This window comes from Pseudoalteromonas sp. Z9A5, assembly GCF_011378875.1.
Lineage (GTDB): Bacteria > Pseudomonadota > Gammaproteobacteria > Enterobacterales > Alteromonadaceae > Pseudoalteromonas.
Genome location: NZ_WTLC01000001.1, coordinates 173,014 through 230,684, shown reverse-complemented (window position 1 = coordinate 230,684; position 57,671 = coordinate 173,014). Strand labels below are relative to the sequence as shown.

Below are 57,671 nucleotides of genomic sequence, written 5' to 3'. Positions count from 1 at the left end.
GCTGTTCCTTTACTTGAAGCATTTTTTTCGATGAAATCAATCACCATGCCCGCAATATCTTTACCTGTTGCTATTTCAATGCCCTCTAAACCTGGTGATGAATTTACTTCCATCACAAGAGGACCACGAGATGAGCGAAGTAAATCTACGCCAGCTACGTTTAGACCCATTGATTTAGCGGCTGCTACTGCTGTTTTACGCTCCTCTGGTGTAATACGAACTAATGTAGCGCTACCACCACGGTGAAGATTAGAGCGGAACTCACCTTCTTGTGCTTGGCGCTTCATTGCTGCAATTACTTTATCGCCCAATACGAAACAACGTATATCAGCACCGCCAGCTTCTTTAATGTATTCCTGAACCATAATGTTAGCTTTTAAGCCCATAAATGCTTCAATAACGCTTTCTGCCGCTTTACGCGTTTCAGCAAGTACTACACCAATACCTTGCGTACCTTCTAGTAATTTAATTACTACTGGTGCGCCGCCAACCATTTCTAATAAGTCTTTTACGTCATCTGGTTTGCTAGCAAAACCGGTTACTGGCATGCCCACGCCTTTGCGTGATAAAAGCTGTAATGAACGTAATTTATCGCGCGAACGAGAAATAGCCACCGATTCGTTTACAGGGTAAACACCCATCATTTCAAACTGGCGTAATACAGAACAGCCATAAAATGTAACCGATGCACCAATGCGTGGAATAATTGCATCGAACCCTTTTAAGTTCTCACCGCGGTAATGAATTTCTGGTTGTTCTGAGTTTATATTCATATAACAGCGTAATGCATCAACCACTTTAACTTCGTGTCCACGTGCTTCTGCAGCTTCAATTAAACGACGTGTTGAATACAAATTTTTGTTGCGAGATAAAATACCAATTTTCATAGTTAAAACCTTAACTAAATTGTGTAGCATCGACTCTTCGGGCATGTATTACACACCCAAAAACTCAATACTTTTATAATAAATGAGATAAAGCCGGATCAACGGTTATGCGATTTTCCATGGCTGTACGCCCTAATAACATTCTAAACTTCATTGTTGCACGGCTCGCCAATGTAATTTCTATTGGCCAACTATCATTGCCTGCATGCAATGTTGTTTCTATAAAGTAACGTAATTCTTTTTGCCCGCTAGAGCTAGTTACATACTTCTTTTTTTTAACCTTTGCATTGCAAGTAATTTGAGTTTGCTCATCTTCTTGCAATGGCTGGGCTGTAAATTTAACCCATTTTTCTCCGTCAACTTCGTACTCTTCAATATTAATTGCATGAATACATGAAGTGCGGGCGCCGGTATCAATTTTAGCTTTTATTCGACTGATGCCAAGCTCTGGTAAACTTAGCCACTCACGCCAACCAACTGTTATTTTTGCTGTCATAAATGTGCCCTTATTAAAAAAGTGACTTATACGCTACCGGTCAAAAAAGACCAACGAAATAAATTTATCTAGTCGATAAGTCGATTTGATTGATCTTTATAGCCAACTAGTTTAACAATGCGCACCTTACTGTAAGGTTAAATACAATTAATAATTTGTATGCGTTTATCAACTTACTGAGGACTTTAAGTAAAAACATCATCCATTTAAAATATAGCTAACCTATATTACTTAAGTAGGTACACTATAGTTAACAGTATTAAAAATACACTATTATGAGAAATTAATATGATTAATGGCTTACTTCATGCTCTTGTGCTTGACGAAAATGGCGGCGCTCGCGCCATAGAAAACAGCGATGAATTACATAACTGGAAGCCTCAACAAGGTAAGTTATGGGTACATATGGATTATAGCCAGGCAGAAGTTGTAGCTTGGTTGAAAGATTGTGATTTTTTAACGGATTACGAACTTGAGTCGTTAACGGCAGACGAAACTCGCCCTCGTATTACCCCTGCTACCAACGGTCATATGCTCTTTTTACGTGGTATTAATTTAAACCCAGCGCAAAGCCCCGAAGACATGGTTTCAATTCGATTTTTTATTAATCAAGATATTGTGATCACAACGCGTAAACGTCGCTTATTATCAATACAAGATATTCTTACTTCATTTAACAGTAATACAGGTCCTTGTAGCATATCAGAGCTAGTGTGCTCTATTGCGCAAAAGCTTACATCACGCATGCAAGGCGTTATTAATTCGCTTGATGAAACTCTTGACGAATTTGAAGAGGAAATAGACGAGCCAAGTAAACCTTTTGATAACCAAGGTTTATCACAATTACGTCGTCAAACAATTGCGCTTAAACGCTATTTAAAACCACAAAAAGAAGCGCTAAGCAGTATGGTTAACCATCATTACCCATGGATTGATGAAGACGATAAAGCAAAGTTAAATGAAACCACAAACTTACTTATTCGTTATCTTGAAGAATTAGATAGCTCAATTGAGCGTGCGCAAATTATTCAGCAAACAATCACTAACCAAGTGTCTGAGCAACTAAACCAGCGCATGTATGTTATGTCGGTAGTTGCTGCTTTATTTTTACCATTAGGCTTTTTAACAGGTTTATTAGGTGTGAACGTAGGCGGTATACCAGGAACAGAAAGCCCCTATGCATTTAGTGCCTTCGTGATATTTTTAATTGTACTTACCGGCGGTATTGGAGTGTACTTTAAAAATAAAAACTGGCTTTAGATGCTACCAAATCCTTTTTTATCGAAGAGGGTTTTATAAGGCAATTAACTCTTAGCATCTGCGTTTTCACTTATTTATTACAGTAATGTGATTTTATAAAGTAGCGCAGGTGTATTTACCAAGGCAACTAATTACAAACCTCGCGTTACAATTAAATTATTTGATTTTAATGACTTTTTCAACGAATTTTTTAATCATTTTTAATAATTTTTAATAAAGTTCATTCAAAAAAACGACTCTGCCTCTCTATTTTTTTGTACTCTTCATTTTGATAATCTTAAACATTATCAACCAAAATATGATAGATATTAAAAAATAAACCAACGCTCTGAAGTCTTTCAAATATTGTTTGTAAATCTAAATTAAATAAGTAAAAAAAGAATAAAACATACACATTAAAATATTGGAAAATAAGCATTACAAACACGCTTATTTATAGTTATTCTTTTTAATCACTACTCCCAAATACAATTAATAGTATGTAAGCAAACTATATCTGTGAGTAACTTTGTACTGTATTCACAATCATCTTTAATTAAAACACTATAATAAAAAAGGTCACTCAGTTTTACACCAAAGTGACCTTATAAATAATTAAGTAATCAAATGACTAGTTAGTTTTTCTTGTGTAGCTAACATTTGTCATAGTAACTTTTGACTTAGTAATACCTAAATCTTTAAAACACTCTTTGAATGAGTCTGAGTTACCTGATTCACCACAATCATCTAGTGTATATGGGTCTTGCGATTGTAGGTAGTTACCAAATTTGAAGTAAGACTCTGAGTCATCTTCTACTGGAATACCAAAAGTAGTCCCTAGTGCAGTTACATCTACGTCTCCGTAATTGTTCACTACTTTTAGATTAAATGAACCACCGCTAGTAATAGTACCTAGTGCATGCTTTTCTTCGTTACCATTGGTGTTACGTAAACGAACATAAACGTCAAAAACTCCGTTACCCGCTACGCTATCATCAAAACCTGATTCATCAGTATCTGAAACATATACTTTCGAAATTGTACCTGTATCGCTAGCATGGTGCTGAGAAATAATCGTTTTACCACCATCCGACATTTCAACTTTTACAGTTGCTTCAAAAACTTCATAGGTTTCGGTCATTGCAACACGTGCACTTTCTTTAACCTTATATTCATGACGCCAGCCATTTCCATTTGGAGTGATATGACGTGCTTCTAAAGGAACAAATTCTAAAGTGTCACTATTTACTAATGGGTTAGGATTGTCGCCTTCAAGGTCGAAAATACTGCCATCAGTGATATTGCTTGCTATGCCAGAACCGTTATCAGTACCGCCACCAGTATCACCGCCGCCAGTGTCACCACCACCTGAACCACCATTGCTTAGAGCAAAGTCATCAAAACGAACATCACTTGAGCTGTTATTGTGCTTAGCAAAAACTTGTAATGAGTTAGTATTCGCTGAAGTAAATGTTTTAGTCACTTTAGTCCATGAAGAAACATCAAATTTTTCGCTTTGAAATAAGCCATTTAGATCATTAACGCCAATTTCACCTTTACCAAGTACATATGCACTTAACGTGTATTCAGTGTTTTTATCTATATTTACAACTTGGTGCACACGACCAGGACTACCTTGAATTTTTAACGAACTAGAACCTTTGTAAGCACTATCTGAAATAGCGGCTGGTTCTACTTCATTCCAGTTGCTCCAACCATCTTCAAAACCAGAGTTTTCAATAGTTGCTGCCTGTACGAAACTTGAACTAGCAGTCATAGCTGCAAGTATAAATAGGGATTTTTGGTTAATCATTATGTTATTTCTCCGAACCTGTACATGAAAACAATCTACTACTTGGCTAAGTAAAAAATCACTTGAACCTAGATCACTGCCTGTAAACAAGCTTTAAATTGTGTATTGTATATTGTGTAATTGGTAATAATAAAATCAAAACAAAGCTCCAGACTTGAGTTGAAAGAATGTATTACCAATTGAAGTTACCAGCTGGTCGAAACACAAGGTATATTTCTTGTTAATACTTTGCAACATTTAATTTGATAAGAAATAAGTACTAGTTACATTTACTTTCTTGTATGGATAATAGGTATAAATGCAGTATAAACAACGAATAAGGTAGAAATTATGAGCAAAAAAGACATAAAACCTAAATAAGGAACAGCGTGAAAATAATAAATAAGTACTAACAATAAATTGTAATTGGTAGACCAAAAAACGAACATTCATTAAAAATCAAAAAATCGGTAAAAATGTAAATAAAAAAATTGTTTATTTTGTTTTTGGTAATAAAGCTTACGTTCAGCTTTGGTTACTAAATCACACCATTGGTTAACCAATAAGCATTAAGTAAATTCATCTTTTATGAAGAATTATTTACATATCGGCTTTTAGTTACGCAATAATATAATTATGCAAAGTTGAATCGGCACTTAAAAAGCATCAAATAAATGTATCTTCAGTAAAAAACAGGTATAAAACGGCGGGAGTAAATATACCTAAAAGCGTGTCGCCTTTCAGGGTTAAAGTTTGTTCAATCTAGGAGATATTTGTAGTGGTACAATTTAAACGCAGTGTGGGATTTATAATCTAATAAGCTCGGTAACGGCTTCTTTGTTGCCTCACCGCTCTTAACCTATTTAAGAATCAGTAAAAAAAAACTAAAGCATCAACATCCTACTCACCTCTTTAACTACATCTATGCAGGCAATAAAGAGCTAATTTCTGCTAGAAATAGCCTTTTGGCATCGTATATTTCACCCCTATGTGTCGTTATCACCTATTTACAGAGGGGGTTACCATCTCATAACATTAAATAGCCCCCTACATCGCTTAGAAAACAGAGCTGTAAATTTAACCTCGATAGATAACCGTACTTCAGCAAACTTACGATGTTTATATAAGTAGCTTAATTGATGGGATAAATTTTTCTCAAACAAAAAAGGCGAACATTTTTCAATGTTCGCCTTTTAATAAACGCTAGTTACTAATTACTCTTGAAAGTAAGTGCCCCAACCGTCGTATTCTACTTCGCACTCTACAGCTAGTTGAGCTAGCTTATCAACGTCTTCCATAATAACGTCTACATCAAGCTCAGCTTCAACAACTATGTCAAAGCTCCAAATTTTACTGCCGTCTTCAAGCTCAAGTTCTGCTGGCTCTTCAACATCGTAACCCAATTTAAAAGCAGCAAGAGCAGCTTGCTCTAATTTAGGAAAGTCTTCACATACAAAGTGATGTTCTACTTCGTATAATATTTCAGGATCAGACCCATCTTCAAGTAATGAAGATACGATGTCTTCACTTATTTCACGCCAATTTTCCATTATTTTTCTCTCACTTGAGCATCTAATTCAGTTATTTTAGCAGCCATAATACTGTGTACACTTTTGGCGTGCTCTCGCGCACTAATACTTTCATCAAGTGATATAGGCGCTAACATTTCGATGTAAATTGTACCATTATCCCAGCGGTTTAGCTTAATGGTTTTATGCGAAGTGCTCATACACACTGGCACTATTGGTACATCTGCACTCATAGCGGTATGAAAAGCCCCTGTTTTAAAAGGCAATAAACCGCGCCCGTAGCTACGGGTACCTTCGGCAAATACCCAAACAGATAAGCCATTTTGCTTTATTTTATCAGCTGCTTTTGAAATTGTACCAGCCGCTTTTGAACGATTTGCTCGATCAATTAAAATATTACCTGAAAGCCAATAAAGCTGACCAAAAAATGGGATCCACTTTAAACTCTTTTTACCTAAACTCACGCAGTTTTTTGGCACCATTGCTGGCACTGTAAATAAATCGTAGCTATTTTGATGGTTAGCAACATAAACAGCAGGACCAATATCAGCAGCATCTTTATGACGGGTTAAAACTAATTTAACACCAATCATTTTAGCCATTGAGCCAAACCAACCCGCTATAATATGTACATTATTACGGTGAAATGGTCTTACTAACGAAAGCAATAAGCCAAAAAAACAGCTTAACAATATAAATAGCAGCATAATAAAAATACGAATAACAGCTAGCAAATGAACACCTCCTAAAATCTATTATAAGTATTATAGCGTTATTTTGTGACACAAACGAGATAATAGCGCACAAGTGTACGCTGAAATTTTTAATTTTTTATTTGAAAAAAAAACGGCCTGCAAATGCAGACCGTTTCTAATTATACAAAAAAGTAATTGGCTACTCTTCAATAATGGTTTCTATTGGCTCATCATCTTGAGGTGTTAACTCAACAACGGCTTCGTCAACACGCTGTAACCCGCGCGGTAGCTTATTACCTCTACGACCTCGCTCACCATGATAGTGTTCTAGGTCACTTGGTTTAAGGGTTAGTTTTCGCTTACCAGCATGCAATGTTACGCTACTGCCTTGTGGTACAACAGCAAGCACTTTTACAAACTCTTCGCGAGCTTGCACTTTAGCACCTGGAATAGAGATTATCTTATTACCTTTACCTTTGCCTAACTTTGGTAAGTCACGCAGCGGGAATAAAAGCATTCTGCCTTCGTTAGAAATAGCCATACAATAATCGCTAGCTACGTCGTTAACTCTAATAGGAGAAAGTAATATTCCACCCTTAGGTACACTTACTAACGCTTTACCGTTTTTATTTTTACTAACTAAATCTTTAAAGTCGGTAATAAAGCCGTAACCCGCATCTGACGCCATAAGCAATACTTGCTCATCTTCACTCATTACCACGTGCTCAAAATTAGCCCCTGCTGTTAAGTTAAATCGGCCAGTCATTGGCTCGCCTTGACTGCGCGCCGAAGGTAGGCTATGCGCATCGGTTGCAAACGCGCGTCCTGCTGAATCTAAAAATACCGCAGGTTGATTACTCTTACCACGAGCAGAGGCTCTAAAGCCGTCACCCGAGCGATAATTTAAACCTTGTACATCTAAGTCATGACCTTTACCAACGCGTGCCCAGCCTTTGTCTGATAGCACAACAGTGACTGACTCTGATGGAATTAAGTCTTTTTCGTTGAGTGCTTTAGCTTCTGAGCGCTCAATCACTGGCGAGCGACGATCGTCACCGTACATTTCAGCGGCTTCTTGGATTTCTTTTTTAAGCAGTGTCGACATACGACGTTCTGAACCAAGAATTTGCGCTAATTTATCACGCTCTTTGGCTAGTTCATCTTGCTCACCGCGAATTTTAAATTCTTCAAGCTTGGCTAAATGACGAAGTTTTAATTCTAAAATTGCTTCTGCTTGCGTATCAGTTAAATCAAAGCGCTCCATTAATACAGGCTTTGGTTTATCTTCGCTGCGGATGATTTCAATTACTTCATCAATATTTAAAAAGGCGGCTAATAAGCCCTCTAAAATATGCAAACGCGCTAATACTTTATCTAAACGGTACTGCAAACGACGACGCACTGTTTCACGTCTAAATATTAGCCATTCACTTAAAATACAGCGTAAATCTTTAACCTGCGGACGACCATCTAGCCCCAGCATATTTAAGTTTACGCGGTAATTTTTTTCTAAATCGGTGGTTGCAAATAAGTGCGCCATTAATGGCTCAGCTTTAATACGATTTGAGCGCGGAATAATTACAATACGTGTTGGATTTTCGTGATCTGACTCGTCACGTAAATCGGCAATCATTGGTAATTTTTTAGCGTTCATTTGCGCTGCAATTTGCTCAAGTACTTTACCACCAGAACATTGATGCGGCAGTGCCGTAATAACAATATCGCCATGCTCTTCAGTGTATACCGCGCGCATTTTGATAGACCCACGGCCGGTTTTATATATTTTATGAATATCGGCTTTTGGGGTAATTATTTCAGCATCGGTTGGGTAATCTGGCGCATGTACAAGCTCAAGTAATTCTTCAAGCTCTGTTTTTGGTTTATCAAGTAATAAACAACATGCACTGGCTACTTCACGTACGTTATGCGGCGGAATATCGGTTGCCATACCTACGGCAATACCGGTTATACCGTTAAGTAAAATATGCGGTAAACGAGAAGGCAGTACAACAGGTTCATCCATTGTGCCATCAAAATTTGGTGTCCAATCTACAGTCCCTTGACCAAGCTCTTTAAGCAGTATTTCAGAAAACTTTGATAAACGCGCTTCGGTATAACGCATTGCTGCAAACGATTTAGGATCATCTGCCGCCCCCCAGTTTCCTTGCCCGTCTACCAAAGGGTAGCGATAAGAAAATGGCTGCGCCATTAATACCATTGCTTCGTAACAAGCGCTGTCGCCATGTGGATGATATTTACCGAGTACGTCACCCACTGTACGGGCTGATTTTTTGTACTTAGCATTTGCCGATAAACCCAGTTCACTCATCGCATAAATAATACGACGCTGTACTGGTTTTAAGCCATCACCTACATGCGGTAAAGCACGATCCATAATTACGTACATGGAGTAGTTTAAATAGGCGTCTTCTGTAAAACGCCCCATTGTTTGTTGTTCAATTCCTTGCATTAGCAAGGTATCTGTATCACTCATTAAAGCTTACCTAGTTTTTCTTATAGCTTACACGGTAGATTACATTGGCGTAATCATCGCTTACCAATAGACTGCCATCGCCTAACTCTGCAAATGCAACAGGGCGTCCAAATGTTGTTTCGTCTTTCATAAAACCAGTAATAAATGGTGTATATTTAGTTACGCGACCTACTTCAATTGTTGCCAGCCCTACTTTATAACCTGACTTTTTAGAACGATTCCATGAGCCATGTTCAGCAACAAATAACTGCTGCTTATAACTTGCTGGAAATTGCTTACCGTTATAAAAATGAATGCCCAGTGGTGCTACATGTGCAGGGAGTGCAAGTGCCGGCGACGTGTAATCGGCAATATTTTTGCCAGCACCAAATTCAGGATCGATAATCGCACCGGCGTGTACATACGGAAAGCCAAAATGCTCACCTTCTTTAGTTGCACGATTTAATTCATCCGGCGGAATATCATCGCCCATCATGTCGCGACCATTATCAGTAAACCATAGGGCTTGAGTGGCAGGATGAAAATCAAAACCAACTGAGTTTCTTACCCCTTGCGCTATGGTTTTTATTTGCTTTGTTTCTACATTTAACGCAAAAATTCTGCCAAAGCGTTCATCCTCAGCACAAATATTACATGGCACACCAACTGGAATAATTAACTCACCCGTTGGCGCAAAACGTAAAAATTTCCAACCATGATGACGCTCAGACGGTAATGCGTTATAAACAACATCAAACTTTGGATCTTTTAATTGGGTATCAATATTTTTAAAGCGAATTATACGGTGTACTTCGCCTACATATAAATCACCACCTTTAATGGCGATACCTGAGGGCATATTTAACCCCTCAGCAACCAACATTTTTTTATCTGCTACGCCGTCGCTATTATGATCAATAAGTGCATATACATTACCCGCCTTGCGAGAACCTACATATACAATACCTTTTTTTGAAACTGCTATTTGACGGGCATTTTCTACATTATCTGCAAATAGACTAATTTCAAATCCGGCTGGAACTGTAAGCTTATCGAGTATATTTTTCGCCATTACAGGGCTACTAACTAATCCAAGCAGTAGCAGTGTATTAAGTAAACTTTTCATATGCCTCTCCTAGGTTTCAGCGCTTACGCTGGCTAAACTTGTGCTTTGTTACCATGATCTTCTAACCATTGACGACGATCAGGCGATCGTTTTTTAGCAAGTAGCATATCCATCATTTCCATGGTTTCTACTTCATCTTCTAAAGTAAGCTGTACTAAACGTCGTGTATTAGGGTCCATAGTCGTTTCGCGCAACTGCAGCGGATTCATTTCGCCTAGACCTTTGAATCGCTGAACGTTTACTTTACCGCGTTTTTTCTCAGCTTCAATACGCGCTAAAATTGCCGTTTTCTCTTGCTCATCTAGAGCGTAGTAAACTTCTTTGCCAATATCGATTCTAAATAAAGGTGGCATTGCAACATACACATGACCTGTTTTTACTAACTCAGGAAAGTGACGTACAAACAGTGCACACAATAACGTCGCGATGTGTAATCCATCCGAGTCAGCATCGGCTAATATACAAATTTTATTGTAGCGTAATGCCGACATATCTGTTGATTCTGGGTCAATACCCAATGCCACTGAAATATCGTGTACTTCTTGTGATGCCAGTATTTGACCTGACTCAACTTCCCACGTATTTAAAATTTTACCACGTAGCGGCATGATAGCCTGAAATTCACGGTCTCTTGCTTGTTTAGCTGAGCCACCAGCAGAATCACCTTCCACTAAAAACAATTCGGTACGGTCGTTGTCTGCCGCACTACAATCGGTAAGTTTACCTGGTAAAGCAGGACCTGCAGTAACACGTTTACGCACTACTTTTTTAGCTGCACGCAAGCGAGTTTGCGCATTTGAAATACATAACTCAGCTAATAATTCTGCGGTATCGGTATGTTCATTTAACCATAAACTAAACGAGTCTTTTACAACCCCCGATACAAATGCAGAACACGAGCGTGATGATAGTTTTTCTTTTGTTTGACCGGCAAATTGAGGGTCTTGCATTTTAACCGACAACACATAACTACAACGATCCCAAATATCATCAGGAGTCAGTTTCACACCACGTGGAAGTAAGTTTCTAAACTCACAAAATTCACGCATTGCTTCAAGCAAGCCTTGGCGTAAACCATTTACATGCGTACCACCTTGCGCGGTAGGAATAAGGTTTACGTAGCTTTCAGCTATTGATTCACCACCTTCAGGTAGCCATACAACAGCCCAATCAGCGCCTTCAATTGAGCTTTTAAATTCGCCAACAAATGGGTCTTGCGGTAGGGTTTCAAAACCTTTAATTGCTTCAACTAAATAATCTTTTAAGCCTGTTTCGTAAAACCATTCTTGGGTTTCTTTTGTTTGTTTGTTAACAAACTTAATACGTAGCCCAGGACATAAAACCGCTTTGGCTTTTAATAAATGGTTAAGTTTAGTAATTGAATAATTTGGCGAATCAAAGTAGCTAACATCAGCCCAAAAACGAACCGTAGTACCGGTGTTACGCTTACCGACTGTACCAATTACGTTTAAGTCTTCTACTTTATCGCCGCTTTCAAATGCCATTCTAAATTGCTGAGCGTCGCGTCTTACTGTTACTTCTACACGCGTAGATAACGCATTTACAACCGAAATACCTACCCCGTGCAAACCACCAGAAAACTGATAGTTTTTATTAGAAAACTTACCACCGGCGTGTAATTTAGTGAAGATCAGCTCAACCCCAGGTATCCCCTCTTCCGGATGGATATCAATAGGCATACCACGGCCATCATCACTTACTTCGAGTGAGTTATCTTCGTGTAAAATCACGTCAATACGCGTGGCGTGACCGGCCATGGCTTCATCGACGCTGTTATCGATAACCTCTTGACCTAAATGATTGGGACGTGTTGTATCTGTGTACATCCCTGGGCGTCTTTTTACCGGATCTAATCCATTAAGTACTTCAATGGCTTCGGCATTATAATTTTGATCACTCATAATTTTTATCTTTATATGCGCTAAGGCTATGCTCAGCTAGTTTTACGTGATTTTAAGAAAATCTACAATACTTGCAAAGGTGCTCTCGAAACCGGTGTAACTGTGGTCGCCACCAAATTCTACTAGCTGCTTGCATTGCGAATAATAATTTACTGCGTGTTGAAAATTTAACACTTCATCGCCCGTTTGCTGTAACAAATAGAGCAGTTCAGGGTGTTTTAATTCATTTACAGCCAAAGCTTTGAGCGCTTCTATATGACTATTATTTAAATCATAATGATAATCTTGATACGGATTGTAATTAGGTCCAATCAATGACTGTAATAAGTTGTATGGTGCTACTGCGGGATTTATTACCACTGCAGGAATTTGATAACGCTGCGATAAATATGTGGCAAAAAAACCGCCAAGCGAACTTCCTAATAATACGGTATTAGGTGTTAATAACTGCTCAAGCTTAATGATTGCTTGTAAAGGCTCGTGGTTTAAGCACGGCACACAATAGTCAACTTCATAGTGTGCCATAAGCTCACCAAAGCGCACAGCTTTATATGATTTTTGTGAGCTATTAAAGCCATGAATATAAATTACTCGTTTAGCCATACCACTTCCGTTCTTATACTTATTTTATCTTGTTTTGAAACTATATAAAGCATTCTATAAGCTGCACCACAATTTTGTTGCAACCACTGCGAGCTATGTTTTTTAAACTGCACCGAACTTGCTGGAGTAGAAAGAATATTAAGCCCTCTAAAGCTTTGCTCATATTCGTTATGAACATGCCCATAAAACATTGCATTTACTCGGTCACTATTTACCAATACATTTAAAAGTTGCGGGCCATTTTCAAGCATATGCTTATCAAGATAGCCATTTATTGGTAGGGGATTGTGATGGCAAAATATCACTTTGCTGTTACTTGATTGAATCAAGCACTGTGTTATTTCATCTAAATGGGTATCTGTCACCCAACCTGCGGGTGTAATCCCTTTAGAATTAATTAGTAATAACTCTATGCCATTAGCAATAACATGCTTGGCACTTTTTATTTGCCCATCACTAATTTGATTAAACAATGCAATGTCGTCGTGATTACCTGGCAGCCAAAATACAGGACACGTTAAATCACTGCTTATAATTAATTCTTTAAATAATAAGTAAGATTCAAGACTGTGATCTTGTGTTAAATCGCCACCAAATATCACACAATCAAGTTGTTGTGTCGCCATATGCGCAAGCGCTTGTTCAAAATGATCAGCCGTATTTACACTAAAATACTCACCAGTTCTATCTGCAAACAAATGGCAATCAGTTATATGTGCAATAGTTAAAGATGGCTTATCAAATGTATACGTATCATCAAACCAAGCCATTATTTACATCCCAGTTTAAAGTCGCTTGTCCGTGCTCTACACAAGCAACTAACCAGTCATATAAAAAAGCATTAAGCTGATACTTTTCGTCTTTTTGATGCATTTTAGGATTAGGGTAACCATAAGAAGGTTTTATACGTTGATGGTAATCGTGATGAACAATTTCAGCCACTTTGGCATCGTGATACATTCTAACGGTTAAATACAGCGGCTTAATACCTTTAACCATCCCTGTTAATTGTTTAATAGAAATATCCATAGTGTACTTAGCGCTGCCATCAATTTTTGTAGCAAACTCACTGTTACCTAACTTCACTTCACGAATACTTCCTATATCGCGATCACTTGGTAACAACTTTAATAGTCGTAAGTAATTATGCTCACAAAGTGTTAAATACTTTGGAAGGCTTTGAATATATCGTTGGGTTGTTAAAAGTGCTGTCAAAATACCGCCATAATATTAGTAAAAGTTTATGCCCATTTGTTTGTCATTTTCTCACGATTTAGTGCAAGCCACTGCATACAAATAACCGTTGCTGCATTATCCATTTCACCATTATTGAGCCGTGTAAGTGCCTCATCAACGGTTAATATGTGAGTTCTAATATCTTCGCCTTCAGTTTCTAAACCATAAACGCCAGATTTAACTTCGCTTAAATCAGCGCGCGCTAAATATAAATGCAAACGTTCAGTTGTACCGCCTGGACTTGAAAGATACGACAACATAAATTCAAGTTCAGTTAAATTAAGCCCTGCTTCTTCAAAGGCTTCTTTTTTAACTACCGCTTCGTAATCTTCATTGCCATCGGTCATACCCGCTATACATTCTAACAGCCATGGAGTTTGTTTGCTTTTAATAGCGCCCATACGTACTTGCTCAATTAAAAGTATAGTGTCTGATACGGGATCGTAAGGTAATACAGCGATTGCATCGCCTCGCTCTAAAATCTCTCTGCTAATAATTTTTGAAGTTCCGCCTGCAAACAATGCATGTTCAAATTGATATAAATCTAATTGAAAAAATCCCTTATAAAGAGATTGTACCGACTTTATGGTCACATCTTTATGGGTAAATTGAACCAAATTTTTATTAGCCATATGGCTACCTCTTGCTTATCTAATAAATTAAAATCCGTTAATATATTCTGTTACACTTGAACGTATCGTTTTACTCTTTTTTTTTTTAGTTATTAAGTAAAACACGTTACCATGCTTTTAGTATAAAAATTGTCTAAGGACTGAATCCCACATGAAAAAGAACATTCTTGCGGCGCTGGTTAGTTTATCATGCGCATTAGGCACTACAGCAGCTAACGCTGAAGATTTACTACAAGTTTTTGAAATAGCCACAGCTAACGATCCTACTGTGTTAAAAGCAAAAGCCCAAGCTGATGCACAATCTTATCAAAGCGATTTAGCAATGAGTACGCTCTTGCCGCAAATTGGTTTGACTATGGGTTATGAAAAAAGTGACGCAACGTCTTACCAAAGTGTTGGTGATTTAGCTAGCCAAGTAAAAGTTGAAAGCGACACAGACCAATTCACTCGAGGTGTTAGCTTAAGCCAAACCTTATTTGATTTAGGTGCTTGGAATACTTTAGATATTGCCGACAAACAAGCTTTACAAGCTAGCGGTTTGTACGATGCAGCAAAACAAAATTTAATTGTACGCGTTGCTGAAGGTTATTTTAACGTATTAAGTGCAAGCGATAACCTTGAATTTGTTGAAGCTGAAAAACGCGCAATCGAACGTCAACTTGAACAAACAAAACAACGTTACGCTGTAGGCTTAACCGCTATTACTGACGTACACGAAGCGCAAGCTGAATTTGATAACTCAGTAGCACAACAAATTATTGCCGGTAATGCTGTAGAAACCGCACGTGAAGAACTTCGTGAAATTACAGGAAAATACCACGCTAAATTAGACTTTTTGAATACCGATACATTTTCAACAACTAAACCAGTTAAGCGTTCAGAAGACTTTGTAAAAGTAGCTGAAGATAACAACATTAACTTACAAGTGTCTAAGGTTACGGTTGATATTGCTAAGGATCAAATTGAATTAGCTAAAGCGGGTCATTATCCAAAATTAACATTAAGTGCAAGCTACGGCGATTCACTTACTAACCGCGAAATTAATGGCGCTAACTTTGATGATCAGCCTAGAGCAGACTCAAGCTCTGTAGCACTTAACTTTAGCGTACCGCTATATTCAGGTGGTGCAACAGTTGCGGCAACAAACCAAGCGCGTGCATTTTATGTATCGGCTAGCCAAGATTACGAAACTAATTACCGCGCTGTAACTCGCTCGGTTATTACATCTTATAATCAAGTCGTTTCTGATATCGCAACTTACAGAGCACTAGAGCAAGCTGTTGTTTCTGCCCAAAGCGCACTTAAAGCAACAGAAGCAGGCTTTGAAGTAGGTACTCGTACTATTGTTGATGTGCTAGTAAGTACACAAAATTTGTATGATGCAAAACGTAACCTTGCTGATGTACGTTACCGTTACGTGTTATCAACCCTTCGCTTAAAACAAGCGGCTGGTACATTAACAAGTGAAGATTTAGTTGCTATAAACCAAGGTTTAAAAGCAGCTTAAATTGCACAACTAAATATAATGTAAATTTATTGAAAGCCAGCGTTTAGCTGGCTTTTTGTATTTTATAGCGCTTAGCGTTAAACTAGCGTTTTTATTTTAGAGATTTTTTTGTGGTCACCTCATCTCCTTTTAAAGCATCATTTTTAGGTCCCCGCTATTGGCTTACGTGGATTGGCGTTTTATTTTTATATTTAATTTCTTGGTTGCCACAAAAACTACAGCTAACAATGGGCAAACTACTTGGTCGTTTAGTTCATAAGTTTATGAAACGCCGCCGCCATATTGCAGAAGTAAACATTGGTTTATGTTTTCCTAATATGAGCGAAATAGATCAACAAGCATTAGTTTTAAAAAATATGGAAAACACCGGTATTGCTATGGTCGAAACGGGCATGGCATGGTGGTGGCCGCAGTGGCGAGTTAAAAAAGCTTATGGTTCTATTAAAGGATTAGAGCATTTTGAGCGAGTGCAGGCATCAGGCAAAGGTATTTTACTACTTGTGCCACATATTTTGCATCTAGAAATGGCAAGTCGCGTTATGGGTTTAAAGTGCCAAGGTTTAGGCTTTTATCGTCCGCATAATAATGCGTTAATGGAATACTTTACAACTAACGGTCGCCTACGTTCAAATGAGTATTTAATTGGTCGAAAAGACGTTAAAGGCCTATTAAAAGCACTTAAAAATAAAAAGATATGTTACTACTTGCCTGATCAAGATTACGGTCGTAACCGTTGTGAATTTGTACCATTTTACGCAGTACCCGATGCTGCAACTACCACCGGAACACTTATGTTTGCCGCTAGTAAAAACTGCGAAACAATGAGCTTAATTAGCCGCCGTGATGAAAATGGAAAATATCATTTAGAAGTAATTCCAGAACTCGAAAACTTCCCTAGTGGTGATGATAAAGCTGATGTAACACGCGTTAACCAACGTGTAGAACAATCAGTTAATGCAGCTCCTGAGCAATACATGTGGCTACACCGCCGTTTTAAAACACGACCTGATAAAAATACCCCTTCTTTTTATAAAAAGTAATGGTATAACAATAAAAGGTACAAATATGATGAGTTGCTGTTATGTGGTTTTGGGTTAAACATTTATCGTTCGCCGTTGTATTAATCGTACTCGCCATTTACTTTTTGGTAGGAGAAGGTCCTACGTTTGATATAAGAGACTCTAAAAATGCGGCTGCCGAAGGGCTATCACGTTTTTATGCATCTATTAAAAATCAGGCTAAAAGCGATGAAGAGCGCGACAAATACGTTCTGCAGTTAAAAACCCCAGAACAAACTCTTGATACTGTACTTGCTGAGCGTACCCGTATTGTGAGTCCTATGCCCCCTAATTGGGTGGGTAGCGTAGAGCCTAGGCGTTTTAAAAACGGCTCCACACTTAAAAAAGTACTTAGCGCTTATGCCGATAAAGAAGGCATTGTAATGTATTGGTATTTAAGTAAAGACTACGTAGTTAAAGAACATTTTAGAGTCGATGGTAATTTCACTTCTGCTTTATACCAAGTTGGACGTGCTATAAACGATGATTTTGAATACGAAGTTTACACATACCTTTGCTTTAAACAGCGTGCTGCTGTTATTACCGAAAAGCCATCTGAGTTTGTCCGAGCTAACTGTTTAAAATTAAAAACTTAAAAGAAACGACTTAAAATAAAAATCCAAGCGTACGCTTGGATTTTTGCTAATTCAATTCAATTCAATTCAATTCAAAAATAGCATTCCAAACTTGCGTTATATTAGCTATATCTTGTAAAAATGCTTCTCGGGATACTAGCTTCCCTTGCTGATCTAAACTCAACACATGATAACAAGAGCGGTAATCTATATACGCTTTAATTAGCTGCTGCTTCTGCTCTTTTGTAATGCATCCTATATTAGCTGCATCCGTTAAAATTCTTACATTATCGGAATACACCGTCAGCTGTTCAAATTCTTGAGCATGCTTAAGCACTAAATATTGAGTAATAAATTCAATATCAGCCATTCCACCAATATCTTGTTTTAAATCAAATTGCTCAGTATTTCCTTTGGCAAGATGCCCGCGCATTTTTTCACGCATTTTTATTACATCACTTTTTAGCGTTACTTCATCACGTTGCTGACAAAGAATGTTTTTACGAATTTGTGCAAAACGCTCAACAAGCTCATCTTGACCTAAAATTAAGCGAGCACGAACAAGCGCTTGATGCTCCCACGTCCATGCTTGAGTTTGTTGATAATGATTAAAGCTCTCAAGGTTAATTGCTAACAACCCTGATGCACCTTCAGGTCGTAAGCGCGTATCAAGCTCATATAAAATACCCGATGCGGTACGTGTATTAAATAAATGCATTAAGCGCTGGGCAAGCTTTAAATAAAACTGTCGTGAGTCTATTGGTTTATCGCCATTCGTTTGGCTTGTACCATCGTGATTGTGCACAAAGACTAAATCTAAATCTGAATCGTAACCTACTTCAAACCCGCCTGTTTTACCGTAGGCAATTACAGCAAAGCCTTTATGTTCATTATCAGTACCTGGCGGCATACCAAAGCGTTTAACGGTGTTATGCCATGCAATATTAACGGCCTGCTCAACAATTGCCTCTGCTAATACAGTTAAGTGATCGCTTACTTTCATTACATCAAGAACACCCGTGGCATCAGCTGCGGCAATACGTAATTGATGCGTTTGCTTAAACTGCCTTAACGACTCCATTTGTAGCTCTAAGTCATCATGCTCAATACGTAAGAAATATTGTCTTATTTCATCCTTATAAGCACTTAATGGGGTTGGCTTATAAAGTATTGCTGGGTCAATTAGCTCATCAAGTAATATTGGATAACGAGATATATGCTCACCTATCCACTTACTGTGACAACATAATAGGACCAGCTGTTTTAGTGCGCCTGGATTTTCGTATAGCAACTCTAAGTAAGCAGTACGTGAAATAATTTTATTTAGTATTTGGCAAATCATCGTAAATGCAGCCGCACTGGCTTTAAAGTCACTTAACTGCTTTAACAATGCAGGCATTAATTTATCTAGGATGTCTCGACCCCGATTTCCAACATTTACTTTTGAAAGGCGCTGCTTAAAGTTTTGAAGAGGTAATTGCCACTCATCTTTTTGCTCTTTCAAAAAGCTTATATCACCATGATCCCATGCACTAATAAATGCACCTTCGCAGGTATCTAGAGGCTCGGTTTCCTCACCTATTACATGCGTAAATTCATTATTAACCTGACCCATAACATGCTCTATTTTATTAATAGATGCAGCAAAGTCAGGTTGCTCTAAAAGAAAGTTTAAGCGTTGTTGATTTAGCTCATCGTCTGGCAGTGTTTGTGTTTGTTGATCGTCGAATATTTGTAAATACTGCTCTACCTTACGCAAATAAAGATAATTACTTTTAAGATCTTTTGCTTCTAGTTCGTCAATTACTTGGCTAATTGTTAGTTCTTTTAATGCCTTAAGTAACGATTGAGTTTGTAAATTAGCTTCTCTTCCGCCACGTACCATTTGCAATGCTTGAACAATAAACTCAACCTCGCGAATACCACCCGCCCCTAACTTAATATTATTGGTTAGGCGTTTACGGCGTACCTCTTGGGCAATCATTAGCTTCATTTTACGCAATGATTCTATTACCGAAAAATCAATATAACGACGATAAACAAACGGTTTTAATAGTTTATTAAATTCATCCCAGTATTGATTAGGCGAACCAATTAAACGCCCTTTTAGCATGGCATAACGTTCCCAATCACGACCTTGTTCTTGGTAGTAATCTTCAATTGCATTAAAGCTCATAACCAATGGACCGCTTTCACCAAATGGACGAAGGCGCATATCAACTCTAAATACTTGCCCGTCACCGGTGGTTTGGTTAAGTGATGCAATAAGCTTCTGCGCTACTTTTGTATAAAATATTTGCGCTTCAATACTGCGACGACCGCCTTGGGTTTTAATACTGCGAGGGTATGCAAAAATAAGATCTATATCAGAAGAATAATTTAGCTCTTGTCCACCTAATTTCCCCATACCAAGCACCATAAGTGGCATAGATTGACCTTGTTCATCCAAAGGCTCGCCATTTACTTTAGCAACTTGCGCATGTGCCCATTCATTAGCGCTGCGTATGAGCATATCCGCAAGCTGGCTAATATACTTAATGCTATCTGAAATTGGGTTATTACAGCATAAATCTAAAAAAGCGACTTTAAGCCAATATTTTTCACGATACTGGCGAAGTTGCTTATGACATTGTGCTTCGTCTAATTCACTCAGATTTAAATTTTCGAAAGGCGATTTTATAGCTCTGTTTTTAATTTCGTCTTTGCATAACAACCACGAGATCAAGTCAGGCTGCGAATCTAAACACCGCCATGCAAAGTCGCTAAGCGCTAGTAACCTTACAACTTCACTTTCTATATTGTTATGTGGGTACAACGACTCAAAGCGCGTTAAGCCAAGTTTTTGTAATTGAATAGGAAGTTGCTTTACGTTACTCATCAATCCTCTCTTTTATATCATCAACAACCGTACTAGAATGATTAAAACCTAGAAAGGTTAACTCTAATTAGGATTACCATGTCATATTTGTCTTTATCTAACACTAGTTTTGTTGCTATTGCCATTAGTTTTGTCGTTATTTGCATTACTATTTTTCTTTTACGAGTTGTAACTCAAGTCAAAGCAAAACAAGCGCTTAAAGATGAATTAGCGCAGTATGATAACTTTGCTATGGGTATCAGCTTTGCCTCAGAAATATCAGTTGTCATAGCAACCATAGCATTTTTATTTGATGAAATAAGTGTAAATACAGCTCAATCAAATCCATTCAAAGTAGTCGTGTTAATCATTTTGCTATTTTCATTTATAAAAGTAGGGCATTTAATTCATCGTAAATGGATTTTGCACCGTTTTAATGAAGAAGCCGCTATTTTGAAAAAAAACGTATGCGCCGCATTAGTCGATTCAGGAATGTTAATTGCTAATTGTATTATGACCTTGGGCCTTTATACATGGACCCACACACAAGGTTTTAGTAACTTGCTAATCGCATTTGTCAGCTTTTTTGTGTTGCAAGGTATGTTTGCTTGCGATAGCAAAATACGTGAATACCGATTTGCCAAAGCAAACCAAGGTGCTTCATTACAAAGTAACTTTAATTTAGAAAATACCTCTATTGGTATTCGTTATGCTGGAAAATCAATTGGTTTAGCGCTATCTGTTTACGCAGGTTTATCCAGTGCCGCGTTTCAAAATGGTAAGATGGTTGAAAACTTATTTACACTCGTTATGCATTGCGGTGTAATGTGGATATTACTTTATTCGTTAACTTATATAATAAAAAAAATATCGTTACCAAATATTGATACCGCTCTTGAGGTCGATCATCAAGATAACATTGGTATTGCTTGCATCGAATTCGCTGTTTTTTGCGCAATAGGCTATTTACTTATTAGCATGTTTTCTATTTAACTCTGAGCTTTTTAAATTAAGTTGCTATAAACGCCTGCATTTAATTAGATTAGTAAACACTTTTGCTTAAATGCATTGGGGTCTTATGCCATTTGATATAACTAACTATCTATTAATTGATATAGATAACGATTTTAGTAGAGCCCTTGCTGGGCACTCTTTTAATAGCTCTGAGAATAATGCTCCAAGCACTTTAGTGATTGCAGGCAATAATATGCGTCAGTTAGTCAAAATGATGTTTGACGAACTAATAAAAGATTACTGCTATTGCGATTTCGAAAATGAAATTAGTGTTTCTGAACTTGCGAGCTATTTACATGAGCATCACGATATAAAGGGTGTTTTATTTAATCACACCGATTATTTACTTGCCGATGAAAAACAACGTTTTATTTATAATTCATTGCATAAAAATCGATTTTTGGTCAGTCAAAGCGAAGATGGTTTTACCTTTAATCCTGTTACTGACCCAGGGCACTCTAATCATTTGTCATGCCATACCGACATAGCAGAAACACCACTTAATCTTATTGAACCAAATTAAATTAGTTACTCTTTACCTCCTACATGGATGTAGATAAAGAGAGCTAAAGTTCTACAGTATTTTAAAAATTGCGTCCTCAATTAAACCTCCCTCGTTTTAACATATTTAATTTTTAAAAAATTAATCACCTCTAATAGCAATTAAATTTTTGGATTAGCCAAGCCCCTAGGAATGACATAAAAAATTTTTATAAAAATAAATAATTGCACCAACTCCCCTGCTTACTTACCATAGCGGTATATAACTTTTATTCGCTAACCAATAAGTGACACCACATGCGAGTTCCTCATATTTATCAGGCATCGAGTATTGCCTTAAATACTCCCGTTACATTAGATGACGACGCTGCAGGCCATATTGGTCGGGTATTACGTATGAAAGTAGGTGAAAACGTCTCTATTTTTAATGGTGAAGGTGGAGAATACCTTAGTGAAATTATTGAGGTAAGTAAGAAAAATGTTGTTGTAATGCCACAAGAATTAAATCCGCATGATGTTGAATCACCACTTAAAATTCATTTAGGGCAATGTGTTTCTCGTGGTGACAAAATGGATTTCACTATTCAAAAGTCGGTTGAATTAGGTATTACCGAAATCACACCTATTTTTAGTCAGCGCTGTGGCGTTAAACTAATGGGTGACCGCCTTGATAAAAAGCACCAACAATGGCAAAAAATTGCAATTGCTGCTGCAGAACAATCAGGTCGTAATTTTATTCCAATTATTCATCCACCAATAGATTTAAAGCAATGGCTTGCACAACAAACCGATGCAATTAAGCTAACGCTGCATCCTCGTGCAGAGCACAGTATTAAAACGATTACGGTTCCTAAGGATGGCGTACGCTTTTTAGTGGGGCCAGAAGGCGGCTTTACAGATGATGAAATGGCACAAACAAAACAACAAGAATTTGTAGATATTCGCTTAGGTCCGCGCGTTTTACGAACGGAAACGGCCGCTTTAACGGTCTTAAGTGCATTACAACTTCAATTTGGCGATTTAGCTAATTGAAATAACTAAAAGCACCCTCATATAAACATTAACATTTATAGTAAGGCACAGCGCATGGCAATTAAGTTAGGTATTATTTCAGATCCTATTAGTGGATTTAACATCAAAAAAGACACCGGTTTTGCAATGATGATGCAGGCGCAAGAGCGCGGCTACGAAATTTATTACATGGAGATGGATGACTTATCTCTTCGTAAAGGTAAATCGTATGCAACAGCAGCTAAGGCGCAAGTATTTAACAACGCAGAAAAATGGTACGAACTTGAAGAAAAATCTACCATTGCGCTTGCCGATCTAGATGTGATTTTAATGCGTAAAGACCCTCCTTTCGATACAGAGTACATTTACGCAACGTACATTTTAGAGCGCGCAGAACAAGAAGGTACGTTAATAATTAACAAGCCACAAAGTTTGCGTGATGCTAACGAGAAGCTGTTTACAGCTTGGTTTAGCGAGCATACCCCTGATACATTAGTAACACGTAGCCAAAAACAAATTCGTGAATTTTTAGCTGAGCATAAAGACATTATTTTAAAACCACTTGATGGCATGGGTGGCGCGTCTATTTTCAGGGTAACTGAAAACGACGCTAATATTGGCGTTATTTGCGAAACATTAACAGAGCACGGTAGCCGCTTTGCAATGGCACAAAATTATATTCCAGAGATCAAACAAGGCGACAAGCGCGTATTGGTTATTGATGGCGAAGTAATTCCGTACTGCCTAGCGCGTATTCCACAAAATGGCGAAACACGTGGTAACTTAGCTGTTGGTGGTAGAGGCGAAGCACGCCCGCTTAGCGAGTCAGATTTAAGAATTGCTCAAGCTGTTGCACCAACGCTTAAAGAAAAAGGCTTAATATTTGTTGGTTTAGATATTATTGGCGATAAGCTAACAGAAATTAATGTTACAGCGCCAACGTGTGTTCGCGAAATTGAAGCAGCATACGATATTTCTATAACAGGTATTTTGTTTGACGCAATTGAAAGAAAGCTAGATAAATAAGCATCTACCTATCGTTATTAAAAGCACTTTCGTGTCATAAATTTTAATACAGTTGTTAACTATTAATTTTTAAACCGTATGAAAGTGCTTTTTTAGTTTTAAAAACAAAGGTATGTGCCATACTCAAAGTTCATTAACTAAAAAGGGTGAAATCTATGCAGTCATTAGAAAATCATTTTTTAATCGCGATGCCGTCGATGCAAGACCCTCTTTTTAAACGTGCTGTTACCTATATTTGTGAGCACAATGAAGACGGGGCTATGGGCTTGGTTATTAACCAACCTATTAATGTAACAGTTGGCGAACTACTCGATAAAATAGAAATTGATAACGATAAATCCCAACAAGCAGCGCAGGTTGCTGTTTATGCTGGTGGTCCGGTTAAAACCGACCGAGGCTTTGTACTCCACTCTCCAAAACTCGGTTATACCTCAAGCCAAAAGCTCAGTAGTGAAATAATGATTACGACATCAAAAGATGTATTAGCGAGCCTAACTACGTCGCAAGCACCCGATCAATTTATTATTACTTTAGGCTATTCTGGCTGGGAGCAAGGTCAACTAGAGCAAGAACTGCTAGATAATAGCTGGTTGATCATTGAAGCAGATCCAAAGATCATTTTTGATACTCCCGTTGAAAAACGATGGGAAAAAGCAGTTTCAATGTTGGGCTTTGATATTAGCCAACTCAGCCCTGAAGCTGGTCACGCATAACAACTTAAAATTTAAACAAGATAAACATGACAAAAAGAACGCTTAAACCAAAAGGCGAACGAACTGTAATGGGTTTTGACTTTGGTACCAAAAGCATTGGTATTGCTATAGGACAAGAGCTTACTGGTAGTGCGTCTAGCCTTAAAGCCGTAAAAGCACAAGATGGCATACCTAACTGGGATGACATTGCAGTACAAGTAACCGAGTGGGAGCCCGACTTAATGGTTGTTGGTTTACCATTAAACATGGATGGCACCTCACAGGAGGTTACGTTCAAAGCTAAAAAGTTTGCCAACAGGTTGCATAACCATTACGCCATACCTGTAGAAACACAAGATGAACGCTTAACAACCGCTGATGCTAAAGCACGTTTATTTGAGCAAGGTGGTTACAAAAAGTTAGGTAAAGGAAACGTAGATAATATGTCTGCGGTTATTATTTTAGAAAGTTTTTTTGAATCTAGCTACGGTGAATAAGCCTGCTATATAAACAACTCGTTATATAAATAAAAAGCGCCGACATTGGCGCTTTTTTTATTCGATTTAAAAATTAATTACTCTTTTTCGCCCATTCCATCAACGGTAACGCCTTGTAAGAACCCTGCTCCTTGCTGCTCGTTGTTTCGCAGCTTGATCATTAAGCGTAGATCGTTAGGCGAGTCGGCATGATGCAACGCATCTGCGTAGTTAATTCGCTCTTGTCTATAAAGCTCAAACAATGCTTGGTCAAAGGTTTGCATACCCATTTCTTTCGACTTAGCCATTGCTGTTTTAATGCCACCAATATCGCCACTTTTAATGAGTTCTGCAATCATTGGTGAATTAAGTAATATTTCGATCGCAGCAACACGGCTTTCGCCATCAGAAGTTGGTACTAATTGCTGCGCCACGATAGCACGTAAATTAAGTGCTAAATCGTACTTGAGCTTATCGTGTTTTTCTTTTGGTACTAAATGCATAATACGGTCAATGGCTTGGTTTGCATTATTAGCATGCAGTGTAGCTACACATAAGTGACCTGTTTCAGCAAAGCTTAATGCGTACTCCATGGTTTCTTGTGAGCGTATTTCACCAATCAAAATTACATCGGGAGCTTGGCGTAATGAACTCTTCAGTGCTGATTCAAAGCTTTCAGTATCAAGCCCTACTTCTCGTTGAGTAATAATACTTTTACGATGCTCATGAACAAATTCAATCGGATCTTCAATCGTTAGTATGTGACCACGTTGATTACGGTTTCTGTAACCTATAAGTGCAGCTAACGAGGTAGACTTACCAGTACCTGTACCACCAACAAATAAAACTAATCCGCGCTTAGACATAATTACATCGGTAAGTGTAGAGGGCAGCCCTAATTCACTTACATCGGGTATTTGCGTCACAATTCGACGAATAACCATACCGGCTCTATCGCGTTGCCAAAAGGCTGAAATACGAAAGCGCCCTTCGTCTGTTGCAATAGCAAAGTTACATTCTTTTGTTTTATGAAACTCTGCTTTTTGCTTTTCGCTCATGGCTGATTCAACCATTTCAAGCGATTGTTCGTCTGTTAACTTTTCATCACTAAGCGCAATAAGCTCACCGTTTATTTTTGCGCTTACTGGTAGTTGGCTCGATACAAATAAATCAGAGCCTTTTTTGTCAATCATTACTAATAAAAAATCGTTTAAAGATAAAGCCATAATAATTCCTTAACCACCAAACTGTGTTTTATCTTGCGCTTTTTCTTTCGCAGCAGTATTAGTAATAACGCCACGATTTACTAAATTAGTTAAGCACTGATCCATTGTTTGCATACCTACAGAGGCACCTGTTTGAATAGATGAATACATTTGTGCAATTTTATCTTCACGTATCAAGTTACGAATGGCTGGAACTGCAATCATAATTTCGTGTGCGGCTACTCGACCACCACCCACTTTTTTAAGTAACGTTTGCGAAATTACTGCGCGCAAAGATTCAGATAACATTGAGCGCACCATTGATTTCTCTTCACCAGGGAACACATCGATAATACGGTCAATGGTTTTTGGTGCAGACGTTGTATGCAACGTACCAAATACTAAGTGACCCGTTTCTGCTGCTGTCATTGCAAGACGAATTGTTTCTAAATCTCGTAGCTCACCAACCAATATTACATCTGGATCTTCACGCAACGCACTACGAAGTGCATTTGAAAAACTATGTGTATCACGATGAACTTCACGTTGGTTAATTAAGCTTAATTTATTATCGTGAACAAACTCGATAGGATCTTCTATGGTTAAAATATGGTGATGTTTATTTTGATTTATATAATCAACCATAGCTGCAAGTGTTGTCGATTTACCAGAGCCGGTTGGTCCTGTCACTAACACGAGTCCACGTGGGGTGTCGGAGATTGTTTTAAAAATATCAGGAGCACCCAAATCGTCAAGCGTCAAAACTTCGCTTGGGATCGTACGAAACACTGCTGCGGGGCCACGATTTGAATTAAAAGCATTAACACGAAAACGTGCTAAGTTAGGTACTTCAAACGAAAAATCCACTTCAAGATTTTGTTCATAGTCCTTACGCTGATTATCGTTCATAATATCGTAAACCAGACTGTTTACGTCTTTGTCTTCTAATGCTGGTATATTAATGCGGCGAACATCACCATCTACACGTATCATAGGTGAAACACCTGACGATAAATGTAAATCGGATGCTTTGTGCTGCACACTAAATGCCAACAATTCGGTAATATCCATTTATGACTCCACAACTAACTGATAAATATATGGTTACAATAGCAGAACGACTTACATCCGCCTACGCTAGAATTGCAAATGCGGCAAAAAATGTACAACGTAATAGTAACGAAATTACTTTGCTGGCAGTGTCTAAAACAAAGCCAAGCGAAGATATTATTGCAGCCTATCAACATGGTCAACGCCAATTTGGTGAATCTTATGTTCAAGAGGCTGTAGATAAAATAGCTCAACTACACACATATAGCGACATCATTTGGCATTTCATTGGTCCTATTCAATCAAATAAAAGTGCATTAGTTGCCGAAAATTTTGATTGGGTGCAAAGTGTGGATCGTATAAAAATAGCAAAGCGATTAGACTCACAACGTCCTGATGATAAAAGCCCGCTTAATGTACTTATTCAAGTAAATATAAGTAATGAAGAGGCTAAATCGGGCTGCCACCCAGATGAAATCAGCCAATTAGCTGACTTTATTAATCAGTGTAAACATCTAACATTACGCGGATTAATGGCTATTCCAGCTAAAAGCGATGATCCCTTAGCTCAAACTCAATCTTTTGAGCAATTACAAACTTGCTTTGATAAACTAAAGACCCAATATCTTTATATAGATACTTTGTCGATGGGAATGAGTAACGATGTTGAAGCCGCGATTAGCGCAGGATCAACTATGGTTAGAATCGGCACAGACATTTTTGGAACACGAACTTAAAAGGTGATAACAGATTTATGTCAGATAAAAAAATCGCATTTATAGGCACAGGTAATATGAGCTACGCCATTATTGGTGGCATGGTAAAAAACGGTTTTAACGCAAGTAATATCATTGCGACTAACCGCAACCAAGAAAAGCTTGCAAAGGTAGCAGCCGACTTTAAGGTGCAAACCACCAGTGACAATAACGAAGCCCTTCGCGATGCTGACGTAATTGTTTTGTCTGTTAAGCCACAAATGATGGGCGATTTATGCAAATCGTTTCAAGAATCTGGCGTAGACTTTAGCGATAAACTATTTATTTCGGTTGCAGCTGGCTTAACCGTAAAACGTTTACGTGAAATGCTTGGTCAAGAAGTGAAAATGGTACGTTGTATGCCAAATACACCTTCGTTGCTTGGTCGTGGTGTATCTGGTTTATATGGTGCAGGCGAAACACAAAGCGAGCACGAATTTGTACAACAAGTTTTTGAATGCACCGGTATTGTTGTGTGGGTTGAACAAGAGTCGCAAATTAACGACATTATTGCCGTTACCGGTTCATCACCTGCTTACTTCTTCTTATTTATGGAAGCTATTGAAGAAAAAGCTAAAGCGCTGGGTTTTAACGATGAAGATGCGCGTCGCTTAGTACAACAAACAGCACTTGGCGCAGCTGAAATGGCACTTAGCCAACCAGATATTACTATCTCGCAGTTACGCTCAAACGTAACATCAAAAGGTGGTACTACTCATGCTGCTGTTGAGCACTTAAAAGATCAAGGCTTAACAAAAACCGTTGGTGATGCTATGGATGCGTGTATTGCCCGTGCAGAGCAAATGGAAAAAGAACTTTAAGCTTATTTTACTTTAAAGGTAAAACTTATGAATACCATACAGTTTTTGATCAGTACCCTATTTGATTTATTTTTAATGGTGGTATTACTGCGTTTTTGGTTACAGTGGGCAAAAGCCGACTTTTATAATCCAATGAGCCAGTTTGTGGTTAAAGCCACTTCGTTTGCAGTAAAGCCTCTGCGTAAAATCATTCCTGGATTTGGTGGGCTTGATTTAGCATCACTATTACTTGCGTTTATTGTTGCAGTAGCCAAAATAAGCACTTTAATGCTTGTGTTATATGGTGGATGGGCAATACAGCCTGTAATTATTCAAGCATTAATAACCGTGTTAAAAGAAGGTCTTAATTTAGTCTTTTGGGTACTTATTATTCGCGCTATTTTGAGCTGGGTTAGCCAAGGTTATAACCCCATTGAGGCAGTTTTCCACCAGCTTACTGAACCAATGCTACAGCCAATTCGTAAGGTATTACCATCAATGGGTGGCTTAGATTTATCAGTTTTAGTGCTTATTATTGGTATCCAAGCTTTGCAAATGCTGCTTATGGACTTTTTAGTTTAATATAGGTTTTTAGGGCGCGCTGATCTTGAGTGGTTAAATTTACAGCAGTGTGTTTGGTTTTTAGGCAAGGTAGAGCCTGTGTAGTGTGGTTACTCCCCATAAATAGGCGATAACGCAGCATAAGACCAAACATGCGCTGCCCAAAGGGTTCCTTCTAGGGGCGATTAACTCTTTGTTGCCTACATGGATGTAGGTAAGGGGCGTGAGCAGGACGCGGAAGCTTTGCTCGGTTTTTACTTATTCTTACATGGATGTAAGTCAGTAGAATAACGCAGGAGCAGTTATCGAGCCCACTAGGTTACAAACCTCGCGCCACGATTTAATCGCCCCTAGATTGAACAAATTTTAATCCACAAAGATTAACACGCCCTAATTAAAGAGGCCCAAGGGCCTCTTTTTTATATGTTTTAAGGAATACATAATGAACCGTTTAATTAAGTTTTGTTTTATTACTTGTTTAGCATTTGCGTTTAACGCGCAAAGTGAAGAAATGCAAGGAGCACAGTATAAAGAGCTTGGTCCTTGGCAAGTACATTACATCGCGTTTCCTTCTACCTTTATTCAGCCAAAAATAGCAAAAGCGTATAACCTTGAGCGAAGTGGATACAAAGGTATTGTAAATATTTCCATATTAAAAAATGATGCCGAAAACACAGCCCAAACAGCAAAGCTTACTGGCACAGCTAGAAACCTACTTGGCAACAAACAAACACTTACTTTTAAAGAAGTAAAAGAAGGTGATTCTATTTACTACCTTGCCCAAGTTGACTATACCAACGAAGAGATTTTACGCTTTGAGATTGAAATACAACAAAATAATCAATTTCAAAAATTACAGTTTCAGCAAAAATTTTATGTAGATTAATAATATGACTAAAACTTTAGTACTTGCTACAGGTAATCCTGGCAAAGTAAACGAGCTGGCTAATATGCTAAGCCCTCTTAATATTAATGTAGTTCCACAGAGTAATTTTAACGTAGGTGAAGTTGCTGAAACTGGCACTACCTTTGTTGAAAATGCCATAATTAAAGCGCGCCATGCGGCTAAAATTACTGGTATGCCCGCTATTGCCGACGATTCAGGTTTAGAAGTAGACGGCTTAAATGGCGCACCTGGTGTGTATTCTGCCCGTTTTGCAGGTGCTGACGCTAGCGATCAAGATAATATTGATAAATTACTCGTTGATTTAGGCGACAATCCTATTCGCAGTGCGCGCTTTTGGTGTGTACTGGTATTAATGCGCCACGCAGACGATCCTACTCCACTTATTTGCAGTGCAAGCTGGGAAGGCGAAATTACACTAACTCAAAATGGTAATGGTGGTTTTGGTTACGATCCGGTATTTTTTGTACCAGAACAAAATTGTACAAGTGCTGAGCTCACAAAAGAGCAAAAAAATGCAGTAAGCCATCGTGGTCAAGCACTGCAAAAATTATTGCTAGAGTTAAAGCAAAAAGGCGGCCTGTGAACCTTCCACCACTGAGCTTATATGTGCACGTGCCTTGGTGCGTGCAAAAATGCCCGTACTGCGATTTTAATAGCCACGGACAAAAAGGTGAAATACCTGAAGCCGAATATATTCAGCATTTAATTGATGATTTAAAAGCTGATTTGCACTTAGTGCAAGGGCGTAAAATTCATAGTATTTTTATTGGTGGAGGCACTCCTAGTCTATTAACTGGTGCAGCTTACACCCGCTTACTAAAAGAAGTCGACAGCCTAATTGGACTTGAAGAGCACTGTGAAGTTACCTTGGAAGCCAACCCTGGCACAGTAGAAACAGGTCGCTTTAAAGATTACGTAAAAGCAGGTATTAACCGTATTTCTATTGGCGTGCAAAGCATGCAAAACGACAAGCTAAAAGCACTTGGTCGGATTCATGGCAGCGACGAGGCTAATTATGCCGCGCAACAAGCTAAAGAAGCTGGTTTAAACAGCTTTAATCTTGATTTAATGCACGGTTTACCAGGGCAAACACTTGACGATGCATTGAGTGATTTAAAGCAGATCATTGCACTCGATCCTCCCCATATATCTTGGTATCAACTAACTATTGAACCCAACACTCAATTTGCTTCAAAGCCTCCTACCTTGCCACAAGACGAAACACTGTGGGACATTCAAGAGCAAGGGGTAGAGTTACTCGCTCAAGCAGGTTACATACAATACGAAATATCAGGCTATGCAAAAGCGGGCTATCAATGCCAACATAACTTGAATTATTGGCGTTTTGGCGATTATCTCGGTATTGGCTGCGGCGCACATGGTAAGGTTACTGATGCAAATACAGGGCTAATTACGCGTACCGAAAAGGTTAAACACCCACGCGGTTATATGGATTTAATTAAACCGTATATGTATAAAAGCTGGCATGTAGAGCAAGACGATTTAGCATTTGAATTTTTTATGAACCGCTTTCGCCTTGTTGAGCCTTGCCCTATTAATGATTTTAATAAACTAACAACACTGCCGCTACAAAGTCAGCAAAGCGCATTAAACCAAGCAATTAATAAAGGTTTATTGACTCAAACAGACAGCCATTGGCAGGTGAGCTTAAAAGGTCATCGTTTTTTAAATGACCTGCTAGAATTGTTTGTGTAGCGCAAAGGCACTGCACAACAATATAAAACTAATAAATATAAATCACCCTAATGGGTTTCTAACAACAAAAGGGAAAACAATGCGTAAACTTACTTTTATTGCAGCAGCAGTTGGCGTTGCACTTCTTGCTGGTTGCCAGCAAACAACACAACAAGCTACTTCAGCTCCTGTTGCACAAGCAGTTCAATCACAACAAAGTGAAATAGACAAAGCGAATGCATTTTTTGAAGATACATTTAACCGCGACGTAATGAGCAGCCCTGTATATCAAACATACATGGGAATTAAGCAAGATTACGATAAGTGGGACGATGGCAGCGAAGAAAGAAAGCTTAAAGATTTAGCACAAACAAAAGCTGACCTAGTTACACTAAAAGCAATTAATCGTGATTTATTAGATAACGCAACAAAAGTTAGTTACGACTTAAAAAAACAAGATCTTGAAAGCTCAATTGCTGACTTTAAATGGCGCTACCATAACTACCCTGTGAACCAAATGTTTGGTACGCATTCTATGATCCCTGCATTTTTAATTAACCAGCATCAAATTAGTAATGTAAAAGAAGCTAAAGACTACATTTCTCGTTTAAATGGTGTGACTGGTGTTATTGATCAGCTTATCGTTGATTTAACTGTACGTGCAGAAAAAGGCATCATTGCCCCTAAATTTGTGTTCCCACATGTTATTGATTCAAGCAAAAATATTATTCATGGTGCACCGTTTGAAAAAGGCGATGATTCTACATTGCTTGCTGACTTTAAACGTAAAGTAACGGCGCTTGAAATTAGCCAAGACGAAAAAGACTCGTTAATTAGCGATGCATCAGATGCATTAAAATCAGCTGTTAAACCATCTTACTCTAAACTAATTAATTACCTAGCACAGCTTGAAAAACGTGCTGATGATCGCGATGGCGCATGGAAATTACCTGATGGCGAAGCGTTTTATAACAACGCACTTAAGCGCACAACTACAACTGATTTAACCGCTAAAGAAATTCATGCAATTGGCCTATCTGAAGTGACACGTATTCATGATGAAATGCGTGAAATTAAAGATAAAGTTGGCTTTAAAGGCGACTTAAAAGCGTTTATGCAGTTTATGAAAACTGACAAGCAATTTTACTACCCTAATGATGCACAAGGTAAACAACGTTATCTTGATGAAGCCACTGGGCTTATTGATACAATGAAAACGCGTTTAGATGAGCTATTCATTGTTAAACCAAAAGCAGGTTTAAAAGTAAAAGCGGTTGAAGGATTCCGTGAAAAAGCGGCAGGTAAAGCATTTTACCAACAGCCAGCTCCAGATGGTTCACGCCCAGGTGTTTACTACGCTAACCTTTACGATATGGAAGCAATGCCAACGTACCAAATGGAAGCACTTGCCTACCACGAAGGTATTCCGGGACACCATATGCAAATAGCTATTTCACAAGAGCTAGAAGGTATTCCTAAGTTCCGTAAGTTTGGTGGCTACACTGCGTATATTGAAGGCTGGGGTTTATACTCAGAGTTCATTCCTAAAGAAATGGGCATGTACTCAGACCCTTACTCAGATTTTGGTCGCCTTTCAATGGAGCTATGGCGCGCATGTCGCTTAGTTGTTGATACGGGTATTCACGCAATGAAGTGGACTCGCCAAGAAGGTATTGATTACTACGTAAATAACACGCCTAATGCAACATCTGACGGTGTTAAAATGGTTGAGCGTCACATTGTAATGCCTTCACAAGCAACGGCTTATAAAGTGGGTATGCTTAAGATTTTAGAACTTCGTGAAGACGCTAAAAAGCAACTGGGTGATAAATTTGATATTCGCCAGTTCCACGACGTAGTACTTAAAAATGGTCCTGTGCCACTTAATGTACTAGAAAACTTTGTTAACGAATGGGTAGCAAGCAAAAAAGCTTAATATCATTTAAAGCAATTGTTTAAATTGAAAAGGTCGTATTTGCGACCTTTTTTGTTTTATAGTGATAAAAAATCTTTGAGAATAATAATGGATTTAAGCATACAGCTACTTAACGCACGCATTTCAAAGCATCAGTTAAATGAGCTCGATAACGACTTTAAAAAGCTAAGCCCTGCTCAGCAAACTTTGCAACTAAACCATTTATATGAAAGCGCTCAACGATTGAGTGTTAAGTATGATTTTATGCAAAACATTGCTACACGTATATTAAGTACTAATACAGCACCCGCACCATTTATTAATCAACTTACTAATATTGATGCGTTAAGTTTTTTTACCCCAGCGCTCAAAGTAAATAAAGGCTTTTTAGCACAAGATACCCAAGGAAATAACGTACTGCATAATGTGTTTAAACACGCTAATTATGCAAAGCTGCCATTTAACTATGTACGCTCTCTAATGCTATTTGAATCTAATGACGATTTACTAAAAGCGCTAGCTCAGCCAAATCAACAAGGATTAACGCCGGTTGCTAACTACATTGCTTACGCCGATAAACCTAACACACCAGTTAAGCATGAGTTTTCAGCGTTATTAGCACTTATGGAAATAGAGCAAAAACAAAACCCGAGTGCCAAGCAGCAATTCCCTAGCGCATTAAAAGGTCAAAAACTTAATGAGACCACTATTTTATTAAGTGCCGCTTATTTACAGCGTTCAACAGTGCAAGTCGTACATTTAATCAAAGCACTTTAACTTACAAATGTCTTCTAAAAAACATGCTGTTTATAAAGTGGCAAGCATACGTGGCAGTGCAGTTTTTCATGGTGGTTGATGTGCTTCAATATGAATATTTTCTGCCACTTTAGAGCTTAAATAATATTTTAGATTTAATCACTTAAGTAATATTCAACACTGGTTACCACTCTTACGTTTTTTATTTGTGGTGTGTTTGAATCTCTATTACCAATACTAAACTGACCTTGGCGGGCTGTTTTTATTTTTCCTAATTTAGAATTAGAATCTTTAGCAAATTTATTAGCTACCTCTCGCGCCTTTTCAGTTGCCTCTTGCACCATTGTCGGTTTTATATCGTTTAAGCCTGTAAATATGTATTCAATTTTTGTTTCGTAGCTATCTTGCACAACAGCAATATCTTGCTTAGCAAGGCTGCTAACTTTACCAAGTGCATTTTGAACTTTATCAGGTGCATTTGAATATACGGTTATATTTGAGCGGACAATGTACCGAAACTTCTGGTTTTCGTTGTTATATTCACGTGCTTGTTTATCAATAATTGATTGGCTGCCCAAGGTTATTTCATTGTCGTCAAAACCATGTAATTTTAAAAAAGCGATTACAGCATCATTTTTTCTTTCAACTCTGCTTACCAGCTTTTCAAGGTTATTATCGGCATCACTAAACTGCAGTGGCCAAATAACTGTATCGGCGATGACTTCGCGCTCAGCTAATCCCTTTACTTGCACCGTACGTTCCATACTTTTTACATTAAGGGCCGTGCTTTTTAAAATAAATCCGAAACTAATTAAGCCTATACTTAAACAGACAGCAGCAATTACTATATAAAAATCGGGTGCTTTATTCACATTATTCTCCTTGATTGACATCAATAATAAGCAATTGTCCGCTCGAAATAACACGACAAACAGGGTACATTGAGACTATAAATAACGCAAAATTTAATCAGCCAAGGAAAATCCATGAGCTTAAAGCGCATTACCCAGTTTTTTAACCCAAGCTCAGTGGCAGTTATTGGTGCCTCTAACGTATCTACTCGTGCTGGTTTTGTTGTTATGCGTAACCTTTTACAAGGTGGCTTTAAAGGCCCAATAATGCCTGTAACACCTAGTTATACAGCAGTTCACGGTGTACTCGCATATTCTTGTATTGCCGATTTACCTAAAGTCCCCGACCTTGCTGTTATTTGCACAAACAAAAACACCTTAACCGACATAATTCAGCAGCTTGGTGAGCTGGGTTGTAAAAGCGCAATAGTTATTGCTGACGGACTTTCTGGGGATCAAAAAAGTGCGCTTAAAGCATGCGCTCAAGCCCATCAAGTTACTTTACTAGGACCAAACTGTTTAGGGTTACTGATTCCGCATATTGGTTTAAATGCGAGTTTTTCGCACACAGTAGCAAGCCCCGGTAAAATTGCATTTGTATCTCAATCTGCTGCGGTATGTTCTACCATTTTAGACTGGGCTAAAAACAAAGAAATTGGTTTTTCGTATTTTGTCTCGGTTGGTGATTGCCTTGATATAAACTTTAATGAGTTACTTGATTTTTTAGGGCGTGACGTTAAAACCAAAGCTATTTTGCTCTACATAGATAACATTGAAGATATACGCGGTTTTATTTCAGCTGCCCGTGCAGCGGCTTTTAGCAAACCTGTTATTGCTATAAAAACAGGAAAAACCAGTGCAGGCGCCCTCGCTGCAGAAATTCATACAGGCGGAAAGCAAAGCTCTGATGCAGTTTACGATGCACTTTTTCAGCGTGCTGGTATGCTACGCGTAAATGATTTACGTGAACTTTTTGCAGCTACACAAACACTTGCAATGCACCCGAAGTTACTTAAGGTTGAGCAGTTAACCATTTTAACAAATGGCGGCGGACCTGGTGTTATGGCTGTTGACGAACTTATTCAAAGTTCAGGTAAGTTAGCCGAGTTGAGCGTTGAAACTCGCAATGCGCTTAATAAAGTGATTCCGCAATCAGAAACCACTTCAAACCCTGTAGATATTTTTGGCGACTCCGCTCCGGCTCGTTACAAGCAGGCACTGGAGATTTTATTACATGCTAAAGAAGTTAAAAATTTACTTATAATTCATACTCCATCAGCGCTAGCACCTAGTGAAGATTATGCAGATATTATTGTGCAAACACTTAAAACGCTTCCTAAAATGGCCCGTCCTTATGTAATTACTAACTTTATGGGCGAAGATGCTTCATACGCAGCAAGAAAAGTGTGCTCTAACAATGCAATACCCACCTATCGTACGCCAGAGGGTGCTGTTGGTGCATTTATGCATTTAGTAACTTATCGCCGTAACCAAAAGCATTTAACACAAACACCTGAGTCTAATACCGATGACGCTAAAATAAATAAAGAGGCTGCTAAAGCCCTTATTAATGAGTTTTTAGATGATCAACACAGCTATCTACCTACCCATCAAGCGAGCCAAATATTAAATCATTATGGTATTAAGTGTATTAAAACCGAAGTTGCTTACACCCCAACAGAAGCTAAAGAGCAAGCAATAGAACTCGGGTTTCCTGTTGCATTAAAACTGATTAGTCCAAGTATTGCCTCTAAATCTGAGGTTGGTGGAGTCGTGCTTAATTTAAATGATGCGCAAGAAGTAGAACAAACTGCATTTGCAATGCTCATTCGGATCAAAAACACGTACCCTGATGCAACCATTGAAGGTTTTTCATTACAAAAAATGGCTCCTCGCGCCGGCGCTAATGAATTAAGAATAGCGATTAAAACAGAGCCAAATTTTGGTCCTGTTATTTTATTGGGTGAAGCAGGTACAGGGTTAGAATATGCACAAGCAGCGGTTGCCTTACCACCACTAAACATGAATTTAGCAAAGTATTTAATTGCCGCAGCACACGATAAAGGCGTGTTAAAAGAGCGCATATTACCTGAAAAGGTCGATAAGTATCGTTTATGCGCATTACTAACTCGCATTTCGCAGTTAGTGATTGATCAACCCGATATCAGCTCAATGGAGCTTAACCCTATACTTGCCAGTAACGGGCAGTTTTTAGTACTTGATGCGACCATGACACTTAATCGCTATCAAACCCAAAGCAATCGTAAGCGCTTATCTATTCGCCCCTACCCTATTGAGCTCGTAGAAATAGTAACGCTTAAAAACAACACTCAGGCTACGCTCAGACCAATAAAACCAGAAGACGAGCAAGCACACCAAGCATTTGATCAATCTCTTAATAAAGAAGACAGGTACAAACGATTTTTTGGTGAATTGCCACAGTTTAACCACGATCAACTCGCTAAAATGACGCAAATTGATTACGACCGTGAAATGGCGTTTATTGTATGCCAACGCTTTGAAGGTAAAACACGTACATTAGGTGTATCAAGAGTGATTATGGATCCCGATAACTTACATGCTGAATTTGCTATTGTTGTACGCTCAGACTGCCAAGGTTTAGGTTTGGGTAGAATACTAATGAGTGCAGCAATTAATCACTGTAAACGCCAAGGTGTTGAGTCGGTTGAAGGTATTACATTGCCAGAAAATACCGGCATGATTGAGCTTGCACGTAAACTCGGCTTTAAAATAAGCCGTGATTTTGAAGAAGGCAGCATTAATATGGTGCTTTTACTTAAATAATGACAAACAAACCAACCTCAAGACAAAAAGTAGCGAGTCTGTTTGAAGGCACAGGCGGCTATCATCGCGCTGGGCACCTACTTGATATTGCGCTGATTGCTTTAATTATGATTAATGTAGTCGCTATTATCATTGAATCAATCCCAAGTGTTGCACAGCAATACTACGACGCATTTTTAATCTTAGAAATTGTCTCGGTGGCTATTTTTGGAGTTGAATATGTAGCAAGAGTTTGGTCGTGTGTTGATAAACCCAAATATGCTGCAATTGAAGGTTCTAACGTAAAGCGCCGACTCAAGTATCTTTTTTCCCCATTGGCAGTAATAGATTTAATAGCTATATTGCCTAGCTTATTAATGTTTATAGTACCACTAGACCTGCGTTTTTTACGTGTACTAAGGCTTTTAAGAGTATTTAAACTTACGCGTTATTCACGTGCTATGCAGCTACTTCTACAAGCTTTTTTAAGTGAAGGAAGCTCCCTCTTTGCCGCCTTTTTTATTATGGCAGTTGTTCTTATTTTAGCGTCTTGTGGCATTTATTTAATTGAGCACGACGTACAACCAGATAAATTTGGGTCTATTCCTGCCGCCATGTGGTGGGCAATGGCAACATTAACCACGGTTGGCTATGGTGACGTAGTGCCAATAACACCACTTGGTAAGTTGTTTGGAGGAGTAATAACGCTGCTTAGTATGGGGATGATAGCAATACCAACCGGTTTATTAGCATCAAGTTTTTCAGAGCAAGTACGCAAACGTCGCCAAGCTTTTGAAGACGCTGTACACGAACAGATTCATGGTGGCACACTTAACGATGGCTCGCTTAATGATGAACAGCGCGGTCACTTAGATGAGTTACGTTGTAAATTAGGTCTAAATAAATTAGAAGCTAACAAAGCAATTAAAACTCAACTAAATGAGCACAATAGCAAATTATTTTGCCGAAATTGCGGAAAACGCCCCTAGAATGAACCCAAAGGGCAGCGTATCTTTAACTTTAAAAGACGAGCAGACCTTAGGTTAACTTTTATTGAATATGTCATCCCAGTTACGTGTAATCAGTGCTGGTACATCTTCACTTGAAACTGGCCGACTAAATAGATACCCCTGAAAATGCTTACAACCAAGCGCCTTTAAAAAGGTAAGTTGATGTGAGCTTTCAACCCCTTCAGCTACACACTCTTTTCCTAAACTATGAGCCAATGCTAATGTTGAGCGAATAATGGCTTCATCATCAGAATCAACGCCTATATCTTGCACAAAGCTGCGGTCGATTTTAAGCACATCAATAGGGAAGCGTTTTAAGTAAGTGAGTGAGGCATAGCCGGTACCAAAGTCATCCATATATAATCTACAACCAAGCTTTTTAAGCATTTCCATACTCTGTAAAGCGTGCTTTGAGTCACGAATTAGTATTGATTCTGTAATTTCAAATACAATAGCTTCTGATGGAACTCCTGCAAAGCCTAATGCTCGTTTTATCTCTGGCACTAACTCTTCAAATTCGAAATCTAATGCAGATAAATTTATAGATAAATACAACTCAGGCGACACTTTACGCCATTCTTTTAGCTCATCTAACGCACGGGCGAGCGTTTGTAACATTATTTTTGTAATCAAACCAATACTCTCAGCCGCTAAAGAAAACTCCTGAGTTTGTACTAATTTGTTCTCAGGCCAACGCAGTAACACTTCAAACCCCTCGGTTTTATAAGTTTGCGCATTTATAATCGGCTGGTAGTTATTACAAAATTCATGCTCTTGATATGCCTTAGTTAGCTGTGACTCTAAGTGAAGCGCTCTTTGTACATGTTGATTCATTTCTTGTTTATAAAACTGATAACTGCCCTCAAGTGAATCTTTAGCATGATAAAGCGCAATATTCGCAGCTTTTAATAGTGTTCCACTTTGCAATGCATCATCAGGTGAAATAGCCACACCAATGCTTAAATTAATATTTACAACTTGCCCGCTAATACTGATATTTTGGTTTACACAATCCATAAGTTTTGCACAAATCAATAATACTTCTTCAATTTGGTGAATATCCTCTACAAGTACAACAAACTCATCACCACCAAAGCGTGCAACACTATCTGATGGGCGCAAAGTAAGCTTTAGTCGTTTGGCTACTTTTTTAATTAATTCATCAGCAGCCTCATGCCCTAATGAATCGTTAAAGTATTTAAAGCGTTTAATATTTATGTGTAATAACGCTACCTTGCATTGATGATGTTTGGCTTGCTCTAATGCGTGCTCAACACGGTCATTAAATAATGTACGATTAGGTAAGCCTGTTAATACGTCGTAGTTGGCAAGTAAATGAAGTTCATTTTCAGCTAATTTTTGCGCACTGATATCTGTTAAAATAATTACATAGCTATTTAAGCTTTGGTTGTTATCGGCTACAGCACTTATTTTCACTAATACATGACGCGACTCTCCACTAGCAAGAATAACCGTATCCTCACAAGAAAAGTGCTCCTCAACCGATAACTTTTTCATAATACGTAAATAATCAAACCGATGGCTGCGCGAAATACCTAAATTTAAGGAGCGGCTAGATAATGACTCAGCCGAAAAATTGAACGCCGTTTGTAGGGATTTATTTGAAGCTCGAATATTTAAATTTTTATCGAGTATAAACACCCAATCTCGAGTTTGTTCAAATGCTGCCGTAAATAATAACGCATGCTCTTCAAACACCATTTCACGGGTCATATTAGTATAAGTACCAGCTACTTTTTGCGGTGTTTTGTCGTCCCATTCAACTACTTTGCCAAAGTCTTTATACCAGCGCCAATAACCTTTAGCGTGGCGTAAGCGGTAGGTACAATTAAAATACCCTTTCTCGGTAGATAAAAACTCCAACCATTCTAAACGGAATAACTGCTTATCTTGAGGGTGAATTTTAGCTAAATATTCATCAAGGCTAACGGTTTCATTGCTATATCCCAATTCGCTGTATAAACGAGGCTGATAAATATTTGGGTTAGTCGATTTCCAATCCCAAACTCCAGATTCACTGCCCTCAAGCGCTATTTTTAAACGCGCCTCACTCTCTTTACTTTCTTTATTTGCAGCTAACAAAATACGTTGAATTTTATTACGACGCATTACCCACATAGCTATTAAGGCAATAAATAGCACACCATATAAAACAATAAAATATGGAGCACGCCACAGAGGGTATTTTACTTTTATTTTTAAAATAGCTGGTGAAGTGTATTCACCGGTAAGTGGATCTTTCGCCCAGACTTTTAATTGATAGTTACCTGGGTTTAATTTAGGAAACAATACTCGGTTGTTATTGCGCGTATACGTTTTTTGACCATTATCTAATTGATACTCATAAATAATACGTTCTTGATTACTAAAAGCCATTGCTGAGAATGCAACTTCAAGCCCTATATCATCATGATTTAGCACAACTTTATTTAGTGGCTGTTTTAAATTGGGAGATAAATCTCGTGACATCAAATCAACTCGCGTAATATTTACATGATCGATAAGCGACTGATGATTTTTGTTTTCCATTGGGTGAAAATAAGTAAAACCTTTAATACCACCATAAGCAATACGACCATCTTTAAGTTGTGCCATGGCATTACTATTAAATTCAGCCGAAAGTAGCCCTTCAGAGGTTGTGAATTGTTGAAAATGAAGCGTTCCTGGATTTAATCGCCAAATACCTTTATGGCTACTCATCCAGATCATACCGTCATCATCAAGCACCATATCGTAGAGCAAAGTACCGAGTTTATTTTTTTCTAGATCAATTGTATGTACTAATTGATAAGTCGTTGCATCTAGCCCTATCAAACCAAAATTAGAAAGTGAGATCCATAAAATATTATTGTTATCTATCACATACGACAGTACGTTAATAGCAACGTTTTCATGTTGCCTAGGTACTTTATAAATCATTTTTAACGCTAAATTTTTTGGATTTACTTGATACAAAATACCCGCATTAAAAAATAATGGAGAGTCGGGTTTATTAGACAAAGCAGGTAAAAATCCGTGGGCTAAAAAAGGTTCAAACTGCGCCATTTCGCCAGCCAATCGGGACACTATTTGCGTATTTACATTATAAACAAACACGCCATGATCAGAGTGAACATAATATAAGTCGCCATTTGGCATTAAGGTAACGCCATGTACCCAACCGGTTATTTGTTCTTGGTTAGCCGGATTTTTTGTTTTAGGTTCGCTGATCTGATGTGTAATGGGATCAAAAATAAACAACCCGCGATTACTATAAAGCCAAAGCTTATCTTTATAAGGCATTATTTCATATACGGTAAATTCAGTGGTGAGTAAATCTACTTTGTAATCTTTTAAATAAGGAGTCCCTGTATTTGCTTTTAAATCAACTTCAGTTAAACCGTTATGCGTTGCTAGCCATATCTTATCTTTGTACTCTGTAATTCCCCAAATCGAGTGATGTGACAGCCCTTCTCCACCGAGTTTACTACCATCAACATTATTAAAATGGTAATTATCATTTGATAAATAAAAAGCGCCATCGGTTTTAGTAGCAACCCATGTACCACCAGACTTATCTTTAGCCATGTCTATAATACTCGTGTCGGCGAGGGTATATTTACTCTGCGTAATGCGCGTATTTTTAATTATTTCACCGCTGTTTAAATTAAACTTAAACAACCCTTTATCTGTCGCTAAATCAATTTTTCCGTGTTCGTTAACTATTTCCCAAATATTTAAATCCGCTAACAATGCTTTATTTTTAAATACTAAATCTAATCGCTCAAACATACCCGATAGATCACTGATATCTACCTGATACAAGCCTTTAACAGTGCCGACTAATAGTTGATTATTTTCAGCTAACGCAAACGACTTCACATTATTTTGATAAATATGATCAGCTTCTCCCTTTAAGTGCTGTAAAGGTCGTATTTGCTCTGTGGCAATATCAAATACATAGGCTCCATGGCTAGTGCCGATAAATATATAACCGTTGTAATGAAATAGCTTTCTAACAAGAGTACTTTTATATTCACTAGGGAGTTCAAAAATAGACGTGATTTCGCCACTTTCTATATCAAGCTTAGCAAAGTCTCGACCTCGACCAATCCATAATGTTTTTTTATCAACGGTAAGCATACTAAAAACAGATTGATTCATTATCTGTTTTTCGCTGGTAGGTTTTTTTAAAAATTGTTTATATGAATCAGTTACCGGATCGTACCTAAATAATCCAGCAAGTAGAGATGCAATCCAAATACGACCTTCGGTATCTTGGTAAATACGGTCAATAATAGCTTCTTCTAACTCGCCATTAGGACCATTAATAGAGAGCACCTGATAGCCATCATATCGATTTAGCCCTGCTTCGGTAGAGAGCCATAAGTAACCGTTATTATCAATTAGCATGGTGTTGACGTAGCTTTGTGACAAACCTTCGCTTGGAGATAAACGCTTAACCTGCGCGCTTAGTTGGCAGCTTACAATCGCCATAAAAACGATAAAGTAACTTACAATCCGGTTAACGCCTCTGCTCATGCTTATTCCACATTATTATTTATTGTTATGGGTATTTTAGGGCGACAATATTACGGTGTTTATAAATATCAAAAAGTGATTGTAAAGCAAAAGTATATGTTAACACTTGGTTAAAACCAAGAGCACTATATAAATCAACTACGTTTTTGTAAGCAAAGGTATAAACTACTTTTTTTTGGCTTTTTAAAAGTGTTGAGATTAGTAACGTAGCTAGCCCTTTTGATCGATGTTTGGGAGCCACAAAAACAGTAGATAAAAATAGAAAATCAGTTTTATTTTGCAGCCTACATGCTGCAATAATTTCTTTATCAGCATAAACAACCCACAGTTGATCTTGCTTATTAGCACGCCCTTTTGCGTTATGTTGCTTATAAAACTTATTTACGAGTGGGGTTTTAATTTCATTTATGCATTCAATCACATACATAGTTGTACCAATTCGCCTAATTAGTACTAATTTAGCATCATAACCAAATACTGTTCAAATTGTTGCTTCAAAAACATTTGATCTGCAATCGGGCGGTTATGGATCGTGTTGTACACTTGTTCACGCGTTTTTTTATTTCGCTTAATTTGATACGCCCAAAATGACGCTTCATAATCAAGCTGAATTTGATACTTTTCCTCACGTGGCAATAGACACAGATTAAAACTCACGGTATTTCCTCATTAATTTATAAATAGATATTCAAACAAGCCACCACTGTGCAACTGTGCAACTGGTAACCAACTTGCTATTATACACTTCTTATTTTATTGATTTTTTCTGTAATTGGAAGTGATAGTGCATAGACGTTTTAATACTTTGTTATTATTGGTTAATTTATTCTTTAGCGCATCATGTTTGAGCCATCAATATAACCTTACTTTTAACCGCCCTGAAAGCACACCTCAATCTGATTACGTCGTTGAGTTATTAAAACTCGCTTATGCTGATATTGGTTATAAAATACACTTTGTAGATTTTGATCGCCGAAACGCATTATTAGCGGCTAATAACGGAGTATTAGATGGACAGTTAGGTCGAGATATTAGTGTAGAAAATCGTAGTAATTTAATTCGAGTTAACTACGAACTCCTTAAATTTAATTTAGTAGCTTATAAAAATTGCCAACCAAATACATTTGATCAGCTCGATAATGTTGCGATTTTAGATGGTTACACAGTACAAGAGCGCTACTTATCTAGCTCGCAGTTTCCAGGTAATGTGGTTCGAGTTAAAAATTTAAATACACAGTTAAACTTATTTACTCAACATAAGGTACAGGGAATTCTATTATTTAATTCTTCTTTGCCTAAAAAAACAATAGCAGATACCTGTTTTATAAAAGAAATATTAATAACTTATCCAATATATCATTACCTACATAAAAGAAATGAAAACTTAGTTGAAAAACTACAACACGCATTAATTAAGCTAAACAGCGACGGAACAGTATACGCATTAAGAGCAAAGTATAATTTAAGCTTTTAAAAATCAAAACCTTGCTGCTCTATTGTGTTATCTAATCCACTGCCTTGCTGCTTTTTTTGCAAATAACGTTTATAACGTTGCTGACACAAACTTAATACTTTCTTTTTTTGTACGTTAGTTAACGAATTCCATAAAAAACGCTCATCACGACTGCGATAACACCCTTTACAATAACCTCGATTATTAACCAGACAAATACTTTTACAAGGACTTGGAATATCAAATATTTCAATTTGTTGCATCGCATTTACACCAATTAATTAGAGGTACTTAGTATAGCGTTATTTTTGAACAAAAAAAAAGCAGCAATTAATTGCTGCTTTTCGGTGTTATTTTTAAATTAATCTAAGAGGCTAAAAGCTTAATGCTCACAACCTTTAGTTTTAATCTCTGTTTTACGATGAAACGGTTTGGCGTACATGGCAAGTACCAATGGCTTTAACTCATCTGGTACGCACGCTATACGCTGCTCAAACGTAGCTGTATCTGGCGAATCAATTACTTGTTCTTTACAGCCACCAGCAATGTAATTACCAGGATGTAAGTAAAACGAATCCACAATTTGCTTATCTATCGTTTTTGCAAGTTCTTCAGCACTATCGCAACCCGACTCAATTGGTTTTCCAAATGATAAATGCACGTGTCCTTTCGCTGCGCTAAAGCCCTCAACAATACTGGCAATATCTTCACCTGCCGACTTAATATACTCACCATGCTGTTGTTTATGATAAAGCTCTTTTGCTTTAGCTATCGCACACGGCTCGTACTGATACGATATAGAAACAGGAACTATTTTTAATTCTTTTACATAATCACTAAATTCTTTCTTTTGCTTACGTCCATTCAATTGCAGCATTTTTAAAAGTGCGGGATCGGTTTGATCAAAACCATCTTTTGCACGGCCTTCTTTTTGCGCAATCCAAATAGAATTACCACTCATTAAAGAGTCATAAATATAGGACGAAAGCTGAGTAAGTGCTCTTAACATTTCTTTAGGAGCTTTAGCTGAGCGTTTAACAATAAAACTTTTATTTAAACGCATGAGCTCAGTAATATAAGGTATTTGCAATAAGTTATCGCCAATAGCAATACGTACGGTTTTCATTTTATGCTGAAATAAACCCCAATTAACTAATGCCGGATCGAGCACAATATCGCGATGGTTAGATACAAATAAGTAAGCCTGATCTGAGTCCAGTTTATCGAGCCCCGAAAATGTTACTTTTGAAGTGGTACGCTTTACTAATTTATCTAAGTATTGCGCAACTTCGTTTTGTACATCCTCAACCGTGGTCACTTTACCCCATTTTTTACGTAATTGGCTTCTTACCAATGGACGAGCTATAAATGGCACAGACGATAAAAAGCGCGGTAAGTTATACTTTGCTATTACATCAATAAACGCATTATCGTTCATTAAACGCGAAAGCGAATCCTTAACTTCATCATCGTTATAAGGTCTTATGTCAGCGTACTTGTCTTCTAATTCACTCATTACTACATCTATAATGTTAAAAAACGGCACGCCAAGGCGCACCGTTTATGTCTATGTTCGATTATAACTCAGCCAATCTAAAATGCGAAATTACCTATAAAATGCTTCTATCTTTGACGCACTATTATCATAACTGTAAATTACTTTGTTATTTCTAAAGATCGCTAATCTGCGATAAAGCGGCAAGTTATATATTTATATTCAATTTCTATCTAAGTTACGACCACAAAATTAAGCATTAGTGCCAAAAGTTATGCGCTTAATCATCTTAGATAGCTAATCAAAATAGCATATTATTAGGGGGTTAGTGGGCTGACCACGTTGATATTCTTCACTTATAACAAACATAAGCATCGACTAGTCATTTGGTAGTATTAGCATTAACAAAAGCTAATTTTCGTAGTACCTTAAGCATCAATTCAAATTATCTGTACTTACTTTTTATATATCTTCATTATTTACAGGTATCTGCCTTTATTTTTTAATTAGATTTAATCTATATAATTAGGACACATCATGAAAATTACCGTTCTCGATAACGCGACTTTAGCTAAAACATCACTTACCGGTATAGAGCAATTAGGTGAGCTAACGACTTATGAGCTCACTAGTCCGGAGCAAGTACTTGAGCATAGCCAAGGCGCTGATGTTTTAATTACCAATAAAGCGGTTCTAAATCGCGATACAATTAGTCAATTAAAGCAACTAAAGCTTATTTGCGTAAGTGCAACAGGTACTAATAATGTTGACTTAGAAGCAGCTAAAGAATTTGGTATAGCAGTAACTAATGTTGCTGGTTACTCAACACCTTCGGTTGTACAACATACATTTTCATTAATCACTAACCTTTTAGGTAATACACACCGTTATCAAGCTGATTGCCAGCAAGGTGCATGGCAAAAAAGTGAAATGTTTTGCATACTCGATTACAGCTTTAATGATTTACAAGGTAAAGTATTTGCAATTATTGGCGGTGGAACATTAGGTCAAGGTGTAGCTAAAGTGGCTGAAGCTTTTGGGGCTAAAGTTATTATTGCTGAACGAAAAAATGTTGCATGTCGCGATGGTCGTACCCCATTTGAAGAAGTTATTAAAACTGCAGATATAATTAGCGTACATTGCCCACTTACCGATGAAACCCGTGATTTAATTGCTATTAACGAACTTAAAATGATGAAACCAAGCAGTATTATCATTAATACAGCACGTGGCGGTATTATTAACGAAGCAGACTTAGCTACAGCCCTTGAACAAAATTTAATTGCCGGTGCAGGTGTAGATGTATTAACTAAAGAGCCAGCTGAGCTGTCAAACCCGCTTGCTAATTATAAAGGTGATAATCTATTACTTACACCACATATTGCATGGGCAAGCACGGAGTCAATTGTGCGATTAATTAATGAAGTAAGCTTAAATATTGCCGCATTTAATAAAGACGAATCACGCAACCGCTTGGTGTAGTGATTTTATTGTAGTAATCAAATAAGCTAAAAAATGGCTGTTTTTACTAATACATTTAATATTTTATTAGATAAAAACAGCTTAAATCACTTAACAAACTGATTAATAACAACTTATAAATATGGTCTACTCTTTGCTTTAATACAGCTAATAACCAATTAAAAATCTTATTAAGGTAAAAAAAAATGAAAAAATCACTTTTAGCAGCCGCTTTAATCGCTCCATTTTTAACAGGCTGTGTTATTGCCGTATCAGATGGTGAAGCTGAAACACATTGGGCTGGTAAAAACTCATCTAGCTGGCAAAGTAAGTATAAAAATAATCGTGAAGTAATTGCTGAATTAAAAATGGATAGCAGTTATCAGTCAGTATTAACAACACTAGAAACACCTAGTTTTACTGAGTTATTAAAAAAAGATAACGATGTATATCAGGTATTATTTTACCCAACACATAGCGTTCATTCAGATGGTAAAATGACTAAAGATGAGTGCACAGCACTGGTATTCAAAAACGATAAACTAGTGGGTATTGGCGACACCGCACTGGATATGATCAAATAGAATATAGTCAAAAAGTAATAAACGAAAAACGCCAATAAAAATATTGGCGTTTTACTTATTAGAGCTGTAAATAACTAAGAAAAAACATAATTAGCGAGCGACTATTCTATCGCGTCCCGCATCTTTGGCTGCATATAAACCTAAATCAGCTTCTTCTAAAAGCGCTTCTTCAGCAAATATTTTGCCACTTTCAGTTGTTGCAACACCAATACTGACCGTTATATGGTTGGCATTTAATGATGCTTTATGTTCTATATTTAAACTATTAACTGCATTGCGTAGTTTATTTGCAAATGCTATTGCTTCACTTTTGCCTACACCTGGCAGAACAGCAGCAAATTCTTCGCCGCCATAGCGTGCTATAAAATCACTACCACGTTCACATTCACCAACAAGTGCTTGAGCTACTTGTTTTAAACAATCGTCACCAGCACGGTGTCCGTAGCAATCGTTGTAACGTTTAAAATGGTCTATATCCATAAGTAAAACAGAAAGAGGTAAACCGCTGCGGATACTTCTGCGCCATTCACGAGATAAATTTTCGTCTAGGTAACGCCTATTTGGTATCTCGGTTAAACCATCTATTGAAGCAAGCATTTCTAGTAAATCATTCTTTTGCTTTATTAATAACTGATTACGAACTCGTACACGTACTATTGAGGCGCTAAATGGTTTAGTTATGTAATCCATAGCACCAAGCTCTAAACCTTTCGATTCATCTTCATGGCTATGATTAGCAGATATAAAAATGATGGGTATAGATTGGGTTATTGGGTTTTCTTTAAGTTGTACAAGCACTTCGTATCCATCAATGCCTGGCATAACAACATCGAGTATAATTAAATCAACTTGTGTCGTTTTTACAAAAGTGAGTGCTTTTTCGCCACTTTCCACCAAAAACACTTCATGCTCAGTATTAAGTGTTTTATCGAGTACCAATCGGTTGAGAGGATCATCATCAACAATTAATACCTTAGCTTTTTTTGACATCCTTTGCCCCCAAACCTTTTATAAAAACAATCACTTGTTCTAACTGCATAATAAGCTCTTTCATTGTAATTTCAATAGGCTCATTAGTCGTTTTAAGGTGTTTTTCACACTGCTGTGCACAATACGACAACCTTTTAAAACCTAAATTACCTGCTACTCCTTTAATACTATGCACTAAGCGTACCAAATCATCCTTACTAGTACTTTCATCTATCTGAATTAATTGAATTTGACATAAGTTAGCAAATTTATCAATCATAGTATTAAGTAATGCTTCATCTAAATTAAACTGCGTTAAAGCAAATGATTTTTCAAAAAAGCTAGGTTTAACAAGTCCTAAGTCAGCAATAGCACCTGTAAGTACTTTAGCAACCACTGGCTTTGTTAAATGCTTGTTCATACCACAACGTAAAGAACGTTCAATATCTGCAGGCTCACAATGAGCTGTTAATGCAAAAATAGGGAGCTGCTTTGCGTCAAACTGTTGACGAATCAATGCTGTTGCTTGACAGCCATCGATATGCGGCATTTGTACATCCATTAAAATTAGATCGGGCTTTAAAACCTGCAATAACTCCATACCATCTGATGCACTCGAAGCTGTAACAACATTAATTTCAGCTTGGTGTAACACACTGCTAATAATCTCTAGATTTAATTGATTATCATCAATTGCTAATACTAGTAGACCCGATATATCCTTTTTAAGTTCCGGTATGCTTAATATTTGCGTACCTATTACTGATTTGAACTCTGAGCCGGAGCTTAAATTTAGCAACCGCTGACCAAGCGCTGATGCTTTAACATGCCGTGCCGCTAAATGCTCGCTATTAGGTAAACTTAATGTGTGTTGATGATTAATAATAATAACCGGTGTTGCTTTTGACGATAATGAATCATTTATCGCCTCTACATTAAGTAGTACAGGTAAGTCGGCTACATCTATAATTAATTGCTCAGCATGTGAAAGCTTTATTGGATATTTTAAAACTTCGTCAAGGTCAATGCTAGCTAGTTCAGAAAATGCACCGGCAACGCGTTTTAGCTCTTTGCTACGCTCAGAGACAATAGCTAATGTATTATTTTGTATTACATTATTTTTTGTTCTATCTACTTGAAGTGCAATACTAAAGAAAAACTCACACCCTTGCCCTTTATCACTTTTTAGAGTGATTTCGCCGCCCATTAGCGACACCGCATGTTTAACTATCGCTAAACCTAAACCCACTCCATGATGTATTCGTGTTGACGATTCATCACCTTGTGTAAATGCATCAAATAAACGTCTTTGATCGGCTTTATCTATTCCGCTTCCTGTATCAATAACTTTAAAGCAAATATACTGTAAATCTACGCTATCACTTTGCAATAAGTCCATTTTAAGGGTTATCGAACCTGTTTTAGTAAATTTAACCGCATTTGTTAATAGGTTACCCAACACCTGTTGTAGCCTAATACTATCGCATATAAGGTCGGGGGAAATTAACGGGTCTATATCAATAATAAACTCTATACCTTTATTTTCGCATAAAGGTCCCGTTAAACTATCGCAAATATCAATTAATTCAATCACACTAAACGATGCTTGCTTTAGTTCAGCTTGTGAACTTTCTACTCGTGCAAAATCAAGCATTCTATTAAGCATGAGTAGTAAGCTATGCGCAGCATGTTTAGCTTGATCAGTTTGTTGTAACTGCTTTTGAGTAAGCCCTTGCTCAATTAACATATCAAGTAAGCCTAAAACGGCATTAAGTGGAGTGCGAATTTCGTGACTTAAATTAGCTATAAAACGGCTTTTAGCAAGTGTAGCTCGCTCTGCATCGTGTTTAGCTTTCGTAAGTGCGCTAACATCTTGAATATGAATAACGTAATAAGCAGGATCGCGGCTTTCATCCCACACAAGCGATACACTCAATTGCAACCAGCTAGTTAAGTTTCCTCGTGCCAGTGTTAAGTGATATACCCTTTTTTTATCGTCAAGTAGTTGCGCTAATGTGGTTTTAATTTGCTCCCACTGCAATTCATTAAATAAAGCTTTAAGCGGCTCACCTACTAGCACTTGTTGCTCAGAAAATTGCTTTCTAGCCGCTTTATTAACTTGTAAAATAGTATGCTCTAGTGAAAGCAATACCACACAGTTTGCAGCAAATTCAATCGCACTTCTAAATTTAGATTCAGATGCTTTTAAGGCAAGTAAAGCCTGCTGTTGCTCGGTAATATCGCGACCAATCCCCATTGTTCCCAACAAATGCTGGTGCTCATTATAAAATGGTGCAATTGTTAATTGATACGACTTGGTATCAGTTTCTATTCGTTGCTCAACGCTATTTCTATTTTGTAAAACTTGTTTTTCTAGCGCAATTATTTGCTGATCGTTGTCACCTAAGTCATCTACATGTTTACCAACTAATGCTGTTTGATCTTTACCTATATAAGCTTCAAACGCTTTATTACATCCTAAAAACGAACCATCTATATTTTTAAAATAAATAAGATCAGGCACGCTGTTTAACATTGTATTAAGTAGGGCTAAGTGGCGCTCTTTAGCTTCATAGCTACGACTTAGTTTTTCTGATTGTAACTGTACTTTTTCATCAAGCTCTTTATTTGCATTTTGCAGCGATTCCACCAGCTCTTTATTTTTAGAAAACACACGCTTTACTTTAGAAAACCAAGGCTGCCAGTTAAGTGGAACTTTATAGTTTAATTGACCGTTTTGCTGCTCGTCACTTTGTGCTAAGTAATACATTAAATGTGTAACTGGTTTAACAATAATACGCTGGCTCAACCAAAAGAACACACAAAACATAAGACTCAAAAATAGGGTTAAAAATACAAATTCTAATAATATTTCATATCGAATAGGATTTACTAATTGCGGTTTAGGTTCGTAAAACGCGGCATGGATAGGTAAAGCACCCACTGCTTGCATAAAGTAATTATTATCACCGGTTAATACAGTCGATTTTTTATGGAATTCATCTAGCTTTGGCCAGTAAGGCTCTAGCTCTATAACTTGATCAATTGAATTTTTTGAACTGGCAATAATTTGATGAGACTGGTTCATAAAAACATATTCACCGCCATTAACAGGAGATATTTTTTTTAACCAAGCGGAAATAGCCTGCACATCATAAATTAAAATAATATAGTCGTGAGAACCAATTTCTCGCTGACGTCCAATTGCAAAGTACGCTTTATCATTTATTTTAATAATAGGACTTGAAGATAATTTATTTGGGGCAAATTCAGGTTTAAACTTACCGTTTAAAACCTCAGTTAATAACAAACTATGGCTCTTATTACGCCTAGCCACATAAGCAAAACCATCATCGTCAACATAAGCAACCGCAGACAAAGACTGCATTAACGCAAGTGTTGTATTAAACGACGGTCCTAAAGCTATAACCTGCTGCCACTGCAAAAGCGCACGAGCAGAATATGCAAAACTTCCTTTGCCAATAATCTCAGTGCCTTGATGATTAAAATCGCGATAGTAATAACCATCGTACTGATTAATATTTTCAAGCAAACTATTATTAAACGGCTGAAATGGCGGTTGCTGATATAAGGTAAACATAGCGGTTAGTAAGTCACTTGCAGCCTGCATGCCATGAGTTACCTGTGCAGACACACTATCAAAATCAGCTTCGCGCTTCTCAACAGCTCGCTCAAGTTTAATTGTATATAAATGCAGACACAGTAAAAAAGCAACAATTAGAGGTACTAAAAGCGCAACAAATAAAGATCGATAATAATGTTTGAGAGGTAGAAAATTCAACGTAGTGTCCGCGTTATGGCTCGAAAATCAATCGTTAGACTATCGAGCCAATTTGTTAAGCGCAAGTTATAAATTTTCTTCCGCAAATGACGCTAAGCGGCTACGCACCACACCATTGAGGTTTATTGTTGCACTGCCTTCAAAGTTTTTAAAGCGCTCAACTATATACGTTAAACCCGATGTAACCGGTGTTAGGTAGTTACTGTCTATTTGCGCCAAGTTACCCGTACAAATTAATTTAGTGCCTTCGCCGCAGCGAGTAATAATCGTTTTGAGTTGAGATGACGTTAAATTTTGACTTTCATCCAAAATTACTACCGCGTTTTGAATACTGCGACCTCGCATAAAGTTAACCGACTTAAACTGAACATTAGCTTTTTCCATTATGTAGTTTCGGCTCGATATTGGGTTTTCGTCGCCTTTATGTAATACCTCTAATGTATCGGTAATGGCTGCAAGCCACGGCGCCATTTTCTCTTCTTCCGTACCAGGTAAAAAACCAATAGATTCTGCAATCTCGGGGGTATTACGAGTTACTATTACTTTATCGTAAATACCTTTTTCGATGACCATTTCAAGAGCACTAGCAAGCGCTAATAAGGTTTTACCGCATCCTGCTGGACCAGTTAAAATAACAAGCTCAATACTTGTATCAAGTAAAGCGTCAAGCGCCATACCCTGATAAATATTTTTTGGTTTAACGCCCCACGCACTGTGATTCATTAAACGCTCAACACCAATATCTTTGAGCGTTATGTGCTCATCATCATAGGATTTAACACGCGCAGCAAAATGCTCACAGCCATCGAGTAAGTACTCGTTACAAAATACATCGGGTATTAAATCTTTAGGTACATGATGAAACGTATCACGCCCATGTTGCTCAGTATTGCACTGTCCTACATGGTCCCAAAAATCGCCTTCTATTTTTTTGTAGCCGCTGGTAAGTAAGGTTATATCGTCAATAAGTTGGTCGGTGCGGTAATCCTCAACATATTTAAGCCCTGCGCCTTTGGCTTTTAAGCGCATGTTTATGTCTTTTGTAACAAGTATTACTTTTGAATCACTGTGCTGTTTTTGTAAATACACCGCGCAATTAATAATACGGTGGTCGTTTTCGTTACCTGGCAAACCAGAAATAGAGTCAGCAAATAAATGATCATTTACAATAATAAGCGTACCCGCAGAGCTCGCTTTTGCTTTTTTATTACTTGGCAGCGCCACACCTTGTAGCATTTGCTCGGGCGTTGCATTTTTAAGTACTTCATCTAATCCACGAATAGCAACGCGCGCATCGCGGCTCACATCATGTTTTCTATCTTTTATGTGGTCGAGTTCTTCAAGCACTGTCATCGGAATTACAACGTCATGTTCTTGAAAAGACAAATAAGCGAGGGGTTCGTGAAGTAGTACGTTGGTATCTAGCACATACATTTTACTTTCAAGGTTCGAAGCTTTTTCCATAGCACTTTCCTTACGTTTTATGATTTTTATGCTATACCCAAATAACTAAGTAAAACGGGCAAAACCAAAACCTGCAATACTTAATTGCCAAGGCACATTGTAAGTTTAGTCTATTTGTCATAAAAGTCCGTTTTATTACAAACTACAATTAGTTTTGATTTATTAAAAAAGAATCATGTATTAGCCTTTTTAATAGTAATAATTAACACTTACATAATTAATTAAAAGTGAGCCAAATAGCGCCTTGCAGTGGTGTTAGCTTACAGGTAACATAGCCGCCTTTTTCATCATAGACGAGACATACATGAATTTTTCCTTAGGTCAGCGTTGGATCAGTGATACAGAGTCAGATTTAGGATTAGGCACCGTTGTTGCCATTGAAGGCCGTCAGGTCAGCATATTATTTCCTGCCAGTGGTGAGAGCCGTGTTTATTCTTCGGCAGAAGCACCGGTTACCCGTGTGGCATTTAATCCTGGCGATGTGATCAAAAGCGTTGAAGAATGGGAATTAGAAGTAGAGTCTATTGAAGTACAAGGTGAGTTATTGTGTTATCACGGCACCCGTGTTGATAACGGCGAAACTGCCAAGCTTAAAGAAACCTTTTTAGATCATTTTATTAAGTTTAATAAACCACAAGATCGTTTATTTGCTGGTCAAGTAGATCGCTTTGATCGCTATACACTTCGCTACCAAACGTGGTTACATAAATTTGAACGTGAACAATCGCCTATTAAAGGCTTAATTGGTCAACGTGCTAATCTTATTCCGCACCAGCTTTATATTGCCCAAGAAGTGGGTAAACGTTTTGCACCACGTGTACTTTTATCAGATGAAGTAGGCCTTGGTAAAACAATTGAAGCTGGCATGATTTTACACCAACAAATTATTAGTGGTCGTGCAAGTCGCGTATTAATAGTTGTACCAGAAAACCTACAACACCAATGGTTAGTAGAAATGCTACGCCGCTTTAACTTACACTTTTCTATTTTTGATGAAGAACGTTGCGACGAAGCGTTTGCCGACTCACCAAACGTGTTTGATACAGAGCAATTGGTACTTACAAGCCTTGAGTTTTTAACCAAGAAAAAACGCTGGTTTGAACAAGCAACGCTTGCTGATTGGGATTTACTAGTAATCGATGAAGCCCATCACCTAAGTATAAATAACGGTAAGCCAAGCTCAGAGTACCAACGTATGGCAGAGCTTAGCCAAGATATTCCAGGCCTTATTTTACTTACAGCAACGCCTGATCAACTTGGTCACAGCAGCCACTTTGCACGTTTGCAATTACTCGATCCTGATCGTTTTTACGACTACGACGTGTTTAAAGAAGAAGAAGCAAATTATAAAGACGTAGCTGAAGCTGCAAATCAATTACTGCAAGAGCAAGGGCTAGACGACACAGCCAAAGCCACACTAATTGAGCTATTAAAAGAAACCGATATTACTGATATTCTTGAAAAAGCACAGCAAGGTGATTTACCAGCACGTAAAGAAATACTTAACATGCTACTCGATCGCCACGGCACAGGTCGTATATTATTCAGAAATAGCCGCAGCGGCATTGATGGCTACCCAAGTCGTAAATTACACGCTTACCCAATGGCACTGCCAAAACAATATAAAACCGCTATGTCGGTACTAGGCAACATGGGTGGCATTCAAAATGCTGAACTAAGCGCGCATCGTGCACTTTTCCCTGAAAAAATATTTCAAGAGTTTGAAGGTGAAAGCGCAAGCTGGGGTTTATTTGACCCACGTGTAGATTGGTTAATCGAAACACTTAAAACGCTTAAGCGCGAAAAAGTACTACTTATATGTGCTAAAGCTGAAACAGCTATCAGTCTTGAGCAAATACTGCGTGAACGCGAAGCAATTAAAGCGTCGGTATTCCACGAAGGTATGTCTATTATTGAGCGTGACCGCGCTGCTGCATTTTTTGCAGACGAGTACGATAATGCACAAATATTACTGTGTTCAGAAATTGGCTCAGAAGGTCGTAACTTCCAGTTTTCACATCACTTAGTATTGTTTGATTTACCATTGAACCCAGATTTACTAGAGCAGCGTATTGGTCGATTAGACCGTATAGGTCAAACACAAGATGTGAACATTCATGTGCCATATTTTGAAAACACCGCTCAAGAAGTACTGCTACGTTGGTACAACGAAGGTCTAGACGCATTCGAATCTACCTCGTCAACGGGTCAAATGCTTTATAAAGAGTTTCGTGATGACCTACTTGAATATATTTCTGCGCATAA

General features: G+C 37.8%; 48 protein-coding genes (2 of these 48 only partly in view). 24 read left to right on the top strand and 24 right to left on the bottom strand.

Annotated elements, in window-relative coordinates:
• Nucleotides 1-887, bottom strand: partial view of a 30S ribosomal protein S6--L-glutamate ligase gene (gene rimK / locus GQR56_RS01035; RefSeq protein ID WP_024611480.1) — the 5' portion only. The gene continues 19 nt to the left of window position 1, outside the view; the window shows 887 of its 906 coding nt (coding positions 1-887); its start codon is at nucleotides 885-887; its stop codon lies beyond the left edge, outside the window.
• Between the two features lie 73 nt (nucleotides 888-960).
• Nucleotides 961-1,383, bottom strand: coding sequence for an ATP-dependent zinc protease (locus GQR56_RS01030; protein WP_024611481.1), 423 nt, complete (start codon nucleotides 1,381-1,383; stop codon nucleotides 961-963).
• Nucleotides 1,384-1,671: 288 nt separating this feature from the next.
• Here GQR56_RS01030 and GQR56_RS01025 point away from each other — a divergent pair, with 288 nt between their 5' ends.
• Complete coding sequence (locus GQR56_RS01025) at nucleotides 1,672-2,643, top strand: zinc transporter ZntB (RefSeq protein ID WP_024611482.1); 972 nt, start codon at nucleotides 1,672-1,674, stop codon at nucleotides 2,641-2,643.
• A gap of 610 nt (nucleotides 2,644-3,253) precedes the next feature.
• On the opposite strand, the gene GQR56_RS01020 is transcribed toward GQR56_RS01025, so the two are convergent.
• From GQR56_RS01020 to GQR56_RS00975, 10 genes are all read right to left on the bottom strand, one after another.
• Nucleotides 3,254-4,435: a polysaccharide lyase family 7 protein gene (locus GQR56_RS01020; protein WP_166108865.1), complete on the bottom strand. Its 1,182-nt coding sequence runs from the start codon at nucleotides 4,433-4,435 to the stop codon at nucleotides 3,254-3,256.
• Nucleotides 4,436-5,628: 1,193 nt separating this feature from the next.
• Nucleotides 5,629-5,964: a ribonuclease E inhibitor RraB gene (gene rraB, locus GQR56_RS01015; RefSeq protein ID WP_007376503.1), complete on the bottom strand. Its 336-nt coding sequence runs from the start codon at nucleotides 5,962-5,964 to the stop codon at nucleotides 5,629-5,631.
• Nucleotides 5,964-6,677, bottom strand: coding sequence for a 1-acylglycerol-3-phosphate O-acyltransferase (locus GQR56_RS01010; RefSeq protein ID WP_024611484.1), 714 nt, complete (start codon nucleotides 6,675-6,677; stop codon nucleotides 5,964-5,966). The genes rraB and GQR56_RS01010 overlap by 1 nt, the downstream gene beginning before the upstream one ends.
• 160 nt (nucleotides 6,678-6,837) lie before the next feature.
• Complete coding sequence (gene parC, locus GQR56_RS01005; RefSeq protein WP_166108864.1) at nucleotides 6,838-9,132, bottom strand: DNA topoisomerase IV subunit A; 2,295 nt, start codon at nucleotides 9,130-9,132, stop codon at nucleotides 6,838-6,840.
• Nucleotides 9,133-9,142: 10 nt separating this feature from the next.
• The gene (locus GQR56_RS01000; protein WP_166108863.1) at nucleotides 9,143-10,237 is read right to left on the bottom strand and encodes a PQQ-dependent sugar dehydrogenase; all 1,095 of its coding nucleotides are present in this window, start codon (nucleotides 10,235-10,237) and stop codon (nucleotides 9,143-9,145) included.
• A gap of 32 nt (nucleotides 10,238-10,269) precedes the next feature.
• The gene (gene parE, locus GQR56_RS00995; RefSeq protein ID WP_024611486.1) at nucleotides 10,270-12,159 is read right to left on the bottom strand and encodes a DNA topoisomerase IV subunit B; all 1,890 of its coding nucleotides are present in this window, start codon (nucleotides 12,157-12,159) and stop codon (nucleotides 10,270-10,272) included.
• 42 nt (nucleotides 12,160-12,201) lie between these two features.
• The gene (locus tag GQR56_RS00990; protein WP_166108862.1) at nucleotides 12,202-12,762 is read right to left on the bottom strand and encodes a YqiA/YcfP family alpha/beta fold hydrolase; all 561 of its coding nucleotides are present in this window, start codon (nucleotides 12,760-12,762) and stop codon (nucleotides 12,202-12,204) included.
• Complete coding sequence (locus tag GQR56_RS00985) at nucleotides 12,747-13,532, bottom strand: metallophosphoesterase (protein ID WP_166108861.1); 786 nt, start codon at nucleotides 13,530-13,532, stop codon at nucleotides 12,747-12,749. The genes GQR56_RS00990 and GQR56_RS00985 overlap by 16 nt, the downstream gene beginning before the upstream one ends.
• Nucleotides 13,519-13,977 carry a DUF1249 domain-containing protein gene (locus tag GQR56_RS00980; protein WP_024611489.1) on the bottom strand — a complete coding sequence of 153 codons (459 nt, stop codon included), beginning with the start codon at nucleotides 13,975-13,977 and terminating at the stop codon, nucleotides 13,519-13,521. Before GQR56_RS00980 ends, GQR56_RS00985 begins: the two co-directional genes overlap by 14 nt.
• A gap of 26 nt (nucleotides 13,978-14,003) precedes the next feature.
• Nucleotides 14,004-14,630: an NUDIX domain-containing protein gene (locus GQR56_RS00975; protein WP_024611490.1), complete on the bottom strand. Its 627-nt coding sequence runs from the start codon at nucleotides 14,628-14,630 to the stop codon at nucleotides 14,004-14,006.
• Nucleotides 14,631-14,781: 151 nt separating this feature from the next.
• Here GQR56_RS00975 and tolC point away from each other — a divergent pair, with 151 nt between their 5' ends.
• From tolC to GQR56_RS00960, 3 genes are all read left to right on the top strand, one after another.
• The gene (gene tolC, locus GQR56_RS00970; protein ID WP_166108860.1) at nucleotides 14,782-16,137 is read left to right on the top strand and encodes an outer membrane channel protein TolC; all 1,356 of its coding nucleotides are present in this window, start codon (nucleotides 14,782-14,784) and stop codon (nucleotides 16,135-16,137) included.
• 110 nt (nucleotides 16,138-16,247) lie between these two features.
• Nucleotides 16,248-17,177, top strand: coding sequence for an LpxL/LpxP family Kdo(2)-lipid IV(A) lauroyl/palmitoleoyl acyltransferase (gene lpxL / locus GQR56_RS00965; RefSeq protein ID WP_166108859.1), 930 nt, complete (start codon nucleotides 16,248-16,250; stop codon nucleotides 17,175-17,177).
• Nucleotides 17,178-17,218: 41 nt separating this feature from the next.
• On the top strand, nucleotides 17,219-17,791 hold the full coding sequence (locus GQR56_RS00960) for a toxin co-regulated pilus biosynthesis Q family protein (protein ID WP_166108858.1): 573 nt from the start codon (nucleotides 17,219-17,221) through the stop codon (nucleotides 17,789-17,791).
• 61 nt (nucleotides 17,792-17,852) lie between these two features.
• On the opposite strand, the gene glnE is transcribed toward GQR56_RS00960, so the two are convergent.
• On the bottom strand, nucleotides 17,853-20,648 hold the full coding sequence (gene glnE / locus GQR56_RS00955) for a bifunctional [glutamate--ammonia ligase]-adenylyl-L-tyrosine phosphorylase/[glutamate--ammonia-ligase] adenylyltransferase (RefSeq protein WP_024611803.1): 2,796 nt from the start codon (nucleotides 20,646-20,648) through the stop codon (nucleotides 17,853-17,855).
• A 78-nt stretch (nucleotides 20,649-20,726) separates the two neighbouring features.
• On the opposite strand from glnE, the gene GQR56_RS00950 reads away from it, so the two are divergent.
• From GQR56_RS00950 to ruvX, 6 genes are all read left to right on the top strand, one after another.
• On the top strand, nucleotides 20,727-21,620 hold the full coding sequence (locus GQR56_RS00950) for a hypothetical protein (RefSeq protein WP_166108857.1): 894 nt from the start codon (nucleotides 20,727-20,729) through the stop codon (nucleotides 21,618-21,620).
• 85 nt (nucleotides 21,621-21,705) lie between these two features.
• Nucleotides 21,706-22,164, top strand: a complete 459-nt coding sequence (locus GQR56_RS00945) for a hypothetical protein (protein ID WP_029880504.1) — start codon at nucleotides 21,706-21,708, stop codon at nucleotides 22,162-22,164.
• 275 nt (nucleotides 22,165-22,439) lie between these two features.
• Nucleotides 22,440-23,174 carry a 16S rRNA (uracil(1498)-N(3))-methyltransferase gene (gene rsmE / locus GQR56_RS00940; protein ID WP_166108856.1) on the top strand — a complete coding sequence of 245 codons (735 nt, stop codon included), beginning with the start codon at nucleotides 22,440-22,442 and terminating at the stop codon, nucleotides 23,172-23,174.
• Between the two features lie 54 nt (nucleotides 23,175-23,228).
• Nucleotides 23,229-24,179, top strand: a complete 951-nt coding sequence (gshB, locus tag GQR56_RS00935; RefSeq protein WP_024611800.1) for a glutathione synthase — start codon at nucleotides 23,229-23,231, stop codon at nucleotides 24,177-24,179.
• 155 nt (nucleotides 24,180-24,334) lie between these two features.
• Complete coding sequence (locus tag GQR56_RS00930; RefSeq protein WP_024611799.1) at nucleotides 24,335-24,892, top strand: YqgE/AlgH family protein; 558 nt, start codon at nucleotides 24,335-24,337, stop codon at nucleotides 24,890-24,892.
• A 26-nt stretch (nucleotides 24,893-24,918) separates the two neighbouring features.
• Nucleotides 24,919-25,368: a Holliday junction resolvase RuvX gene (gene ruvX, locus GQR56_RS00925; RefSeq protein WP_024611798.1), complete on the top strand. Its 450-nt coding sequence runs from the start codon at nucleotides 24,919-24,921 to the stop codon at nucleotides 25,366-25,368.
• A 77-nt stretch (nucleotides 25,369-25,445) separates the two neighbouring features.
• On the opposite strand, the gene GQR56_RS00920 is transcribed toward ruvX, so the two are convergent.
• Together GQR56_RS00920 and GQR56_RS00915 are read right to left on the bottom strand one after the other, a co-directional pair.
• The gene (locus tag GQR56_RS00920; RefSeq protein WP_024611797.1) at nucleotides 25,446-26,573 is read right to left on the bottom strand and encodes a PilT/PilU family type 4a pilus ATPase; all 1,128 of its coding nucleotides are present in this window, start codon (nucleotides 26,571-26,573) and stop codon (nucleotides 25,446-25,448) included.
• 9 nt (nucleotides 26,574-26,582) lie between these two features.
• Nucleotides 26,583-27,623, bottom strand: coding sequence for a type IV pilus twitching motility protein PilT (locus tag GQR56_RS00915; protein ID WP_024611796.1), 1,041 nt, complete (start codon nucleotides 27,621-27,623; stop codon nucleotides 26,583-26,585).
• Nucleotides 27,624-27,625: 2 nt separating this feature from the next.
• On the opposite strand from GQR56_RS00915, the gene GQR56_RS00910 reads away from it, so the two are divergent.
• The 8 genes from GQR56_RS00910 (at nucleotide 27,626) to GQR56_RS00875 (ending at nucleotide 35,012) form a co-directional block, all read left to right on the top strand.
• The gene (locus GQR56_RS00910; RefSeq protein ID WP_166108855.1) at nucleotides 27,626-28,339 is read left to right on the top strand and encodes a YggS family pyridoxal phosphate-dependent enzyme; all 714 of its coding nucleotides are present in this window, start codon (nucleotides 27,626-27,628) and stop codon (nucleotides 28,337-28,339) included.
• Between the two features lie 17 nt (nucleotides 28,340-28,356).
• A complete protein-coding gene (gene proC, locus GQR56_RS00905; protein ID WP_024611794.1) occupies nucleotides 28,357-29,178 on the top strand; it encodes a pyrroline-5-carboxylate reductase in 822 nt (273 codons plus the stop codon).
• A gap of 27 nt (nucleotides 29,179-29,205) precedes the next feature.
• Complete coding sequence (locus GQR56_RS00900) at nucleotides 29,206-29,739, top strand: YggT family protein (protein ID WP_166108854.1); 534 nt, start codon at nucleotides 29,206-29,208, stop codon at nucleotides 29,737-29,739.
• Between the two features lie 421 nt (nucleotides 29,740-30,160).
• Nucleotides 30,161-30,604, top strand: coding sequence for a DUF4426 domain-containing protein (locus tag GQR56_RS00895; protein ID WP_166108853.1), 444 nt, complete (start codon nucleotides 30,161-30,163; stop codon nucleotides 30,602-30,604).
• Nucleotides 30,605-30,608: 4 nt separating this feature from the next.
• Nucleotides 30,609-31,208 (top strand): RdgB/HAM1 family non-canonical purine NTP pyrophosphatase, encoded by a 600-nt coding sequence (rdgB, locus tag GQR56_RS00890; RefSeq protein WP_166108852.1) that lies wholly within the window; start codon nucleotides 30,609-30,611, stop codon nucleotides 31,206-31,208.
• Nucleotides 31,205-32,341 carry a radical SAM family heme chaperone HemW gene (hemW, locus tag GQR56_RS00885; protein WP_166108851.1) on the top strand — a complete coding sequence of 379 codons (1,137 nt, stop codon included), beginning with the start codon at nucleotides 31,205-31,207 and terminating at the stop codon, nucleotides 32,339-32,341. The genes rdgB and hemW overlap by 4 nt, the downstream gene beginning before the upstream one ends.
• 79 nt (nucleotides 32,342-32,420) lie before the next feature.
• The gene (locus GQR56_RS00880; protein ID WP_024611790.1) at nucleotides 32,421-34,256 is read left to right on the top strand and encodes a DUF885 domain-containing protein; all 1,836 of its coding nucleotides are present in this window, start codon (nucleotides 32,421-32,423) and stop codon (nucleotides 34,254-34,256) included.
• 87 nt (nucleotides 34,257-34,343) lie between these two features.
• A complete protein-coding gene (locus tag GQR56_RS00875) occupies nucleotides 34,344-35,012 on the top strand; it encodes a hypothetical protein (protein ID WP_166108850.1) in 669 nt (222 codons plus the stop codon).
• A 134-nt stretch (nucleotides 35,013-35,146) separates the two neighbouring features.
• On the opposite strand, the gene GQR56_RS00870 is transcribed toward GQR56_RS00875, so the two are convergent.
• Nucleotides 35,147-35,863, bottom strand: coding sequence for an SIMPL domain-containing protein (locus tag GQR56_RS00870; RefSeq protein WP_166108849.1), 717 nt, complete (start codon nucleotides 35,861-35,863; stop codon nucleotides 35,147-35,149).
• Nucleotides 35,864-35,977: 114 nt separating this feature from the next.
• Between GQR56_RS00870 and GQR56_RS00865 the strand changes: the two genes are divergently transcribed.
• Together GQR56_RS00865 and GQR56_RS00860 are read left to right on the top strand one after the other, a co-directional pair.
• Entirely contained in the window at nucleotides 35,978-38,647 is a 2,670-nt protein-coding gene (locus tag GQR56_RS00865; RefSeq protein ID WP_166108848.1) for a bifunctional acetate--CoA ligase family protein/GNAT family N-acetyltransferase, read from the top strand.
• Nucleotides 38,647-39,615, top strand: coding sequence for an ion transporter (locus GQR56_RS00860; protein ID WP_166108847.1), 969 nt, complete (start codon nucleotides 38,647-38,649; stop codon nucleotides 39,613-39,615). Before GQR56_RS00865 ends, GQR56_RS00860 begins: the two co-directional genes overlap by 1 nt.
• Nucleotides 39,616-39,669: 54 nt before the next feature.
• Here the strand turns inward: GQR56_RS00860 and GQR56_RS00855 are convergent, their stop codons facing one another.
• Genes GQR56_RS00855 through GQR56_RS00845 form a run of 3 tightly spaced genes read right to left on the bottom strand, consistent with a single transcriptional unit; the run spans nucleotide 39,670 to nucleotide 44,835 of the window.
• A complete protein-coding gene (locus tag GQR56_RS00855) occupies nucleotides 39,670-44,178 on the bottom strand; it encodes an EAL domain-containing protein (protein ID WP_166108846.1) in 4,509 nt (1,502 codons plus the stop codon).
• 25 nt (nucleotides 44,179-44,203) lie between these two features.
• Nucleotides 44,204-44,605, bottom strand: coding sequence for a GNAT family N-acetyltransferase (locus GQR56_RS00850; RefSeq protein WP_024611785.1), 402 nt, complete (start codon nucleotides 44,603-44,605; stop codon nucleotides 44,204-44,206).
• 26 nt (nucleotides 44,606-44,631) lie between these two features.
• On the bottom strand, nucleotides 44,632-44,835 hold the full coding sequence (locus GQR56_RS00845) for a DUF3283 family protein (protein ID WP_024611784.1): 204 nt from the start codon (nucleotides 44,833-44,835) through the stop codon (nucleotides 44,632-44,634).
• Between the two features lie 127 nt (nucleotides 44,836-44,962).
• On the opposite strand from GQR56_RS00845, the gene GQR56_RS00840 reads away from it, so the two are divergent.
• The gene (locus tag GQR56_RS00840) at nucleotides 44,963-45,652 is read left to right on the top strand and encodes a transporter substrate-binding domain-containing protein (protein ID WP_024611783.1); all 690 of its coding nucleotides are present in this window, start codon (nucleotides 44,963-44,965) and stop codon (nucleotides 45,650-45,652) included.
• Here the strand turns inward: GQR56_RS00840 and GQR56_RS00835 are convergent.
• Together GQR56_RS00835 and GQR56_RS00830 are read right to left on the bottom strand one after the other, a co-directional pair.
• On the bottom strand, nucleotides 45,649-45,894 hold the full coding sequence (locus tag GQR56_RS00835; protein ID WP_024611782.1) for a DUF1289 domain-containing protein: 246 nt from the start codon (nucleotides 45,892-45,894) through the stop codon (nucleotides 45,649-45,651). The two genes, GQR56_RS00840 and GQR56_RS00835, sit on opposite strands and share 4 nt — an antisense overlap.
• Nucleotides 45,895-46,013: 119 nt before the next feature.
• Complete coding sequence (locus GQR56_RS00830) at nucleotides 46,014-47,147, bottom strand: 1-acyl-sn-glycerol-3-phosphate acyltransferase (protein WP_029880503.1); 1,134 nt, start codon at nucleotides 47,145-47,147, stop codon at nucleotides 46,014-46,016.
• Nucleotides 47,148-47,663: 516 nt separating this feature from the next.
• Between GQR56_RS00830 and GQR56_RS00825 the strand changes: the two genes are divergently transcribed.
• On the top strand, nucleotides 47,664-48,608 hold the full coding sequence (locus GQR56_RS00825; RefSeq protein WP_024611780.1) for a D-2-hydroxyacid dehydrogenase: 945 nt from the start codon (nucleotides 47,664-47,666) through the stop codon (nucleotides 48,606-48,608).
• 185 nt (nucleotides 48,609-48,793) lie between these two features.
• Entirely contained in the window at nucleotides 48,794-49,171 is a 378-nt protein-coding gene (locus tag GQR56_RS00820; RefSeq protein WP_024611779.1) for a DUF3192 domain-containing protein, read from the top strand.
• A 90-nt stretch (nucleotides 49,172-49,261) separates the two neighbouring features.
• Here the strand turns inward: GQR56_RS00820 and GQR56_RS00815 are convergent, their stop codons facing one another.
• The 3 genes from GQR56_RS00815 to GQR56_RS00805 all read right to left on the bottom strand — a co-directional run bounded on the left by GQR56_RS00815 (nucleotide 49,262) and on the right by GQR56_RS00805 (nucleotide 55,406).
• Complete coding sequence (locus GQR56_RS00815; RefSeq protein ID WP_024611778.1) at nucleotides 49,262-50,161, bottom strand: diguanylate cyclase; 900 nt, start codon at nucleotides 50,159-50,161, stop codon at nucleotides 49,262-49,264.
• The gene (locus GQR56_RS00810; protein ID WP_166108845.1) at nucleotides 50,145-53,942 is read right to left on the bottom strand and encodes an ATP-binding protein; all 3,798 of its coding nucleotides are present in this window, start codon (nucleotides 53,940-53,942) and stop codon (nucleotides 50,145-50,147) included. Before GQR56_RS00810 ends, GQR56_RS00815 begins: the two co-directional genes overlap by 17 nt.
• Before the next feature lie 66 nt (nucleotides 53,943-54,008).
• Complete coding sequence (locus GQR56_RS00805) at nucleotides 54,009-55,406, bottom strand: PhoH family protein (protein WP_166108844.1); 1,398 nt, start codon at nucleotides 55,404-55,406, stop codon at nucleotides 54,009-54,011.
• A gap of 304 nt (nucleotides 55,407-55,710) precedes the next feature.
• Here GQR56_RS00805 and rapA point away from each other — a divergent pair, with 304 nt between their 5' ends.
• A protein-coding gene (gene rapA / locus GQR56_RS00800; RefSeq protein ID WP_166108843.1) for an RNA polymerase-associated protein RapA crosses the window boundary here: on the top strand, nucleotides 55,711-57,671 show its 5' portion. It continues 934 nt past the right edge of the window; 1,961 of the gene's 2,895 nt are visible here — the first part of the coding sequence; the start codon lies at nucleotides 55,711-55,713; its stop codon lies beyond the right edge, outside the window.

Coding starts and splice junctions, on each gene's coding strand:
- GQR56_RS01000 (WP_166108863.1), bottom strand. CDS start 10,237: ATGAAAAGTTTACTTAATACACTGCTACTGCTTGGATTAGTTAGTAGC.
- GQR56_RS00950 (WP_166108857.1), top strand. CDS start 20,727: ATGTCATATTTGTCTTTATCTAACACTAGTTTTGTTGCTATTGCCATT.
- GQR56_RS00835 (WP_024611782.1), bottom strand. CDS start 45,894: ATGCAACAAATTGAAATATTTGATATTCCAAGTCCTTGTAAAAGTATT.
- GQR56_RS00825 (WP_024611780.1), top strand. CDS start 47,664: ATGAAAATTACCGTTCTCGATAACGCGACTTTAGCTAAAACATCACTT.
- GQR56_RS00855 (WP_166108846.1), bottom strand. CDS start 44,178: ATGAGCAGAGGCGTTAACCGGATTGTAAGTTACTTTATCGTTTTTATG.
- GQR56_RS00805 (WP_166108844.1), bottom strand. CDS start 55,406: ATGGAAAAAGCTTCGAACCTTGAAAGTAAAATGTATGTGCTAGATACC.
- GQR56_RS00930 (WP_024611799.1), top strand. CDS start 24,335: ATGCAGTCATTAGAAAATCATTTTTTAATCGCGATGCCGTCGATGCAA.
- GQR56_RS01025 (WP_024611482.1), top strand. CDS start 1,672: ATGATTAATGGCTTACTTCATGCTCTTGTGCTTGACGAAAATGGCGGC.
- GQR56_RS00915 (WP_024611796.1), bottom strand. CDS start 27,623: ATGGATATTACCGAATTGTTGGCATTTAGTGTGCAGCACAAAGCATCC.
- GQR56_RS01020 (WP_166108865.1), bottom strand. CDS start 4,435: ATGATTAACCAAAAATCCCTATTTATACTTGCAGCTATGACTGCTAGT.
- GQR56_RS00850 (WP_024611785.1), bottom strand. CDS start 44,605: ATGTATGTGATTGAATGCATAAATGAAATTAAAACCCCACTCGTAAAT.
- GQR56_RS00990 (WP_166108862.1), bottom strand. CDS start 12,762: ATGGCTAAACGAGTAATTTATATTCATGGCTTTAATAGCTCACAAAAA.
- parE (WP_024611486.1), bottom strand. CDS start 12,159: ATGAGTGATCAAAATTATAATGCCGAAGCCATTGAAGTACTTAATGGA.
- rdgB (WP_166108852.1), top strand. CDS start 30,609: ATGACTAAAACTTTAGTACTTGCTACAGGTAATCCTGGCAAAGTAAAC.
- GQR56_RS00975 (WP_024611490.1), bottom strand. CDS start 14,630: ATGGCTAATAAAAATTTGGTTCAATTTACCCATAAAGATGTGACCATA.
- GQR56_RS00985 (WP_166108861.1), bottom strand. CDS start 13,532: ATGGCTTGGTTTGATGATACGTATACATTTGATAAGCCATCTTTAACT.
- tolC (WP_166108860.1), top strand. CDS start 14,782: ATGAAAAAGAACATTCTTGCGGCGCTGGTTAGTTTATCATGCGCATTA.
- GQR56_RS00900 (WP_166108854.1), top strand. CDS start 29,206: ATGAATACCATACAGTTTTTGATCAGTACCCTATTTGATTTATTTTTA.
- GQR56_RS00960 (WP_166108858.1), top strand. CDS start 17,219: ATGTGGTTTTGGGTTAAACATTTATCGTTCGCCGTTGTATTAATCGTA.
- gshB (WP_024611800.1), top strand. CDS start 23,229: ATGGCAATTAAGTTAGGTATTATTTCAGATCCTATTAGTGGATTTAAC.
- GQR56_RS00830 (WP_029880503.1), bottom strand. CDS start 47,147: ATGAGTGAATTAGAAGACAAGTACGCTGACATAAGACCTTATAACGAT.
- rraB (WP_007376503.1), bottom strand. CDS start 5,964: ATGGAAAATTGGCGTGAAATAAGTGAAGACATCGTATCTTCATTACTT.
- proC (WP_024611794.1), top strand. CDS start 28,357: ATGTCAGATAAAAAAATCGCATTTATAGGCACAGGTAATATGAGCTAC.
- GQR56_RS00880 (WP_024611790.1), top strand. CDS start 32,421: ATGCGTAAACTTACTTTTATTGCAGCAGCAGTTGGCGTTGCACTTCTT.
- GQR56_RS00820 (WP_024611779.1), top strand. CDS start 48,794: ATGAAAAAATCACTTTTAGCAGCCGCTTTAATCGCTCCATTTTTAACA.
- GQR56_RS00920 (WP_024611797.1), bottom strand. CDS start 26,573: ATGGCTTTATCTTTAAACGATTTTTTATTAGTAATGATTGACAAAAAA.
- rsmE (WP_166108856.1), top strand. CDS start 22,440: ATGCGAGTTCCTCATATTTATCAGGCATCGAGTATTGCCTTAAATACT.
- ruvX (WP_024611798.1), top strand. CDS start 24,919: ATGACAAAAAGAACGCTTAAACCAAAAGGCGAACGAACTGTAATGGGT.
- GQR56_RS01030 (WP_024611481.1), bottom strand. CDS start 1,383: ATGACAGCAAAAATAACAGTTGGTTGGCGTGAGTGGCTAAGTTTACCA.
- GQR56_RS00815 (WP_024611778.1), bottom strand. CDS start 50,161: ATGTCAAAAAAAGCTAAGGTATTAATTGTTGATGATGATCCTCTCAAC.
- GQR56_RS00860 (WP_166108847.1), top strand. CDS start 38,647: ATGACAAACAAACCAACCTCAAGACAAAAAGTAGCGAGTCTGTTTGAA.
- GQR56_RS00910 (WP_166108855.1), top strand. CDS start 27,626: ATGACTCCACAACTAACTGATAAATATATGGTTACAATAGCAGAACGA.
- GQR56_RS00875 (WP_166108850.1), top strand. CDS start 34,344: ATGGATTTAAGCATACAGCTACTTAACGCACGCATTTCAAAGCATCAG.
- GQR56_RS00945 (WP_029880504.1), top strand. CDS start 21,706: ATGCCATTTGATATAACTAACTATCTATTAATTGATATAGATAACGAT.
- glnE (WP_024611803.1), bottom strand. CDS start 20,648: ATGAGTAACGTAAAGCAACTTCCTATTCAATTACAAAAACTTGGCTTA.
- parC (WP_166108864.1), bottom strand. CDS start 9,132: ATGAGTGATACAGATACCTTGCTAATGCAAGGAATTGAACAACAAACA.
- GQR56_RS00895 (WP_166108853.1), top strand. CDS start 30,161: ATGAACCGTTTAATTAAGTTTTGTTTTATTACTTGTTTAGCATTTGCG.
- GQR56_RS00865 (WP_166108848.1), top strand. CDS start 35,978: ATGAGCTTAAAGCGCATTACCCAGTTTTTTAACCCAAGCTCAGTGGCA.